17 protein-coding genes (1 of these 17 running past the window's edge) are annotated in these 57,671 nt (G+C 70.2%); 8 read left to right on the forward strand and 9 right to left on the reverse strand.

Going from position 1 to position 57,671, the window contains the following annotated elements:
- Positions 1–389: 389 nt before the first annotated feature.
- The gene (locus KHP12_RS07845; protein ID WP_211832165.1) at positions 390–19,520 is read right to left on the reverse strand and encodes a non-ribosomal peptide synthase/polyketide synthase; all 19,131 of its coding nucleotides are present in this window, start codon (positions 19,518–19,520) and stop codon (positions 390–392) included.
- Positions 19,521–20,001: 481 nt separating this feature from the next.
- Between KHP12_RS07845 and KHP12_RS07850 the strand changes: the two genes are divergently transcribed.
- The 7 genes from KHP12_RS07850 (at position 20,002) to KHP12_RS07880 (ending at position 26,302) form a co-directional block, all read left to right on the forward strand.
- Complete coding sequence (locus KHP12_RS07850) at positions 20,002–20,988, forward strand: class I SAM-dependent methyltransferase (protein ID WP_211832168.1); 987 nt, start codon at positions 20,002–20,004, stop codon at positions 20,986–20,988.
- Positions 20,989–21,006: 18 nt separating this feature from the next.
- Positions 21,007–21,795, forward strand: coding sequence for a 2-keto-4-pentenoate hydratase (locus KHP12_RS07855; RefSeq protein ID WP_086883767.1), 789 nt, complete (start codon positions 21,007–21,009; stop codon positions 21,793–21,795).
- Between the two features lie 77 nt (positions 21,796–21,872).
- The gene (locus KHP12_RS07860; protein ID WP_086883766.1) at positions 21,873–22,781 is read left to right on the forward strand and encodes an acetaldehyde dehydrogenase (acetylating); all 909 of its coding nucleotides are present in this window, start codon (positions 21,873–21,875) and stop codon (positions 22,779–22,781) included.
- Positions 22,781–23,857, forward strand: coding sequence for a 4-hydroxy-2-oxovalerate aldolase (gene dmpG / locus KHP12_RS07865; RefSeq protein WP_372455291.1), 1,077 nt, complete (start codon positions 22,781–22,783; stop codon positions 23,855–23,857). Before KHP12_RS07860 ends, dmpG begins: the two co-directional genes overlap by 1 nt.
- Before the next feature lie 20 nt (positions 23,858–23,877).
- A complete protein-coding gene (locus tag KHP12_RS07870; RefSeq protein ID WP_086883764.1) occupies positions 23,878–24,135 on the forward strand; it encodes an acyl carrier protein in 258 nt (85 codons plus the stop codon).
- Positions 24,136–24,210: 75 nt separating this feature from the next.
- Positions 24,211–25,278, forward strand: a complete 1,068-nt coding sequence (gene hisC, locus KHP12_RS07875; protein WP_210608734.1) for a histidinol-phosphate transaminase — start codon at positions 24,211–24,213, stop codon at positions 25,276–25,278.
- 49 nt (positions 25,279–25,327) lie between these two features.
- The gene (locus KHP12_RS07880) at positions 25,328–26,302 is read left to right on the forward strand and encodes an LnmK family bifunctional acyltransferase/decarboxylase (protein WP_244203042.1); all 975 of its coding nucleotides are present in this window, start codon (positions 25,328–25,330) and stop codon (positions 26,300–26,302) included.
- Between the two features lie 40 nt (positions 26,303–26,342).
- Here the strand turns inward: KHP12_RS07880 and KHP12_RS07885 are convergent, their stop codons facing one another.
- The 4 genes from KHP12_RS07885 to KHP12_RS07930 form a co-directional block, all read right to left on the reverse strand.
- Positions 26,343–27,611, reverse strand: a complete 1,269-nt coding sequence (locus tag KHP12_RS07885; RefSeq protein WP_244203041.1) for a cation:proton antiporter — start codon at positions 27,609–27,611, stop codon at positions 26,343–26,345.
- Between the two features lie 15 nt (positions 27,612–27,626).
- On the reverse strand, positions 27,627–29,063 hold the full coding sequence (locus KHP12_RS07890; protein WP_086883493.1) for a tryptophan 7-halogenase: 1,437 nt from the start codon (positions 29,061–29,063) through the stop codon (positions 27,627–27,629).
- Positions 29,064–29,208: 145 nt separating this feature from the next.
- Positions 29,209–40,320, reverse strand: a complete 11,112-nt coding sequence (locus KHP12_RS50825; protein WP_246648470.1) for a type I polyketide synthase — start codon at positions 40,318–40,320, stop codon at positions 29,209–29,211.
- Between the two features lie 77 nt (positions 40,321–40,397).
- Positions 40,398–52,799, reverse strand: a complete 12,402-nt coding sequence (locus KHP12_RS07930; RefSeq protein ID WP_211832171.1) for a type I polyketide synthase — start codon at positions 52,797–52,799, stop codon at positions 40,398–40,400.
- A gap of 397 nt (positions 52,800–53,196) precedes the next feature.
- Here KHP12_RS07930 and KHP12_RS07935 point away from each other — a divergent pair, with 397 nt between their 5' ends.
- On the forward strand, positions 53,197–54,102 hold the full coding sequence (locus KHP12_RS07935) for a 2OG-Fe dioxygenase family protein (protein WP_037956671.1): 906 nt from the start codon (positions 53,197–53,199) through the stop codon (positions 54,100–54,102).
- 27 nt (positions 54,103–54,129) lie between these two features.
- Here the strand turns inward: KHP12_RS07935 and KHP12_RS07940 are convergent, their stop codons facing one another.
- The 4 genes in view from KHP12_RS07940 to KHP12_RS07955 are tightly spaced (at most 14 nt apart) and all read right to left on the reverse strand, a layout consistent with a single transcriptional unit that may run on beyond the window.
- Positions 54,130–55,047: an NAD-dependent epimerase/dehydratase family protein gene (locus KHP12_RS07940; RefSeq protein ID WP_211832174.1), complete on the reverse strand. Its 918-nt coding sequence runs from the start codon at positions 55,045–55,047 to the stop codon at positions 54,130–54,132.
- A gap of 5 nt (positions 55,048–55,052) precedes the next feature.
- The gene (locus KHP12_RS07945) at positions 55,053–55,661 is read right to left on the reverse strand and encodes a dTDP-4-dehydrorhamnose 3,5-epimerase family protein (protein ID WP_211832185.1); all 609 of its coding nucleotides are present in this window, start codon (positions 55,659–55,661) and stop codon (positions 55,053–55,055) included.
- A complete protein-coding gene (locus KHP12_RS07950; RefSeq protein ID WP_086881245.1) occupies positions 55,658–56,911 on the reverse strand; it encodes an activator-dependent family glycosyltransferase in 1,254 nt (417 codons plus the stop codon). The genes KHP12_RS07945 and KHP12_RS07950 overlap by 4 nt, the downstream gene beginning before the upstream one ends.
- A gap of 14 nt (positions 56,912–56,925) precedes the next feature.
- Positions 56,926–57,671 carry the 3' portion of a thioesterase II family protein gene (locus KHP12_RS07955; RefSeq protein ID WP_086881246.1) on the reverse strand. 40 nt of this gene lie beyond the right edge of the window, so the window shows 746 of its 786 coding nt (coding positions 41–786); its start codon lies beyond the right edge, outside the window; its stop codon occupies positions 56,926–56,928.

The following is a 57,671-nucleotide window of genomic DNA, read 5'->3' on the forward strand; positions in this document are numbered from 1 at the left end:
GTGCTTCTGTCATCATCGCCCCCTGGCCGCGCTGAGGACGCCACTCAGCGCTGGGGCAGGGCCTTGAATACACATGGCAACATTCCTCGTAGGCGTACAGAACGAACGGACACGGCCCCAACCTGTCGTTCTCGTGGTGGCGAAACATCCGCGATCACCACAGTTACGGCCGGACCGGACGTGAGGTGTTCCCACCAGGGCGGCGGCACCGCTGATAAAACGCCGAAACCACCGGATGGAGGCCGGCGTCAGCGCGAAGGGTCTAGGGGTGTGTGGTCGCTGCGGCTGCCGGAGAAGCACATCGCGCTGGTCGAGGGCATCCCTGAGCTGGGGTGGGTATGACCGGTCGCAATTCTGGACGGTGTCAGTCCGGTTCCCGTTCCGGCGATTCAGTCGGTTCCGGCCAAACCGAACTCCTTCGCGATCGCTTCCCATATCTTCCGTACGGACTCCTGGTCCGACAGCAAGTCGTAGTGGCTTGAGTCGAGCTTGTGCTCGCGGACGGTGCCGGTCACGTAGGGCTGCCACCATTCCGCCTTCCTCTCAGGCCCCGTGCTGATCAACAACGCGTCGCCTGCGAATTCCCGCTCCTTGTGGCCGCGGGCGATGTTCTCGTTGTTCCGTACGATCTCCAGATAGGCCTCGTGCTCTTCTCCCGTGAGTATCTGGACCATCCGCTCGTAGTCCTTGGCATGTTGCTCGTCCTCTTCTTGAGAGGGCAGCCGTGCCGCGGGGTGGGAGTCCAAAATGACCAGGGCAGCCACCTCCTCTCCCGCCTCCTGGAGTTGAACGGCCATCTCGTGGACGACATTGCCGCCGAAGGACCAGCCGAGCAGGTAGTACGGACCCGTGGCCTGGACGGCGCGCATCTCGGTTACATAGTCGGCGGCCATCTCCACCAGCGAACCGGGTACCGGGATCTCGTCGCCGACGAGGCCGCGCGGTCGTATGGCGTAGAGCGGGTAGCGGGGGGGCACGTGGTTGGCCAGCCAGCCGTACTCCCATCCCAGGCCCAGCCCCGCGTGCACACAGAAGAAGGGCGGGTGGTCATCGCCGGAGCGCAAGGGAAGCAGTATGCCCCGGCTCCCCTGCAACCCCGCCTGTTCCAGCCGCGCAGCCAGGCCGGCGACCGTCGGCGTCTCGAACACCCCCCGGACCGGCAGCTCCACACCCAGCACCGCGCGGATCCGGCTCACCAGCCGCATCGCCAGCAGCGAGTGCCCGCCCAGGGCGAAGAAGTCATCGTCCACCCCCACCCGCTCCACACCCAGCACCTGCCCGAACACCGCGCTCAGGACGTCCTCGCGCACGCTCGCCGGGCCACGGCCCCCGCCCGTGTCGGAGGCGTAGTCCGGTGCCGGCAGAGCGGCGCGGTCCACCTTGCCGTTCACTGTCAAGGGCAGCCGCTCCAGCAGCACGACTGCCGACGGCACCATGTACTCCGGCAACCGAGCCGCCACCAGCATCCGGAGCTCCTCGGCCAGACGGGTTCCAGCGCCATCAGTCTCGACGCCGTTACCGAGGGCATCTGCTGCCGCACGGGTCCCGTCCGCTCCCTCGGTCGCTTCCGGTACGGCGTAGGCGACCAGGCGCTTGTCGGCAGCGCCCTCCCCGTGGGCGACGACGACAGCCTGCGCGACGTCTTCGTGGCCGGCCAACACCGCCTCGATCTCACCCGGCTCCACCCGGAAACCCCGGATCTTCACCTGATCGTCGGCACGCCCCACGAACTCCAACACCCCAGCCCGGTTCCAGCGCACCACATCCCCGGTCCGATACATCCGCGCACCCGCCCCCTCGAACGGACACGCCACAAACCGGTCCGCGGTCAGGCCCGGACGATTCACATACCCCCGGGCCAGCCCCGCACCCGCCACATACAGCTCCCCCGCCACCCCCACCGGCACCGGAGCCAACCGCTCGTCCAGCACATACAGGCGCGTATTGTCCAACGGGCGCCCGATCGGGAGGGTATCCGCTATCTGCTCAACGTCAGTGAGCGGAATCTGTGTGGCGATCAGCGTCGCCTCGGTCGGGCCGTAGGTGTTGCGAACAGTTGTCCCGGGCACGGCGCGCAGCACCCGCCGGACAGCGCCCGCGGGCACCACGTCACCGCCGGTGCTCACCTCGGTGACGCCGTCGAAGGCGGTGGGGTCTTCCTCGGCGATCACGCGGAACAGTCCGGCAGTCAGGTGCACATGGGTCAGGCTGTGCTCGGTGATCAGGGACCGTAGCAGCTCGGCGTCGAAGCGGCCCGTCGGGGCGAGAACCACCTGCTCACCGCCGAGTAGCGTCACCCACAGCTCGTAGACGGACGCGTCGAACGTGTGCGGAGACCGCATCAGGACCCGCTGGGGTTCGGGCGTCTTCCAGCCCTGGTCGGCGGCGAAGTCGACCACATCCCGGTGGGTGATGACGACGCCCTTGGGGGTGCCGGTGGATCCGGAGGTGTAGATGGCGTAGGCCGGGTGATCCGGCGTGAGAGGGCCGGCCAGCTCATCCGGTGCGAGGGGGCCGGCGTCCTGGCCGGACACCGCCTCCCGCACCGACGGCTCGTCCACCACGATCGGCTCCGGCGCGCACTCCCAGCCGCTCGCCCCGTCCTCGCCCAGTCTGTCACGCATCGCCGCCGCGGTCAGCACGGCCACCGGGGCGGCATCGGCCAGCGTGCCCGCGATACGGGCAGCCGGATACTCCGGGTCGACCGGCACATACGCACCACCGGCCTTCAACACCGCCAGCAGCGCCACAACCAACTCCACCGACCGGTCCATCACCACCGCGACCAACGACTCGGGACCCACACCCAGGCCGATCAGATACCGGGCCAACCGGTTGGACGCCACCTCCAATTCCCCGTAGGACACCTGCTGACCGTCCCAGACCACAGCAACGGCGCCCGGAGTGCGCCTGGCCCGCGCGCCGAACAGCTCCGGCACCGTGGCCACCGGCACCGCACGGTCCGTGTCGTTCCACTCCGCGACAATTCGCCACCGCTCGGCGGCATCCAACAGATCGATACCGCGCACAGGCCGATCCGGATCGGCTACGACCACCTCCAGCAGCCGCACCAACCGGGCGCCCAAAGCTCGCACCGTCACCTCGTCGAAAAGATCCGACGCATACACGATCTCACCGACCAGCCCAGCCGGCCGCCCCTGCCCATCGAACCGCTCGACTACATCGACCTGCAGATCGAACTTGGCCACCGGCAGATCGCCCGGACCGGCCTCAGCCTCCACGCCCGGCAGATCCACCGTCGCCTCAGGCACGTTCTGCACTTCCAGCATCACCTGAAAGAGTGGATGCCGAGCCATCGAACGGAACGGAGCCAACTCCTCCACCAGCCGCTCGAACGGCACCTCCTGATGCTCGAACGCCCCCAGCGCAGCCCGCCGCACCCGCCCCAGCACCTCAGCGAACGACGGATCCCCCGACACGTCCGTCCGCACCACCAACGTATTCACAAAGAACCCGACCAGATCCTCCAGCGCATCGTCCGTCCGGCCCGCCACCGGACTACCGATCGGAATGTCCTGTCCTGCCCCCAACCGCGACAACAACACCGCCATCGCGGCGTGCCACACCATGAACATCGTCACGCCCTGCTCACGCGCCAGCCCCGCCAACCGCTCATGCAACTCAGCAGAGACATCCAGGGGAACCGTCCCACCCCGGTGACTGGGCACCCGAGGCCGGTGGCGGTCCACCGGTAGGACCAACTCCTCAGGTGCGCCTTGTAGTTCGGCCTTCCAGTACGCCACCTGTCCGGCCATGACGCTGTCCGGATCCCCGGCATCACCCAGCAGTTCTCGCTGCCAGAGCGTGTAGTCCGCGTACTGCACCGGCAACGGTTCCCACTCCGGCGCACATCCCGCACACCGCGCCGCATACGCCACCGACAGATCCCGCCACAACGGTCCCATCGACCACCCGTCAACAGCGATGTGATGCATGACGAGGCAGAGAATCCACTCGTCGCCATCGGCGTTCTCGCCCTGCGCAGGCGACTGCGACACCGTGGCGAACAGTGCGGCTCGTATAGGCAGTTCGGCGGCGAGGTCGAAGGCGTGATGGACGAGCCGCTCGATCCGCATCGGCAGCTGCTCGGCGGTGACGGTGGTGAGGGGCAGATCTACCACAACCTCGTCCGCGGGCGTGATCCGCTGGTACGGCTCCCCGTCCACCTGGGAGAAGCACGTCCGCAGACTCTCGTGCCGCGCGACCACATCCCCCAACGCCGCCCGCAACGCCGCCACGTCCAACCGCCCCGACAACCGCGGCGCGAGGGAAATATTGTAGGTGGAGTTCGGGCCCTGCAAGCGGTCCAGGAACCACAACCGGCGCTGCGCGAACGACAACGGCACCATTTCGGGACGTGCACCCGCCACCACCGTCGCCCGCACGGCCGCACCACTCGGCTTACCCAGCCGTCGGGCCAACTCCCCCGCCGTCGGTGTCTCGAACACCGCCCGGACCGGCAGCTCCACACCCAGCACCGCGCGGATCCGGCTCACCAGCCGCATCGCCAGCAGCGAGTGCCCGCCCAGGGCGAAGAAGTCATCGTCCACCCCCACCCGCTCCACACCCAGCACCTGCGCGAAGACCCCACACAACAACTCCTCACGCAGATCGGAGGGGCCACGCCCCGTGCCCGCCACAGCCGCGAAGTCCGGCTCCGGCAGGGCAGCCCGGTCCACCTTGCCGTTCGCCGTCAGCGGCAGCCGCTCCAGCACCATCACCGTCGACGGCACCATGTGCTCCGGCAACCTGTCGGCCACATGGCCCTGCAACGCGCCCGCCAAGCTCTCATCCGCCACACCAGAAGCAGGGGCCACGTAGGCAGCCAGGCGCTTGTCGGCAGCGCCCTCCCCGTGGGCGACGACGACAGCCTGCGCGACGTCTTCGTGGCCGGCCAACACCGCCTCGATCTCACCCGGCTCCACCCGGAAACCCCGGATCTTCACCTGATCGTCGGCACGCCCCACGAACTCCAACACCCCAGCCCGGTTCCAGCGCACCACATCCCCGGTCCGATACATCCGCGCACCCGCCCCCTCGAACGGACACGCCACAAACCGGTCCGCGGTCAGTCCCGGACGGTTCACATACCCCCGGGCCAGCCCCGCACCCGCCACATACAGCTCCCCCGCCACCCCCACCGGCACCGGAGCCAACCGCTCGTCCAGGACGTACGCCCGGGTGTCCGCCAACGGGCGTCCGATGGGGACGTCGTCCCCGCCGCTGACATCGACCTCGGTGACCGGGTGGGTGTGGGTGTAGGTGGTGCTCTCCGTGGGGCCGTACCCGTTGATGAGCCGGGTGCCCGGCAGGGAATCGAGAACGGTCCGGCAGTGGGGTGCCGACAGTACATCCCCGCCCGTGAGAAGGCTCCGAACGCCTTTCACTGCCGCGACGTCGATGTCCACCACCTGGTGCAGCAGGCCCGTGGGCAGCACGGCGATGGTGACCTGATGGCTGGTCAAGAAATGCCGGAGGTCGGCCACGGACAGCGTCCCGGCCGGTCCGACCGCGAGTGTCGCCCCGTTGACCAGGGCGATCCACATCTCGAAGGTGGTGCAGTCGAACGACACCGAGGCGAGGTGCGCCACGACGTCACCGGGACGTACATCGGCGTACCCGGCCGGACGCACGAGGCGGTCGATCCCCCGGTGGGTGACCGTGACTCCCTTGGGGGCGCCGGTGGAGCCCGAGGTGTAGATGACATAGGCGGCCTGGTCAGGACGCGGCGGTGCGGCACGGTCCAGCCGGGTGAGCGGGCCGTCGTCCTCGCCGGCCACCGCCGCCCGCACCGCCGGATCGTCCAGCGTGATCCGGTCCGGGCCTGGCTCCGGGTCGAGGGGGCCCGAGTCGGACTGGTCGAGTCGGCCGGCGAAGGACGCGGTGGTGACCAGGGCGACCGGCGCCGCGTCGGCCACCATGAGACCGATGCGACCGATGGGGTACGACGGGTCGATCGGCAGATAGGCGCCCCCGGCCTTCAGCACCGCCAGCAGCACGGCGACCCTCTGGGGCGAGCGGTCCATCACCACCGCGACCACGGACTCGGGGCGTACCCCGTGGGCGATCAGGTGCCGGGCGATGCGGTTGGATTCCGCGTCGAGCTGCGCATACGTCATCCGCTCGTCGCCGCGGACCAGCGCGACGGCGTCGGGGGTGCGGGCGGCCTGCGCGCCGAACAGCTCGGGCACGGTGGCCGCGGGTTCCGGACGCGCCGTGTCGTTCCACTCGGTCAGGATCCGCCGCCGCTCGTCGGCGTCGAGCGGGTCGATTCCGTGAAGGGACCGGTGGGGGTCGGCCGCGGCCGTGCGCAGGATGTGGACCAGCCGGGTGGCGAGCGTCTCGGCCGTGGCCCGGTCGAAGAGATCGGAGGCGTAGGTGATCCCGCCGTTCAGACCGGCCGGCCGACCCTGGTCGTCAAAGCGCTCTTCGACGTGGAAGTCGAGATCGAACTTGGCCATGGAGACCTCGGAGGGCCGGGCCTCGACGTCCAAGCCCGGCAGGTCGATCGTCGCCTGGGGAACGTTCTGCACCGCCAGCATGACCTGGAACAGCGGGTGCCTGGCCAGTGAGCGGACCGGGGCCAGCTCCTCCACCAGCCGCTCGAACGGCACCTCCTGGTGCTCCAGCGCACCCAGCGCCCTCTGCCGCACCCGCCCCAGCACCTCGGCGAAGCTCGGCTCACCGGACAGGTCGGTGCGCACCACCAGCGTGTTCACGAAGAACCCGACCAGGTCCTCCACCGCCTGATCGTTCCGCCCGGCGACCGGGCTGCCGATCGGGATGTCCTCCCCCGCGCCCAGCTTCGACAGCAGCACCGCCAGGGCGGCCTGCCACACCATGAACATCGTCACACCCTGCCGGGCCGCCAGTTCCGCCAACTGGGCGTGCAGGTCGGCCCGCAGGGTCAGCGGCACCCAGCCGCCTCGGTGACTGGCCACCGCGGGCCGCCGCCGGTCCACCGGAAGCTCCAACTCCGCCGGCACGCCTCGCAGCTCGGCCTTCCAATAAGCCACCTGACCGGCCAGCACACTGCCCGGATCCGCCGGATCGCCGAGCATCCCCTGCTGCCACAGCGCGTAGTCCGCGTACTGCACCGGCAGCGGCTCCCAGCCCGGCGCACGCCCGGCGCGGCGGGCTGCGTAGGCGGCCGACAGGTCCCGCAGCAGCGACCCCATGGACCAGCCGTCGCCCGCGATGTGGTGGACGACCAGCACCAGCGCCCAGTCGCCTGTGACCACCGACCCGGCATCGGGTGACGGCTGGTCAGTGCCCGAGGTGAACAGCGTGGCGCGCAGAGGCGGCTCGCTCGCGAGGTCGAAGACGTGCGAGCACGCCCGGTCGATCCGCGCCTCCAGCTCGTCGGCGGCGACCGTGACCACCGGCAGATCCACACCAGCCTCGGCGACGGACACGATCTCCTGGTACGGCTCCCCCTCCACCTGCGGAAAGCGCGTCCGCAGACTCTCGTGCCGCGCCACCACATCGCCCAACGCCGCCCGCAGCGCCGAGATGTCCAACCGTCCCGACAACCGCAACGCCAGCGGAATGTTGTACAAGGCGCTCGCGCCCTCGAGCCGGTCCACGAACCACAACCGCCGCTGGGCATAGGAGAGCGGCAGCACCCCCGGACGCGGCCCGGCCACCACCGCCGACCGCGCCGGCACACCACCGGCCCGCTCCAGCCGCGCCGCCAGACCGGCCACGGTCGGCGCCTCGAACACCGCCGGGACCGGAACCTCCAGGCCCATGACTGCCCGGATCCGGCTGACCAACCGCACGGCCAGCAGCGAATGCCCGCCCAGCGCGAAGAAGTCGTCCTCCACAGCGACCCGGGGCACGTCGAGTACCTGGGCGAACACCGAGCACAAAATCTCCTCGTACACGGTGGCCGGCCGCCTGCCCGGTCCCGTGCCGGACGCGTGGTGCGGCGCGGGCAGCGCGGCACGGTCGACCTTGCCGTTCACCGTCAGCGGCAGCCGCTCCAGCACCACCACCGACGGCACCATGTACTGCGGCAGCCGACTCGCCGTGAAATCCCGTGCGACCGCGCCGAATCCCGCGTCCGCCTCGCCGTGGGTGAGGACGACATAGGCGGCGAGGTACTTGTCACCGGGGGTGTCCTCGCGGGCGATGACGACCGCCTGGGCCACCTGCTCGTGCTGGGCCAGCACCCCCTCGACCTCACCCGGTTCGACGCGGAAGCCACGGATCTTCACCTGGTCGTCCGCCCGGCTCACGAACTCCAACTGACCGGCACGGTTCCAGCGCACCACGTCACCCGTCCGGTACATGCGCCCGCCGCCGCCTTCGAACAGGCAGGCCACGAACCGCTCACCGGTCAGCCCCGGACGGTTCAGATAGCCCCGGGCCAGCCCGGCGCCGGCGATGTACAGCTCACCGGCCACCCCCGCCGGCACGGGGTTGAGGAATTCGTCGAGCACGTACATCCGCGTGTTGTCCAGCGGATACCCGACCGGCACGACATCCCCGATCGCCTTGGGATCCTGAATCGGGATCTGGGTACCGATGACGGTCACCTCGGTCGGACCGTAGGTGTTGCGGACCGTGATCGAGGGCACGGCCTCCAGCACCTGCCGTACCGCCGCGGTGGGGACCACGTCCGCGCCGGTGAACACCTCGTGCAGCCCGGCGAAGGCGGTGGGGTCCTCCTCGGCGATCACCCGGAACAGACCCGCGGTCAGCTGGACGTGGGTCAGCCCGTGGTCGCCGACCAGCGACCTGAGCAGCGCCGCGTCGATCCGGCCCCTGGGGGCGACGACCACCTGTCCGCCGGTCAACAGCCGTACCCACAGTTCGAGGGTGGAGCCGTCGAAGGTGTGCGGCGCGGCGAACAGGCCCCGGGCCTGCCCGGGGAAGTGCCAGCAGCGGTCACCGGCAAGTTCCACCACGTCCCGGTGGGTGGTCGCGATGCCCTTGGGCTCGCCCGTCGATCCGGAGGTGAACATCACGTACGCCAACTGGTCGGGCATGACCCGCACCGGTACGGCCGCGTCCGGCGCATCGGCCCACGCGGCCTCCGCCTCGTCCGCGTCGGCCACGACCACCGTGCGGGCGTGCTCCCGCACGGTCGGCGCGTACACCTGGTCGACCAGGCACACATCGACGCCGGCCTGGAGCAGCACCTGCCCGATGCGCTGGGCCGGCTGGCCGGGATCGACGGGCACATACACGCCGCCGGCCTTCATCACCGCCAGCAGAGCGGTCACGAGGTCGATCGACCGGTCCATGACCACTCCGACAAGGGACTCGGGGGCCACCCCACGGTCGATCAGATGCCGGGCGAGACGATTGGACCGGGCCTCCAGTTCGCCGTACGAGACCCGTTCCTCGCCAGACGCCAAGGCAATCGCCTCAGGGGCACGGGTGGCGTGCGAGGTGAACAACGCCGGCACCGTGACGGCGGCCGGGCGGCGGTCGCCGTTCCATTCCGTCAGCAGTTGCCGCCGCTCGGCGGGGTCCAGCAGGTCCAGGCGGCTGATGGGACGGGCAGGGCCGGCGGTGACGGTCTTCAGGAGGCGGATCAGCCGGGTGACCAGCGTCTCAGCCGTGGCCTGGTCGAACAGGTCGGTGGCGTACGTGAGCCCGCCGAGCAGGCCGTCGGGCCGCCCCTGTCCGTCGAACCGCTCGACGACTTGGAAGTCGAGGTCGAGCTTGGCCATGGTGGTCTCGCCCGGGTGGGCTTCGACGTCCAGGCCCGGCAGGTCGATCGTCGCCTGGGGGACGTTCTGCACCGTCATGGTGACCTGGAACAGCGGGTGCCTGGACAGTGAGCGGGCCGGGGCCAACTCCTCCACCAGCCGCTCGAACGGCACCTCCTGGTGCTCCAGCGCGCCCAGCGCCCTCTGCCGCACCCGCCCCAGCACCTCGGCGAAGCTCGGGTCACCGGACAGGTCGGTGCGTATCACCAGCATGTTCATGAACAACCCGACCAGGTCCTCCACGGCCTGGTCGGTCCGTCCGGCGATCGCGGTGCCGATCGGGATGTCCTTACCCGCGCCCAGCTTGGACAGCAGCACCGCCAGGGCGGCCTGCCACACCATGAACATCGTCACGCCCTCGGCACGAGCCAGCTCCGCCAGGTCGGCATGGAGTTCCGGTGGAACGTCGAACGCCGCCCAGCCGCCCCGGTGACTGGCCACCGCGGGCCGCCGCCGGTCCACCGGAAGCTCCAACTCCTCCGGCACGCCTCGCAGCTCGGCCTTCCAATAAGCCACCTGACCGGCCAGCACACTCTCCGGATCCGCCGGATCGCCGAGCATCCCCTGCTGCCACAGCGCGTAGTCCGCGTACTGCACCGGCAGCGGCTCCCAGCCCGGCGCACGCCCGGCACAGCGCGCCGCGTACGCCACCGACAGATCCCGCCACAGCAGCCCCATCGACCAGCCGTCGCCCGCGATGTGGTGCACGACCACCACCAGCACGGACTCACCCGTCACCACCGCCCCGGCATCGGTCGGCGACGGACCGGCGGCAGAGGTGAACAGCGTGGCGCGCAGAGGCGGCTCGCCCGCGAGGTCGAAGGCGTGCGAGCACGCCCGGTCGATCCGCGCCTCCAGCTCGTCGGCGGCGACCGTGACCACCGGCAGATCCACACCCGCCTCGGCGACGGACACGATCTCCTGGTACGGCTCCCCCTCCACCTGCGGGAAGCGCGTCCGCAGACTCTCGTGCCGGGCCACCACATCGCCCAACGCCGCCCGCAGCGCCGAGATGTCCAACCGTCCCGACAACCGCAACACCAGCGGAACGTTGTACAAGGCGCTCGCGCCCTCGAGCCGGTCCACGAACCACAACCGCCGCTGGGCGTAGGAGAGCGGCAGCACCTCCGGACGCGGCCCGGCCACCACCGCCGACCGCGCCGGCACACCACCGGCCCGCTCCAGCCGCGCCGCCAGACCGGCCACGGTCGGCGCCTCGAAAAGGGCGCGGACGGGCAGTTCGACCCCCAGCACGGTGCGGATCCGGCTGGCCAGCCGCACCGCTTGGAGCGAATGTCCGCCCAGTTCGAAGAAACTGTCGTCGACCCCGACCTGCGGCACGCCCAGCACCTGGGCGAAGACCTGGCGCAGAAGGTCCTCGCGCACCGTGGCCGGTCGCCTTCCCGGCGCCGTGCCGGATCGGGACTCAGGGGCAGGCAGGGCGGCGGAGGCGGGTTCCGCCTGCTCCGCCGCCCGGCGCACGAGTTCCAGCTGACCGGCGCGGTTCCACCGCACCACGTCCCCGGTGCGGTACATCCGTGCACCAGGTTCCTCAAACGGGCAGGCCACGATCTGCTCGGCGACCGGACCCGGACGGTACCGTTCCGCACGGGCGAGCCCGGCACCCGCTACATACAGCTCACCGGCCACCCCCGGCGGCACCGGTTCGAGAAGGGCGTCCAGGACGTAGACACGCGTGTCGGCCGACGCATACGCGATCGGTACGCGCTCCCCACCGGGTGCCGGAGTCGCCGCGTCATTCCACTCTGTCAGGATCTGCTTTCGCTCCGCGGCATCCAGCAGGTCGATTCCACGGATGGGCCGACGGGGGTCATCGGCCACCGCCCGCAGGACCCGGATCAGCCGGGTGATGAGCATGTCCACCGTGGCCTGGTCGAACAGATCGGTGGCATACGTGATGCCGCCGTCCAGACCGGCCGGCAGACCCAGCGCGTCGAAACGCTCGATGACCTCGAGGTCCAGGTCGAACTTGGCGCCCTGTGCCCCGGACGGCATGACGCCAACCTCGACCCCGGGCAGGTCGAGCGCCACGTCCGGGACGTTGTGCAGCGTCAGGGCGACCTGGAACAGCGGGTGCCTGGCCAGGGAACGGGCCGGGGCCAGCTCCTCCACCAGCCGCTCGAACGGCACCTCCTGGTGCTCCAGCGCGTCCAGAGCGGACCGCCGCACCCGCCCCAGCACCTCGGCGAAGGTCGGGTCACCGGACAGGTCGGTGCGTATCACCAACGTGTTCACGAAGAACCCGGCCAGATCCTCCAGGGCTTGATCATTGCGCCCGGCCACCGGGCTGCCGATGGGGATGTCCTCCCCCGCGCCCAGCCTGGAGAGCAGCACCGCCACCGCGGCCTGCCACACCATGAACATCGTCACGCCCTCGGCACGGGCCAGCTCCGCCAGCTCCGTATGCAGTTCCGCAGGCATCCGGAAGCTGGACAGCCCACCCTGGTGACCGGCCTCCACAGGTCGCGGCCGGTCCACCGGCAAAGCCAGTTCCTCCGGTGCCCCGGCCAGCGCCTTCCGCCAGTACGCCAGCTGGCCGGCCAGCACGCTGTCCGGATCGTCCGCCTCACCCAGCACCTTCCGCTGCCACAGCGTGTAGTCCGCGTACTGCGCAGGCAACGGCTCCCAGCCCGGCGCGCTCCCCGCACAGCGCGCCGCGTACGCCACCGACAGATCCCGCCACAGCAGCCCCATCGACCAGCCGTCGGCCGCGATGTGGTGCACGACCAGCACCAGCACGGACTCACCCGTCACCACCAGGCCGTCCTCCGGCGGCGGCTGCTGGTCCCAGTCGAGCGCGAACAGGGTGGCCCGCACGGGCAGTTCGGCCGCCGCGTCGAAGGCATGGGAGGACGCCTGGTCGATCCGCTCCGCCAGCTCGTCAGCGGCGGCGACCGGGATCAGTGGCAGGGCGACACTCGCCTCGGCGACAGGCACGATCTCCTGGTACGGCTCCCCCTCCACCTCCGGAAAGCGCGTCCGCAGACTCTCGTGCCGCGCCACCACATCGGCCAGCGCCGCCCGCAGCGCGGGGACGTCCAGCCGCCCGGACAACCGCAGCACCAGCGGAACGTTGTACAGCGCGCTCGCGCCTTCGAGACGATCCAGGAACCACAACCGGCGCTGAGCGTAAGACAGCGGCAACACCGGCGGACGTGGTCCGGCCACCACCGCGGGCCGCGCTTCATCGCCACCGGCCCGCTCCAGCCGTACGGTCAGGCCGGCCACGGTCGGCGTCTCGAACAGCGCCCGCACCGGCACCTCCGCACCGAAGACCGCGCGGATCCTGCTGACCAGCCGCACCGCGAGCAGTGAATGCCCGCCAAGGGAGAAGAAGTCGTCCTCGACCCCGACCCGGGACAGGCCCAGCACCTGTGCGAAGAGCGAGCACAGGAGCTCCTCGCGCATGGTGACGGGCCTCCGTCCCGCGTCGGAGGCGTAGTCCGGCACCGGGAGGGCGGCCCGGTCGAGCTTGCCGTTCACCATCAGTGGCAGCCGCTCCAGCACCACGATCGCCGACGGCACCATGTACTCCGGCAGCCTGCCCGCGAGGTACCCGCGCACTGCCGACTCCAGCCCTTCACCGGCGGCCGTGCCGGGGTCACCGGCGGGGACGAGGTAGGCCGTCAGACGCTTGTCACCGGGAGTGTCCTCACGGACGATGACCACAGCCTGCGCCACCCGCTCGTGCCCGGCCAGCACCGCCTCGACCTCACCCGGCTCGATCCGGAAACCGCGGATCTTCACCTGGTCGTCGGCACGGCCGATGTAAAGGAGCTGGCCGTCGGCGGTCCAGCGCACCTTGTCGCCGGTGCGGTACATGCGCCCTGCCTGCCCGCCATCGGGCTGCGAGTGGCTCCCGGCCGCCGGGCCGGAGGAGAGGGGCCCAGCCGCCCCGCGGAACGGATCGGCCACGAACCGCTCGGCGGTGAGCCCTGGGCGGTTCAGGTAACCCCGGGCGACACCTGCGCCGGAGACGTAGAGGTCGCCGACCACCCCCACCGGTACGGGCGCGAGGTGTTCATCGAGGACATAGACGCCGGTATTGGGCAGCGGCCGGCCGATGCACGGCAGGTCACCGGGGCGCAGCGGGCCCGCGGAGGCCGCGATCACGGTGATCTCGGTCGGTCCGTACGCGTTGCCGAACCAGCGGTCGGCGCCCCACCGGTCGACGAGTTCGGAGCCCAGTGCCTCACCCGCGACCAGCAGCGTCCGCACGGACGCCAGTTCGGCCACGGTCTCGACCATGCCGAGGACCGTGGGCGGGAGCTGCATGTGCGTGACGGCGTGCCGGGCCACCACACCGGTCAGCCCGGCTCCGGGCAGCAGTTGCTCGGCCGGCGCCACCACCAGGCATGCCCCCGCGGCGAACGCCATCATGATCTCCCAGGTCGCGACGTCGAAGCCGATCGACGCGAACTGCAACAGCCGACTGTCGGAGTCCAGGTCCGGCCAGCGGTCGGCCATGAGGTTCACGGCGTTCGCGTGCGGTACCACGACACCCTTGGGTGTCCCGGTGGAGCCGGAGGTGTAGATCACATAGGCGGCGTGGTCCGGACGCAGGGGGGCGATCCGGTCGGCCTGGGAGAGTGCGCGCGCGTCCTGGCCGGCCACCGTCGCCCGGACCACCGGGTCGTCCAGCGAGATCCACTGCGGGCCGGTCTCCGGCCCGTGCCCGTCCGCGTCGGGCTCACGCAGTCGGCCGGCGATCGCCGTGGTGGTGAGCAAGGCGACCGGGGTGGCGTCGGCGCACATGAAGGCGACGCGCTCGGCCGGCTGGCCGGGGTCGACGGGAAGGTAGGCACCACCGGCCTTCACCACCGCCAGCAGCGCGGTGATCAGGTCGGGCGAGCGATCCATCACCACCGCGACCAGGGACTCCGGCCCCACTCCGCGCGTGATCAGATACCGGGCGAGGCGGTTGGAACGCGCCTCCAGCTCGGCGTAGGACAGCCGCACGTCTTCGTAGGCCAGAGCGTCGGCGTCGGGGGTGCGGGTGGCCTGGGCGGTGAACATGTCCGCCAGTGTGGTGCTGGGCACCGGGCGGGCGGTGTCGTTCCACTCCGTCAGGATCCGCCGCCGCTCGGCCGCGGGGAGGACGTCGATGTGCTCGAGTGGGGTGTCCGGACGCTGTTCCAGTGCGCTGATCAGGTTTTCGGTGGTGGTGTGCAGCAGGCGGGTGATCAGCTCCGGGTCGATCGCCCCGGTCACCTGCACCCCGAAGGCGAAGTCGTAGTCGCTGTCGTCCACGGACACGACCAGGGGGTAGTTGGTCCGGTCCCAGGAGCCGAGGACCTCGGTCCCGTGTGGCTTCGGCGCCACCCAGTCGCCGCTGAAGAAGTGCCGGTAGTTCAGCAGAGCGGTGAACAGCGGAGCCGGGGCGCGGACGCCGCTGGCCCGCTGGGCGACGGCCAGGGAGGCGTGTTCGTGCACGATCAGGTCGGCCAGCTGAGTCTGCATCGAGCGCATCGCGTCCCGCACACCGATGCCGCTGCCGGTGCGCGCGCGCACCGGCAGCGTATTGATGAACAGCCCCGGGACACGGTCGGCACCCGCTCCGGCGTTCATCCGTCCGAACAGCACGGTGCCGAACACCACGTCGTCGCGGGCGGACACCGACGCCAGGACGCGGGCCCACACGGTATGGAACACCGTCGCGGGGCTCACTCCCAGCAGGCTGGCCTGCTGCCGCAACCGCACCGCCAACCGCCCGTCCACCGGCAGACGGGCTTCCCTGACGGCCGTACCGTCCCCATGCACGTCCACCAGCCCGAACGGAGCCGTCGGTTCGGCCACGTCTCCCAGCAACCCCGCGAAGTACCGCTCGTGCTCGGCCTGAGGCACTCCCATCCGTGCCTGCGCCACGAACGTGCGGAACGGCAAGGGCACCGGGAGCTGGTCCCCTCGCCCGTCCAGGACCGCCTGCACCTCGTCCAGCACCACGTCCAGGGCGGTGTGGTCCTGCACGAGATGGTGGAACTGCAACACCCCACGCCAGCGTTCACCGTCCGGTTCGGCCGCGACACACATCCGCAGCAACGGACGCCGGCCGATATCCATCGCCGAACCGCTCGCGGCCAGCAACTCCCGCACCGCGTCGGAGGCTCCGCCGTCCAGGGTGATTTCCTGAACAGGGAGACGGGCTTCGCGGAGTACCACCTGGACCGGCTCCCGCAGGCCTTCCCACAGGAACACCGTCCGGAATGTGTCATGCCGGTCCACGACCGTCTGGAAAGCGTCCACGTACCGGTCCAGACGGGCCCGGGAATCAAACTCCAACACGATGGACACGACGTATGCGTCGTTGCCGCTGTCCCGCATGAGGTGGTGGAAGAAGATGCCTTCCTGCAACGGCGCCAGCGGATATACGTCCGCCACGTTCGCCGCCCCACCCGGGACCTGCTCGACGATCCGTGCAACCTCCTCGCCGGTCAGATCGACCAGCGGCAGCATGTCCGGTGTGATCGCCTCCGCCCCCACCGGAATCATGTTCGGCGGGACCGTGACCTCGGACTGACCGGCCACCACGGCCAGACTGGCCACCGTCGGTGCGGTGAACAACGACTGCACGTCAACTGTCAGCGCGCGCTGCCGCAACCGTTCGACCAACGACACCGCGAGCAGCGAGTGTCCGCCCAGCTCAAAGAAGTTGTCGTCGATGCCCACCTGCGGCAGTCCGAGGACCGCGGCGAACTCCTCGCACAGGATCTCCTCCCGCGGAGTACGCGGCCCGTGCGCCGACACGGACGTGTCAGGCGCCGGCAGCGCCTTCCGGTCCAGCTTCCCGTTCACCGTCAACGGCAGGCCGTCCAGCACCACCACCGCGGACGGCACCATGTACTCGGGCAGGCGTTCACTCGCGTACATGCGCAATTCACCGGCCAGTGCGCTCATGGTCGCGGATTCGCCGCTCGCCGGAACCACGTACGCCACCAGACGCTTGTCATCGGGCTGATCCTCACGGACCACCACCGCGGTCTGCCCCACCCGTTCGTGGGCGAGCAGCACGGCTTCCACCTCACCCGGCTCGATCCGGAACCCGCGGACCTTGACCTGGTCATCCGCCCGTCCCACGAACTCCAGCCGCCCGCCGCTGGTCCAGCGCACCAGGTCCCCGGTCCGGTACATCCGGCCACCAGCACCCTCAAACGGGCAGGCCGCGAACCGCTCGGCGGTCAGGCCCGGACGGTGCAGGTAACCCCGGGCCAGCCCGGCGCCGGCCACGTACAGCTCACCAGCCACGCCCACCGGCACCGGATTGAGGAAGTCGTCGAGGACGTACACCCGAGTGTTGTCCAGCGGGTACCCGATGAGACTGCCCGGGTGTTCCTCGTCCGCCATGGCCGCGTCGAGCCGGAGGTGGCTGACATGCACGGTGGTCTCGGTGATGCCGTACATGTTCACCAGCATCGGCGCCTCACCCCGGTGCCGGGCGTACCACTCCCGCAACCGGCGGAGATCAAGCGCCTCACCGCCGAACACCACCAACCGCAGCGCCAGCTCGGCACCCACCTCGGCATGCTGCCCGTCGGCCTGCACGAGCTGGTAGAACGCCGAAGGAGTCTGGCTGAGCACCGTCACCCGCTCCCGCGCCAGCATGCGCAGGAACTCCCCGGGAGAGCGCGAGATGTCGAACGGAACCACCACCAGGCGCCCGCCGTGCAGCAACGCGCCCCACAGCTCCCACACCGAGAAGTCGAACGCAAAGGAATGGAACCAGGTCCACACGTCCCCGCTGTCGAAGCCGAACCGCTCCCCCGCCCCCTGCAAAAGGGCCACCACATTCGTATGAGCGACAGAAACACCCTTGGGAGCACCGGTCGATCCAGAGGTATAGATCACATAGGCCGGGTGTTCGGGCCGGAGTGGGGCGCCTCGGTCAGCCTGGACCAGGGCGTGTGCGTCGTGCCCCGCCACCGCGGCCCGCACCGCCGGATCATCCAGCACGACCCACCGCGGCACGGACGGTCCGGCATGTGGTCCTTCCCGGCCCAGGCGACCGGCGACCGCGGCAGTCGTCAGCAACGCGACCGGGGCCGCGTCCGCCACCATCGAGGTGATGCGCTCGGACGGATATTCCGGGTCGACCGGCAGATACGCACCACCCGCCTTCATCACCGCCAGCAGCGCCGTGACCAGCTCGGGCGAGCGGTCCATCGCCACCGCCACCAGCGACTCCGGACCCACACCATGCGCGATCAGGTACCGGGCCAACCGGTTTGACTCCGCCTCCAGTTCGGCGTACGAGACCCGTTCCTCGCCCGATGCCACCGCCACGGCCTCAGGAGTGCGAGCGGCCCGCGCGCTGAACAGCTCCGGCACCGTCGCGGCCGCCACCGGGCGCGCGGTGTCATTCCACTCGACCAGCGTCCGCCGGCGTTCGTCGGCGTCCACCACCTCGACACGGTCCAGCCCGATGTCGGGATCGGCGACGAGCTCGCACAGGACGCGGACGAGGCGGGTGACGAAGCCTTCGGCCGTGGCCTGGTCGAACAGGGCGGCGGCATAGATGAGCACGGCCTCCATACCGGCCGGCCGGCCCTGGCTGTCGAATCGTTCCATCACCTGGAAGTCCAGGTCGAACTTGGCCAGGGGTATCTCGCCGGGGCGGACCTGGACCGTCAGGCCCGGCAGGTCCAGCGTCCCCTCGGGGGTGTTGTGGAGCGTGACGTTGACCTGGAACAGCGGATGCCGGCCCACCGAGCGGACCGGGGCCAGCTCCTCCACCAGCCGCTCGAACGGCAGATCCTGGTGGTCCAGTGCGCCCAGGGCTGCCTGCCGCACCCGCCCCAGTACCTCGGCGAAGGTCGGGGCACCGGACAGGTCGGTGCGCACCACCAGCGTGTTCACGAAGAACCCGACCAGATCCTCCAGTTCCTGTTCGGTCCGCCCGGCGACCGGGCTGCCGATCGGGATGTCCTCCCCCGCGCCCAGCTTGGACAGCAGCACCGCCACCGCGGCCTGCCACACCATGAACATCGTCACATCCTGCCGAGCCGCCAGCTCCGCCAACTCGGCGTGCAGTTCGGCCGGCAGGTCGAGCCGCACCAGTCCGCCGTCGTGATCGGCTGTCGCGGGCCGCGGCCGGTCCACCGGCAGGGCCAGTTCCTCCGGCGCCCCGGCCAGGGCCTGCCGCCAGTATGCGAGCTGTCCGGCCCGCACACTGTCCGGGTCGTGTGCCTCACCCAGCAACTCCTGCTGCCACAGGCTGTAGTCGGCGTACTGCACCGGCAACGGCTCCCAGCCCGGCTCACGTCCGGCGCACCGCGCCGCATACGCCTCTGAAAGGTCCCGCCACAGCGGGGCCACCGACCACCCGTCGGCCGCGATGTGGTGCACCACCAGCACCAGCACACACTCACCGGTCACCAGCGAGTCGCGGTCCACCGGCGGTTGCCCGGACACCGGCGTGAGCAGTGTGGCCCGCAGGGGGATTTCGGCCGCCAGATCGAAAACGTCCAGGGACGCGCGGGCGATAGCGGATTCCAGCTCGTCGGCAGGGGTGGGAACCAGGGTCAGGTCGACGCTCGCCTCGTCCGGGGGAAGGATCTCCTGGTACGGCTCCCCGGCCAGCTGCGGGAAACGCGTGCGCAGACTCTCGTGCCGGACCAGGACATCGTCCAGCGCGGCCCGGAGCGCCACGACGTCCAGCCGTCCGGACATCCGCAGCACCAGCGGGATGTTGTAGAGCGCGGTCGGGCCTTCCAACTGGTCCAGCAACCACATCTGACGCTGCGCATACGACGCGGGGATCACAAGAACTCCTTACGGGCGGGAGCATCCGACGAAGGAAGGAGAACGACTGTGACGGACTTCGGGCAGTCGCGATCCCGACGGCGGCCAGGGATCCAGGCGCCAACCAAACCGTGCATCCACTCCAACGGGGCGATGCTCCAAGGACACGCCTGTTCACGGCATCGGTAGGAGCCACAGTTACGGCTCTCCCCCGCGGTTCCCCCGTCGTCCCGTCAGCTGCGTCGGCCACGGGCGGCGCTTGTGCCGCCTCTCGCGGAGGGCACGCGGAAGAGCTCTCAGCGGGAAACCCGGGCCGGCCGGAAAGGTCTCGACGATGCCCCGCCGGTGTCCGGCCGTGGGGTGGTGCAACCGTAACGGCGGTCGTCACCGATGTCTTTGGCCGCGGGTCGCCGAATGATGACACATGGACCCGGCTCACATGCGCGGGACGCCTTATGACGCCTTACTTCGAGAAGTACCCTCCTCGATTCGGGAGCGACGCATGAACAGGACCGACTCCAGGGAGACCGCCGCCGATCTGGCCGCTGACGCCGCTCTCCTTGAGATCGCCGAGGGCCTCGGCCTTTCCACCCTCCTGGACCGGGCCTCGCCCTTCACTCACCACGAGGTGATGGCCGCTGCCGACGTGCCGGAGTCCGGTGCCACGGCGTTTCTCGACGCACTGCTCTGCGCGGGACTGGTGGAGCGGGGCGAGGACCCGCACCATTTCCTGCCCTGCTCCGACATGGCCGACCGCCGGTACGCGGCCGGCTACCTCTCCTGGGCGCTCAATGCGAACCGCCCGTACATCGACAACGCGACGTCGTTCCTCCGCGAGCCGGCGGCGGCAGGCGCGCAGTACCAGCGGGACGGGCGCCGGGTGGCGGTCTCGTCCCGCTGGATCGGGTCGTACGGCTTCTACCCCGGCGTCATCTCGGAGATCACCGGCCGCAAACCGCGGCGGATCGTGGATCTCGGCGCGGGAGCCGGCGGTCTGCTGATCCATCTGCTGACCGCGCTACCGGACAGCACCGGACTGGCACTGGACCTCAGCGCGGCGGCCTGCGAGGAGGCCGAACGAGCCGCCCGGCGGGCCGAGGTGGGCGATCGTCTCGAAGTGGTGAACCGCTCGATCGAATCGCTCGTGGAAGATCACTCGCCGGTGCGGGACGCGGACGTCGTGCACGCGGGATTCGTGATGCACGACGTGGTGAGCAGGCCCGATGTGCTCGACGGCGTTCTGCGCGCCTGCCGGGCGTCGATCGCGGACGGGGGGTGCCTCGTGGTGACCGACGCGGTGCCCTACGTCGCCGATCCGAGGGAGCGGAGCTTCAGCGCGCTCTTCACGTACCTGCACTCCAGCTCGATGGACGTACGGCTGCCACCCGAGGAGGAATGGCGCGCCGCGTTCGGTCGGGCCGGGTTCTCCGACGTGACCAGCACACCGCTGCGGATGCCCGGCAGCCGGATGTTCGTGGCCGCCGGATAGGACGGGAGCGCTGTGAGGATGTCGGCCGAAGACACCGTGGCAAGGGCGAGAGCCCTCTACGAGGCGCGCGCGAAGCGGGTACCCATCGCGCCGTTCACCGACGCGGACCCGGCTTTGGGCATGGACGACGGATATGCCGTCCAGCGTGAACTCGTGCATATGCTCGTCGCGGACGGCGACCGCGTCGTCGGGTACAAGGCGGGCCTCACGTCCGCTCCGATGCGGGACATGTTCGGCGTCGACACGCCGGACTACGGCCCCGTGCTGGCCTCCACCGTGTACGCCGACGGGGCGACGGTGTCGTGCGACTCGTTCATCGCGCCCAAGGTGGAGGCCGAAATCGTCTTCCGTCTCGGCTCGTCCCTCACTGGTCCCGGTGTCACGCTGGAGCAGGCGCGCGGAGCCGTCGCGGAGGTCATGGCGGGGCTGGAGATCGTCGACTCCCGGATCGAGAACTGGCGCATCGGACTCGCCGACACCATCGCCGATCTCGCGTCGAACGGTGCCGTCGCTCTGGCCCGGCCCGTCGTCTCCACCGCGGGCTGCGACCCCCGTCTGATCGGCATGGTGTTCTCGCGCAACGGCGAGATCGTGGCCACCGGCGCCGGCGCCGCGGCCCTGGGAGATCCGGTCACCGTCGTGGCATGGCTGGCGAACGTGCTCGGCGAGCGCGGGGTGTCCCTGGAAGCCGGGCAGCTGATCATGACGGGGGCGCTCCACGCCGCGGTCCCGATGAGTCCCGGGGACACGTTCATCGCCGAGTTCGACCGCTTGGGCTCCATCACTCTGCACGTGGACGGCCCCTAGGCAACCGTCCTTCGGACCGGAACGCCGTACCCGGGCTCGTCAAGGCGGGTCTGCTCACAAGGAAGGGCGGTACAGCCATGAGCAGTACAGCCAGAGGGAGAAGCGGACGACTATCCGCGGCGGTGCTCGGCGCCGGCCTCATCGGAGTCGACCTGGCGGCCAAGATCATGCGTTCGCGTTCCCTCGACTGCCGACTGGTCGTGGCACGCCACGACGACACACCAGGTCTACGGCACGCGGCCGGGCTCGGGCTGCCGACCGCGACGGGCGGCGTCCAGTCCCTGGTCGACGCTCCAGACCCGTTCGACGTGGTCTTCGACGCCACCAACGCCGCGTCGCACGCCGAGCACGCGGAGCGGTTGAGGCCCCTCGGGGCGATGCTCGTCGATCTGACGCCGAGCAAGGTGGGGCGGATGGTGGTCCCGACTGTGAACGGGGCGGACGTCCTGGACCACGGCGACATCAACATGATCAGTTGTGGCGGTCAGGCGTCGATACCGATCCTGCACGCGATCGCGCGGCAGCATCGGGTCGACTACGTCGAGGTGGTGACCACCGCGGCCAGTCTGAGCGTGGGCCGGTCCACCCGGCTGAATCTCGACGAGTACATCGAGACCACCCAGGACGCGGTCCGTGACTTCACCGGGGTCAAGGACGTCAAGGCGATCCTCAACGTGAGCCCCGCCAGGCCGCCGGCGACCTTCCGAGTCGCCATGTCCGTGCTGGGGGAAGAGCTGACCGCGGAATCGGTGCGCGCGGCCGTGGCGACCGCGACGGAGCAGGTCCGGGCATTCGCCGGTGGCTTCGAGGTCGCAGCGTGCGTCGTGGACGACGGGAAGGCCCTCATCGCCATCGAGGTCGCCTCATCCGGTGACCGCATCCCGCGGTACGCGGGCAACCTCGACATCATCAACTCCGCCGCGCTTCACGTCGCCGAACTGTACGCGGCGTCCCACCTCTCGACTGCCGGCGCGGTGATGTCGTGATCCGGACGGCAGACAGGGAGAGCGGCGGGCGGAAGCCGGTTCTCGTCCATGATCCGACCCTGCGCGACGGACATCACGCGGTCCGCCACAACCTCGGCCCCGACCAACTGCGCGGGTACGCGGCCGCCGCGGACGCCGCGGGTGTTCCGGTGGTCGAAGTGGGGCACGGCAACGGCCTGGGCGCGTCCTCCCTCCAGGCCGGCCAGGCTCGGCTCGGCGACGACGAGATGCTGTCCGTCGTGCGGGAGGCCCTGCCGAACAGCAGGATGGGCGTCTTCATGATCCCCGGATGGGGCACCGTCCAGGATCTCAAGAAGGCCATCGCCCACGACGTCGACGTGGTGCGGATCGGCACGCACTGCACCGAGGGGGACCTCGCCGAGCGGTATCTGGGTTTCCTCCGCGACGCCGGTGTCGAAGCGCACGGCGTCCTCCTGATGAGCCACATGGCCAGTCCCCGGCAACTGGCGGAGGAGTGCGCCCGGCTCGTGGAGTACGGGGCGAGCGGGGTGGGGATTCTCGACTCCTCCGGTCATTTCCTCCCGGCAGACGTGGCGGAGCGCATCGGCGCCATCCGCCACGCCGTCGACGTACCGGTGATGTTCCACGGTCACAACAACCTCGGCATGGCCGTGGCCAACTCGGTCGCCGCGGTCGAGGCGGGGGCGAGCATCGTGGACGCCTGCGCCCGGGGCTTCGGAGCGGGAGCCGGCAACACCCAGCTCGAAGTCCTGGTACCCGTGCTGGAGCGGATGGGATTCGCCACGGGCATCGATCTGTACGGTCTCCTGGACGCGGCGGACATCGCCGGACGCGAGCTGATGCCCGCCCCGCCGGCCATCGACTCCGTCGGTGTCGTCAGCGGCCTGTCCGGAGTGTTCTCCGGATTCAAGAACCGGGTCCTCGACATCTCCCGGCGCGAGGGGGTCGACCCGCGCGACGTCTTCTTCGAGCTGGGCGAGCGCCAAGCGGTGGCCGGCCAGGAAGACCTCATCGTGGACGTCGCACTCGCCTTGCGCGAGGGGGCCCACAGCGGTCGGCCCGCCGGGGAATCGCGGGCTTCCGGTCAGGTGTGACAGCGAAAGAGGAACAAGCCATGTACGAGGTACTCAAAGGCATCCTGGTGGGCGACCTCCAGATGAGGGAGGAAGAGGTCGTGCCGACGGCCGGCCGCGAGGAGGTGGGTCTCGACTCCCTCACGGCGGTGGAACTGGCGGCGCTGCTGCACGGCCGGCTCGGCATCGAGATCCACGACTACGAGCTGATGGACGCCGCCACGATCGCGGATGTCGTACGTCTGCTGGAGGAGCGGCTGCCGCACGCCGGAGTCGAGGCCGCCGAGGGGCGCCCCTGAGTCCGTCCCGCGACCGCCGGATCACCTGCCAGATCACGACGCACTGGCCTCGCGTGCTTGGGAGCCCCTTTGTCCTTGCCTCGACTCCGCACGGTCCTCGGCCGTCTCACCGCGTACCAGCCGACCGAAGGGGTGCATGCGGCAGCGGCGCGCACACGCCCGCTGTCGGCGAACGAATCTCCCCACGGCCCGCTGCCAGGCATCGTAGAAGCGATCGCGGCGGCGGCTTCGACGGTGAACCGCTACCCCGACCCGGGGTGCGGCGAGCTGACGCGCGCGATCGCGCGAACGCACGGCATCACGGAAGACAGGGTCGTGGTGGGCGCGGGGTCAGTCGCGCTCCTACAGACGCTGCTGCAATCCGTCGGCGACCCCGGCACCGAGGTCGTCTACGCCTGGCGGTCGTTCGAGCTCTATCCCGTTCTCGCCGACCTCGCCGGCATGCGCTCCGTGCGGGTGCCCCTGGTCGAGGAGGCGCACGACCTCCCGGCCATGGCCGACCGGATCACCGACGCCACCCGACTGGTCCTCATCTGCAATCCCAACAATCCGACGGGCACGGTGGTCGCCAGGGAGGAGCTGCGGAAGTTCCTGGCGCGCACCCCGCCGACCTGCCTGGTCGCCCTCGACGAGGCGTACTACGAGTACGCGCGCGAGCCGGCCGCCTCAAGTGGCCTGGACCTCGGCGAGGCGCACCCGAATCTCGTGGTACTGCGCACGTTCTCGAAGGCGTACGGACTCGCCGGCCTCCGGGTCGGCTACCTCGTGGGCGATCCCCGCGTGGTCGAGCAGCTGCGCAAAGCCTGCCTCGTCTATGCGGTGAACGGGATCGCGCAGCGAGCGGCCGTGGCGGCCCTCGGCCTCGAGGACCAGTTGCTGCGCCGCGTGGACGCCACGGTCGCGGAACGCGGTCGAGTCCGGGACGCCTTGGTGGCCCATGGCCAGGACGTTCCGGCCGGCCATGCCAACTTCCTCTGGCTCCGGCTGGGCGATGCCTCGGCCGCGTTCGGCAGGTGGTGCACGGACAGGGGCGTCGCCGTGCGGACGTTTCCGGGCGAGGGCGTGCGCGTGTCGATCGGCCGCGCCGAGGACAACGACGCCTTCCTCGCCGCATCGGCCGAATGGCTCACGCACCCCTGGTGAGCCAACCCCGCGAAATGGCTCACTCAGCCGATCAGAAAGGCAGAGAACGGTGCATCAGAGCACTACGACGCGGCCCGACCGGGTGGTTGACGACAGCTCGCTGTCCCGCCACGTGGTCGTCGCCCCGGGCATGTGCAGTGGCGGATCACTCATCTTCGGTCAGATCGGGGACTGGACCTGGGAGGCGGTGGCTGCCGCCTGCCACACCAATGTTCACGCGGCCCGCACCTCCGAGGGGCAGCCTGCCTACCTGTCCTTCTACTACTTCCACGTACGCGGCGGGGACGTCGTCCATCCACACGGCCTCAGCTTCGGCGATGAACTCCAGGTGACCTCCCGGGTGTTCGAGTTCGGCAGCCAGTCGGTGATCACGCTCCACCGGCTCGCGCCGGCGGGGCTGGGCCTGGCCGACGCACCGTTGGATCCCGCGGAGCTGTACGAGCGCCCCCATCCGGACTGTCTCTACGCCGAGAACTTCAACCGCTGGATCGCTCGTAGCCGCCCGAGCAGCAACCGGCAGTTGTCCCAGGTCGCGCCGCCGGACTTCTCCTACAGCGGCCTCCCCCGGCTGCCCAACTCCCACTCGCCGCGCACCCTCGTCGGACGCGCCCGCGAGACGGGCAGCTTCTACTCGGCGGGGCCGCCCGGCCTCGCCGCGGCCGGGCCGGCCCACACGTCCGAGTACACGCTGGACGTCGTGCGCGACCTCAACGGTGCCGGGCTGGTGTACTTCGCCTCATACTTCTCGATCTTCGATACGGCGCTGCTGCGCGTATGGCGGTCGCTCGGCCGTGGCGACGAGCAGTTCCTGCGGCGCAAGGTGGTCGACCAGAAGGTCGGGTACTTCGGCAACGCCGACCCCGGCGCGGTGTTCACCATCACGGTGCGCAGGTGGCGCAGCACGGCACAGCCGCGGATCGAGATCGCCGACATGACCATGTGTGACTCCGGCACGGGTCGTCTGCTCGCCGTCGCCGGCATCGAGATCGACGTCGACGCGTCCTCCGCGGACGCGTCGACGTGACATCCGCCCTCCGGACCGGTACCAGCACCGCGCTCGACCGCTACCCGGCGACGAACCCGCGGAAGCCTTGCCGCTCGTACTCGAACTCTCCGAGCTGTCGCGCGTCCCCACCGGCGCGCCGCTCCAGGAAGCGAAGCATCGGCCCGGTCATGGCGGTGGTCACCAGAGCCATGAGAATCATCAGGGAGTAGAAAGAGGCGTCGATGACGCCCAGTTCGAGACCCGCGGTCAACAGCACGATCTCGGTGAGACCGCGGGTGTTCATCAACGCGGCCAGGGCCGTCGACTGGAGCCTGGGAATCCCGCTCAGCCGCGCACCCGCGAAGGCACCGAGGAACTTTCCGGCGAGTGCCACGAGCAGGATGAGGACCAGTTCCCCGAATCCGGCGAAACCGATCCCGGAGAGGTCCACCCGCACTCCCGACAGGACGAAGTACACGGGCAGCAGAAGAACACTGCTGATCGACTCGATGTGTCCGGTGAGCTCGGACCCGACATCCGCCCGCTCAGTGCGGGGTGTCACCGTACCGAAAAGGAAGGCCCCGAAGATGAAGTGGATCCCCACCCACTCGGCGGCCCAGCAGGAGAGCATCAGCCCAGCCATGACGGCCACCAGTGGGCCGGTCGTGCCCCCGTTCCCGTCCACTGCGGTGAACGCCCGGCGCAGCAGCGGGCGTACCAACGTCACCATCGCGGCCAGGCCGAGGGGCACCAGCAGCAACCGCGCCTGACCGGTGCCCCCGTTGACGGTCACGACGAGGCCGAGAAGCAGCCAGGCCAGAACGTCGCCGATCCCCGCGCCGGCCAGGGCGATGCCACCGAGACGGGTGCGGTCCAGTCCGCGGTCGGTCAAGATCCTCGCCAGCACCGGGAACGCCGTGACCGACATCGCCGCGCCCAGGAAGAGCACGAAACCGGTCTGGCTGTGCACGTGGTGATCGCGGACCAGGTACAGCGCGAGCAGCACACCGAGGACGAAGGGCACCGCCACGGAACAGAGCGAGATCCGAAGGGCGACCCGCGCCTTGCCACGCAATTCGTCGAACGGCAGCTCATAACCGATGACGAACATGAACAGGGCGAGGCCGACGTTGGCAAACGCCGCCAACAGCGGGCGAGTGTCCGCGGGGAACAGGAAATCCGCGAGGGCACCCCCGAACAGCGATGGCCCGATGAGGATTCCGGCCAGGATCTCCCCGACCACCGCAGGCTGTCGCAGGAGACGGGCCCCGGCACCGAACAGCCTGCCGAGAACGAGGACGGCGACGAGGCCGAGGAACAACCACTGAACCTGGTGAGTAGTCAGCACATGGGGTCCCGTCCCTCAGGAAGCGGGCTGTTCAGGGTGAGCCCAGTGCATGCCGTCGGGTGACTCGACCAGACCGCCCTCGTACAGGGGAGCGTCCCCCACGCTCTCCCCGAAGAGCGCCTGGACCTGAACCCGGGATCCCTGCCAATGGATCTTCCGCGACCGCTCCAGCAGATCCGCCCTGCGTTCCTGGCTGACGGAGGGCGCGGTACCGATCAGCGCCTCCTCATTGGACGCGCCGCCGCCCACCAATTCCGCGAATGACTCCGCCGCCGGGGCAGAACTCCCGATGACACTCTTCGCTTTACGGAAGTACGCGTGTTCGTCCTTCTGTAGGTCGTAGAAAGCGACCAGGAAGTCGTGGAATACGTCGTACTCCCTGCGGTAACGGGTTTCGTACTCGCGGAAGCAATAAGCCTCGTCGATGGCGCCGCGCAGTGTGGTGTTGATCGATCGGGCCGCCAACAGGGCACTGTATGTGGACAGATGAACGCCGGAGGAGAAGAGCGGGTCGATGAAGCAGGCGGCGTCGCCGACCAGCACCATGCCGGGCCGCCAGAAATTCTCTTGAATGTAGGAGTAATCCTTGCGGACGCGGACCTGCCCGTACGGCCCCTCCGTGACGCGCTCCGCCTCCGACAGGTAGTCGGCAATGAGCGGGCACTCGTCGATCAGACCCTCCAACACCTTGTCCCGGGGCCCGTCCTGGAGGCGTGCCAGCGCCTCACGCCTCAGCACCGCACCGACACTGGTGAGCTCATCGGAGAGGGGAATGTACCAGAACCAGCCGAGATCGAATGACGCGCAGGTGATGTTGCCCGTCCAGGGGGCAGGCGCTCGCCTTCCGCCTGTGAAATAGCCGAATAGGGCGATGTTCTGGAAGACGTCCGAGTACTTGCGCGCACCGCCGATCCGCTTGTGTATGCGGCTCTTGTTTCCCGAGGCATCCGCCACGAACCTGGCACGGACCTCCCGCCGGACGCCTTCGGCGTCGTCGTACCGCACACCGCAGATCCGGCCCTCCTCCTCGAGAACGCCCACGACCTCGCTGCGTTCACGGACGTCCACACCCTTGCTGCGGGCATTGTCCAGGAGGATCTTGTCGAACTTCATGCGCTCGACCTGGTAGGCGTAGGAGGTCGGGCCCGAGAACTTTTCGGAAACGGAGAAATCAAAGGTCCAGGGCTCAGCGTTGAGCCCCCACCGGAAGGTACCTCCGTGCTTCTTCATGAAGCCGGAATTCGCCAGCTCATCCGTGACTCCGAGGAGGCGGCAGATCCCGTGCACAGTGGATGGGAGCAGCGACTCGCCGATCTGGTGCCGCGGGAACTCCTCCTTTTCCAGGAGCAACACCCGATAGCCCTGGAGTGCCACTAGTGTCGAAAGCGTGGATCCACCAGGACCACCCCCGACGACCACTACGTCATAATCTGACTGAACAGCAGAATTCACGCCTTTCGCTGCCTCTCATATCGTTCGCCGGTGGGCAGGGGTTCTCCAAATCTCTGCCATCATCACGCTCGGCAGTGAGCCCGGCATCGGCGAGAGCCACCGTTACACAACGTGTCTCAGCCCGCGTCGGTCGCGACCGACGCCGTCATGCCCGGTCTCGTGGCCGCAGCCGGGGCCTCGGTCGCTTGGGGGGAGCCGCGTACGTGGCGAGCAGGTAGTCGGCCAGAGCGGTCGGCGTGGCGTGGGCGAACACCGTCGCGGCGGTGAGCTGGATGCCCGTGGCCGCGCCGAGCCGGTTGCGCAGGCGCATGGCGGTCAGGGAGTCGAATCCCACCTCCGTGAAGCGGCGGCCGGGGGCAATCGCGTCCACGCCGGTGTGCCCCAGCACGGCGGCGGCATGGGCGCGCACGAGTTCCAGCAGCTCCCGGCTCCGTTCGGTCTCGGGCAGGGATCGGAGGCGCCTGGCGAGGGCGGCCGGATCCCCGGCCCGCGCCACGTCGGTGTCGTCGGCCGCGTCAGTCATGAGCTGCCGCACTTCCGGGATGCCGCTGAGCAACCGTTCCAGGGGGCGGGCCTCGAACGCACCGATGAAACGCTGCCAGTCGGCGTCGACGACGACAGAGGTCTCGCCCTCCGCCAGTGACCGCTCCATCGCCCTGAGAGCCGACCGCGGGTCCATCGGGGCCAGACCACCGCGCCGGACGTCGTGGCCGGCCTCGCCGCTGCCGACGGCCATGTCTTCGTCGGCCCATGGCCCCCACGCCACCGAGGTAGCCGTCAGCCCCTCGGCCCGCCGCTGCTCAGCCAGCGCGTCCACTAGCGCGTTCGCCACCGCATAGTTCGCCTGCCCGGCAGAACCCACGACGCCCGCCAACGAGGAGAACAACACGAACGCCGAGAGCCCCAAGTCCCGCGTGACCTCGTGCAGATGCCACGCCGCCTCGCTCTTCGACCGCAAAACCTCCTCGAACCGCTCCACGGTCAACCCTTCCAGCACCCCATCGTCCAGGACCCCGGCCGTGTGAACGACTCCTGTCAACGGCGCCTGCGCCGCCACGCCCGACACCAGCTCAGCCACGGCCATCCGGTCACCCACGTCGCAGGCCACCAACTCCACCCGCGTACCCAGCCCCTCCAGTTCCTTGCGCACGTCGTCCGCCCCGTCGGCACCGGGGCCGCGGCGGGACACGAGAACCAAGCGCTCGGCGCCGGCGCGTGCCAGCCACCGCGCCACGTGCCGGCCCAACGCTCCCGTACCGCCGGTGACCAACACGGTCCCCGAAGGCCGCCACCCCGCACCGCGGTGTCCGCCCGCGGCGGCCCGCACCACACGGCGGCAGAACACACCCGCGCCCCGGACCGCCACCTCGCTCTCCCCCGAGCCGCCGGCGAGCACCCATGCCAGACGATCCGTGACCCACCCGTCCAGCACGTCCGGCAGGTCCACCACCCCACCCCAACGCTCCGGGGCCTCGAGACCGACCACACGTCCCAGACTCCACACCCCGGCCTGCTCCGTGCTCCGCACCCGCTCCGCGCCGTTCACCGACATGGCCCCGCGCGTGACGCACCACACCGGGGCCCGCACCCCCACCTCGCCCGCCGCCTGCACCATGGCCAGCGTCAACGCCACCCCCAGCGGCACCGACCCATGCACCGCGTGCCGTCCCTCCGCGAGCGCCAGCAGCGACAGCACGCCGACGATACCCGCGTCGCCGGCCCGTGCCAGCGCCGCGCGCAACGGTCCGGCCACCGCGTCGCCGTCCGTGGCGCCCGACGCCAGTTCCACGACCACGGGGGACGCCCCGCGCTCCGCCATCGACTTCACGACGTGCGACACCCACGCGTCCCCGGTGTGCTCCTGGGGGACGACCACCAGCCACGCCCCCGTCAGCGTGCCCGTCCCACCGCCCACCGGCGACCACGCCACCCGGTAGCGCCAGGCGTCCACCGATTCCAGCTCCCGCCGACGCCGCCGCCACGCCGACAGCACCGGGAGCACCGCCGCCAGCGACTCACCAGCGCCGTCTCCGTCCTCGACCGACAGCTCGCTCGCGAGCGCGCTCGCGTCACCACGCTCCACCGCCTCCCAGAAACCGGCGTCCGCCAGGCCCCCGGGCATCGCGTCACCGGCTGTCGTCGCAGCGGTCTCGGCGGTCGAGCGCAGCCAGAAGTGCTCCCGTTGGAAGGCGTACGTGGGCAGGTCCACCCGCCGCGGCGACGAGCCGCCGGCAGCGATGACGGTTGCCCAGTCCACAGCCACGCCCCGCACGTACGCCTGGGCGAGCCCGTCGACGACGGAGCCGGTCTCGTCCACGTCCCTCCGCAGGACCGGCGCGAACACCGCATCGGGCAGGCACTCGTGCCCCATTCCGGAAAGCACACCGTCGGGACCGAGTTCGACGAACGTCGTCACTCCCTGCCCGGCCAGGGCCGCCAGCCCATCGGCGAAGCGCACCGTCTCCCGCACATGCCGCACCCAGTAATCAGGCGCGCACAACTCGTCGGCCGAGGCCACCGCGCCCGTCACATTCGACACCACCGGAATGCGCGGCGCGCGGAAGGAGAGCCCGTCCACCACCTCGCGGAACGGGGCGAGCATCGGCTCCGTCAACGGCGAGTGGAAGGCGTGCGACACCCTCAGCCGCTTCGCCTCCACGCCCCGTTCCGCCAACACCCCTACCACCTCGGCCACCGCCGCTTCCCTTCCCGAGAGCACGACGGACCCGGGGCTGTTGACCGCCGCGACGCTCACCTCTTCCGCATACGCCGCCAGCAGAGGCAACACCTCCGCCTCCGCCGCCCGCACCGACACCATCACCCCGCCCACAGGCAACTCCCCCATCAACCGACCCCGAGCCGCCACCAACGCACAGGCGTCCTCCAACGACAACACCCCGGCCACATGTGCTGCCACCACCTCCCCCAACGAATGGCCACCCACGAAATCCGGCCGCACACCCCACGACTCCACCAGCCGGAACAGAGCCACCTCAACCGCGAACAATCCGCACTGCGTGAACTCCGTCCGGGCCAACGCGTCCACGTCCCCGAACACCACCTCCCGCAACGACCGGTCCAGCAGGGCGTCGAACCGCGCGCACGCGGCGTCGAAAGCCTCCGCGAACACCGGGAAGCTCTCGTACAGCTCCCGCCCCATGCCGATGCGCTGGCTGCCCTGCCCCGAGAACAACACCGCCGACGTCCCGTTTTGAAGAACGGCGCCGCGCACCACACCAGCCGCCGGTTTGCCCGACGACAAAGCCGCCAGGCCCGCCAACAGCCCATCACGCCCCGCCGCCACCACCACACCACGGTGCTCGAACACCGACCGGGACGTCACGAGTGACGACGCCACCTCCACGGGCGACAGGCCGTCATCAGCCCGCACGAACTCCGCCAAACGCTCCGCCTGGGCGCGCAACGCCATCTCCGACCGCGCGGAAACCACACACGCCACCACACCCGCGTCATCCGCTGACGCCTCTGACGCCTCTGACGCCTCTGACGCCTCTGACGCCTCTGACGCCTCTGACGCCTCCACACGCTCCTCCTGCGGAGCCTGCTCCACGATCACATGCGCATTCGTCCCGCTGATCCCGAAGGACGACACACCCGCACGCCTCGGCCCTCCCTCCGCGGGCCACTCCACCGCGTCCCGCAACAGCTCCACCCCACCGGCCGACCAATCCACGTGCGGCGTCGGCTCGTCGATGTGCAGCGAGGGCGGCAGCACACCGTGCCGCAGCGCAAGCACCACCTTGATCACGCCGGCCACACCAGCGGCCGCCTGGGTGTGCCCGATATTCGACTTCAACGACCCCAACCACAACGGCCGACCTCCGCCCGCCCGTTCGCGCCCATACGTCGCCAGCAACGCCTGCGCCTCGATCGGATCCCCCAGCCTCGTCCCCGTACCGTGCGCCTCCACCGCGTCGACTTCCGCCGCCGACACCCCCGCATCCGCCAGCGCCGCCCGAATCACCCGCTGCTGCGACGGACCGTTCGGCGCCGTCAGCCCATTGGACGCACCATCCTGATTCACCGCGGAACCACGCACCACCGCCAGCACCCGATGCCCCCGCCGCCGGGCATCGGACAACCGCTCCACCACCAACACCCCCACCCCCTCGGCGAGCGATGTCCCGTCCGCGCCCGACGCGAACGCCCTGCACCGCCCGTCGGGTGCCAGACCGCGCTGCCTGCTGAAACCCATGAGCGGGCCGGGATTCGGCATGACGGCGACACCGCCGGCCAGCGCCAGGTCGCACTCGCCCTGACGCAGCGACCGCACCGCCAGATGCAAGGCCACCAGCGACGACGAACACGCCGTGTCCACCGTCACCGCGGGCCCTTCGAAGCCGAAGGCGTACGCCACGCGCCCGGACAGGACACTGGCCGCGTTCCCCGTCATCAGGTGGCCTTCGGAACCCTCCACCGCCTCGTGCAGCCGCGGGCCGTACTCCTGGTAGTGGGAGCCGACGAAGACACCTGTCCTGCTGCCGCGCAGCGACGACGCGACCAGCCCGGCGCGTTCGAGCGCCTCCCACGAGGTCTCCAGCACCAGACGCTGCTGCGGGTCCATCGCCAACGCCTCACGCGGTGAGATCCCGAAGAACTCCGCGTCGAACTCGCCCGCGGCGTAGAGGAACCCGCCCTCACGCGCATACGTCTTACCGGGCGCGTCGGGGTCCGGGTCGTAGATGCCGTCGAGGTCCCATCCGCGGTTGGTGGGCAGTCCGCCGATCGCGTCCCCACCGGAGACGACGAGCTGCCACAGTTCCTCCGGGGACATCACGCCGCCCGGGTAGCGGCAGCTCATCCCGACGATCGCGATGAGGTCGTCGTCGGACGTGCCATCGCTTCCGCCGACCGGGGAGGACGTCGCCGCCGCGCCGTCGGCGTCGGCCTGCCCCACCAGTTCGGCCATGATGTATTCGCTCAGTGCCTTGCTGTTCGGGTAGTCGAAGGCCAGCGTGGCGGGCAGGCGCAGCCCGGTCGTCGCACTCAGCAGATTGCGCAGCTCGACGGCGGTCAGCGAGTCGAGACCGAGATCCTTGAACGCCCGGTCGGACTCGACCGCGTCAGGCGTGGCGTGCCCCAACACGGTCATCACCTGCGCGTGGATGAGCTCCAGCACGGTGTGGCCGCGGTCGGCGGCACTCATGCCGAGCAACCGCTGCCGCCATTCGGTGGCCTGGTCGACCGCGCGGAGCGCTTCGGCATGGATGAGGGCGCGTCGTGCGGGGATCGACCGTCGTATGAGTCCCTTGAGCATGGCGGGCACCGCGGTGCCGGAGGCGGCCGGGGCACCGGTGTCCAGCCGGGCGGGTACCACCAGGCTCTCCGCCAGAGTGTGCGCCGCGTCGAAAAGCCGCAGCCCCTCGTCGGACGAGAACGGCACCACACCGATTCGCGCCATACGCGACAAATCCGCCTCGCCGAGGTGCTCCGTCATACCGGAACGCTCGGCCCACATGCCCCACGCCAACGACACGCCGGCCAAACCCAGAGCACGACGATGCGCGGCAAGCCCATCCAGAAACGTATTCGCCGCCGCGTAATTCGCCTGCCCCGCCGAGCCCAATACACCGGCGGCCGACGAGAACAACGCGAACACCGCGACATCGTGGCGCCGCGTCAACTCATGCAGATTCCACGCCCCGGCCACCTTCGCCCGCAGCACCGCGGCAACCCGCTCCGGCGTCAGCGACGCCACGGTCCCGTCGTCCAACACCCCCGCGGCATGAACCACGCCCGTCACACCACGCCCGCCGGGCAACCGCGCCAGCACCTCCGCCAGGGCGTCTCGATCCGCCACATCGCATGCGGCGACGGTCACCGACGCCCCCATGCCCGTCAGCTCCGCTTCGAGCTCCGGCATGCCCTCGCCCGCCGAGCCACGTCGGCTGACCAGCAGCAAGTGACGCACCCCGCGCTCAGCCACCAGATGCCGAGCCACCAAACCGCCCAACACGCCCCCCGCCCCCGTCACCAGCACAACCCCCTCCGGATCCAAGGCGGCCGGAACGCTCAACACCAATTTCCCCACATGCCGCGCCTCGCGCATGAACCGATACGCCTCACCCGCCCGGCGCACATCCCACACCCGCGTCGGCAATCGCTGGAGCGCACCCTGTTCGAAAAGGCCGACGATCTCCGTGAGCATCTCCCCGACGCGCTCCGGCCCCGCCTCCATCAAGTCGAACGCCCGGTATGTCACACCGGGGTGCGCCGCCGCCACCTCGTCGGCGGACCGCACGTCCGCCTTCCCCATCTCAATGAAGCGCCCGCCCTCGCCGAGCAGCCGCAGCGAGGCGTCGACGTACTCACCCGCCAGGGAGTCCAGCACGACATCAACACCACGACCACCCGATACCGAGCGGATCCGCTGCTCGAACTCCAGCGACCGCGACGACGCCAGATGCGCGCCGTCAACTCCCAGACCGCGCAATACGTCCCACTTACCAGGGCCGGCGGTGGCGAAAACCCGAAGGCCGAACACCCGCGCCAGCTGCACCGCCGCCATCCCCACCCCACCGGCCGCCGAGTGCACCAGCAGCGACTCACCGGGCCGCACACCCGCCAGCTCGCGCAACGCGTACAACGCCGTCACGAACACCACCGGAACGGACGCGGCTTCGGCGAATGACCAGCCGTCCGGGATCCGGATCAAGGTGCGGTGGTCGGCCACCGCCAGCGGCCCGAAACCGCCGGTCCACAGGCCCATCACGCGATCGCCGACGGCGCAGGACTCGACCCCCGGGCCGGTGGCCACCACGACACCGGCTCCTTCACTTCCCATCAGCGCCCGGTGGTCCGGATACATGCCCAGCGAGATGAGCACATCGCGGAAGTTCAGTCCCGCCGCGCGCACGGCGACGCGCACCTCGAACTCACCCAGTTCACGAGCCGCGTCCCCGGCCGTCGCCAGGGTCAACCCCTCCAGCGTCCGCTCCCTCGAAGGCTCCAGCCGCCATGGCTGTCCCTCCGCCACGGGCACCAACACTCCACTCGCCGCGCCTTGAGCCAGGCGCGGCACCAGTACCTCACCCCTGCGCACGGCCACCTGGGGTTCCCCGGTCAGCACCGCCTCGCGCAGGGCGTCCAGCGAAGCGCCGGCGTCGTCCACGTCCAGCAGGACCAACCGCTCCGGGTGCTCGGCCTGCGCCGAGCGCACCAGTCCCCACACCGGGGCCGCGGCCAGATCACGCACATCCTCACCGGCCTCGACCGCCACCGCGCCCCGCGTGACCACGACCAACCGCGACCCGGCGAACCGCTCCTCCGCCAGCCACCCCTGTACCAAGCGCAGAACCCGGTCAACCGCCGCGCTCACCCCGGACACGACGCCCCGATCACCAACAGAACAAGCGCATACCACCACAACATCGGGCACGCACTCGCCCACCTCATCGAAATCCGCGAACCCCTCCGCCCCCAGCACCTCGGTCAGCCCCAAATCATCCTCGCCGACCAACGCACACCCCTGTACTCCAACCTCCAGCCCCGCGGCCGGCGACGCGGGCACCCACTCCACGCGATACAACGACTCCCCCACGCCGGCAGCGGCCGCGAACTCTCCCTCCCCCACCGGACGCGTCACCAAGGCGTCCGCCGACGCCACCGACACTCCCGCCCCGTCGGCCAGCACTACCGACACCGCGCCATCGCCGGCCGGCGCCAGCCGCACCCGCACCACCGAAGCCCCGACCGCGTACAACGAGACACCACTCCACGCGAACGGCAACCGGACTCCCCCGGTATTCGTATCGGTGTCCGTACCGTGGTGGACCGACCAGACGTGGAGCGCCGCGTCCAGCAACGCGGGATGTACCCCGAACCGGCTCGCCTCGGTTCGTACGTCTTCCGGCAGCGCCACTTCGGCGAAGAGCTCATCACCCCGGCGCCAGGCAGCCCGCAGTCCACGAAACGCCGGGCCGTACGCGAGCCCGGTGACCGCCAGCCGCTCGTAGAGCCCTGCGGTCTCGACCGCCTGGGCGCCGGTCGGCGGCCAGACGCTCAGATCCGCGGAGGCCGCCGCCGGGCTCAGCGCGGCGGTCAGTGTGCCTCGCGCGTAACGCGTCCATGACTCGCTCGGCGCGTCGTCGCGGCGCGCGTATACGCTGAATTCGCGGTGTCCCGCCTCCTGCGGCCCGCTCACGACCAGGTGCACCTGGACCGCGCCCTCTTCGGGCAGCACCAACGGCGTTTCGAGCGTGAGCTCTTCCAGCCGATCACATCCGGCGGCGTCTCCCGCCCGCAACGCCAATTCGACAAACGCCGTGCCGGGCAGGACGACACGGCCCAGCACCGTATGGTCGGCGAGCCAGGCATGGGTACGAAGCGACAGGCGGCCCGTCAGCAGCAGACCATCGGAGTCGGGCAAGGGAACGACGGCTCCCAGCAAGGGGTGCCCGGCCGAGGCCAGCCCTGCCGAGGCCAGCCCGGCCGACGACACGTCATCGGCCTCAGTGGTCTCGGACTCCAGCCAGTAGCGGCGACGCTGGAAGGCGTACGTGGGCAGGTCCACACGGCGCGCACCGGTACCGGTGAACACCTCCCGCCAATCGACGTCGGCGCCACCCACGTACGCCTCGGCCACAGACTTCAGGAACCGCGCCGGCCCACCTTCGTCACGGCGCAGTGACCCGACCACCGTCGCCCGCGTTCCGTGGTCATCAGCTGTCTGCTCGATCCCCATGGTCAGTACCGGATGGGCGCTGACCTCCACAAACACCTGGATACCCTCGCCCAGCACAACCCGTACCGTCTCATCGAAGCGGACCGTCTGCCGCAGGTTCCGATACCAGTAGGCGGCATCCAACTCCGACGTATCCAGCACCCCGCCGGTCACCGTCGAATAGAACGGCACCGCCGACGACCGCGGAGCGATCCCCGCGAGGTCGCGAAGCAACTCGTCCTCGATCGCCTCCACATGTGCGGAGTGCGAGGCGTAATCCACCGGAACCCGGCGTGCCCGTACTCCGTCACGTTCGCACCGCACCAGCAGTTCCTCGAGCGCGTCGGTGTCACCCGACACCACCACGGCCGAGGATCCGTTCACCGCCGCCACCGACAGCCGTTCGCACCACGCGGACAGCCGCTCCCGCACCTCGGCGACAGGAAGGCTGATGGACACCATGCCGCCTCGGCCCGACAGTGCCCGCAACGCCCGACTGCGCAGCGCAACCACGCGTGCCGCGTCCTTCAGCGACAACCCGCCCGCGACACACGCGGCCGCGATCTCCCCCTGGGAGTGACCGATCACCGCCGCCGGCACCACGCCGTACGAACGCCACAGCTCGGCCAATGACACCATGACCGCCCACAGCACCGGCTGCACCACGTCCACCCGGCCCAACCAGCCGTCCCCGTCGGTGCTCCGCAGGACGTCCAGCAGCGACCAGTCCACATACGGCGCCAACGCGACGGCGCACTCGCCGATCCGCTCCGCGAACACCGGCGAGGAGTCCAACAGTTCCGCCGCCATCCCGGCCCACTGCGATCCCTGTCCCGGAAAGACGAGCGCCACCGCGGTGCCGTGTCGTGCAACGCCCGTGACGAGCCCCGGAGTGTCTGGGTCCGCGACGTACTTCTCCAGCTCGTGTACGGCGCCCGCGTGGTCCGGCGCGAGGACCACCGCGCGGTGGTCGAAGACGGTCCGGGTGGTCCCGAGGGCCAGGCCGGTGTGGACCGCGGCAACCCCCGAATGCCTTCGCGCATGGTCCAGCAGCCGGGCGGCCTGGCCGCGCAGAGCCGCCGCGGACCTGGCCGAGAACACCCACGGGACGAGTGGGAGCGATGCCGAGGCCACCGCGGGCGGTACGGCGTCGTCATCCGATGCGCCGTCCGCCTCGCCCTCCAGCGGGTGGGGCACCTGCTCGATGATGGCGTGCGCGTTGGTGCCGCTGATGCCGAACGAGGAGACACCTGCCCGGCGCGGTCGCTCACCCGGCTGCCAGGGGGTGGCCTCGGTGAGGAGCCGGACGTGGCCGGCCGACCAGTCGACGTGCGGCGACGGCTCATCGACATGCAGGGTGGGCGGCAGCACGCCGTGCCGCATGGCCAGCACCGTCTTGATGACACCGGCCACGCCCGCGGCGGCTTGGGTGTGCCCGATGTTGGACTTCACCGACCCCAGCCACAACGGCCGGTCTCCGTCCCGGTCGCGACCGTACGTGGCCAGCAGCGCCTGCGCCTCGATCGGGTCGCCCAGCGTCGTACCCGTACCGTGCGCCTCCACGACGTCGACTTCAGCCGCGGTGAGCCCCGCGTCCGCCAACGCCGCCCGGATCATCCGCTGCTGCGAGGGACCGTTCGGCGCGGACAGCGCGCTGCTGGCCCCGTCCTGGTTGATCGCCGTGCCGCGTACGACGGCCAGCACCGGATGGCCGTTGCGGTGCGCGTCGGACAGCCGCTCCAGGAACAGCACGCCGGCGCCTTCGGCGAGCCCGAAGCCATCCGCGGCGGCTGAGAAGGGTTTGCACCGGCCGTCCGGGGCGAGCCCGCGCTGCCGGCTGAACCCGATGAAGGTACCGGGCGTGGACATGACCGTGACGCCGCCGACCAGCGCGCCGGAGCACTCGCCTTGGCGCAGGGACCGTACGGCCAGGTGCAGGGCCACCAGTGAGGACGAGCAGGCCGTGTCCACGGTCACCGCGGTACCCTCCAGCCCGAGGGTGTAGGCGAGGCGTCCGGACACGACGCTGAGGGCAGTGCCGGTCATCAGGTGTCCCTCGACACCGTCGGTGGCCCTGTGCAGGCGCGGACCGTAGTGCGGGGTGACGGTTCCGATGAAGACGCCGGTCCGACTTCCCTTGAGCGACGCGGGATCGAGGCCCGACCGTTCGATGGCTTCCCACGACGTTTCCAGCAGCAGCCGCTGCTGCGGGTCCATCGCCAGCGCCTCACGCGGCGAAATCCCGAAGAAGTCGGCATCGAAGTCCCCCGCGTCGCTGAGGAAACCGCCTTCGCAGGTGTAGGAGGTACCCGGCCGGTCGGGATCCGGGTCGTACACGGCGTCGACGTCCCAGCCACGGTCCTCGGGAAAGGCCGTGATCGCGTCCTGTGCACCGGCCAGCAGCTCCCAGAACTCCTCGGGAGTCCGCACACCCCCGGGGTAGCGGCAGCTCATCCCGACGATCGCGATCGGCTCGTGCGCCGCCGCCTCCACTTCGTGGAGGCGCTGTCGGGTCTCATGTAGATCGGCGGTCACCCGTCGGAGGTAGCCGAGGAGCTTTTCGTGGTCCGACATCAATACCTCACGGGATTGAGCTTCGGGAGCTTGGGTGTACGACGTGCGGTCGGTGTACGGCGTGCGAGAGCGTGCGCTCAGGCCGGTCCGAATTCCTGGTCGATGAAACTGAAGAGGTCGTCGGCCGCCGCGGACTCCAAACGATCAGCGATGGTGACCGGGGCCTTCTGCGCCGAGCCGGCCTGTGTCGGGCCGTCCGATGCCGGGGCGTCGGGAGGTGCCAGTTCCTTTCCGAGGTGTTCGGCGAGCGCGGCCGGGCTCGGGTAGTCGAAGATCAGGGTCGTGGGCAGTCGCAACCCGGTGGCCGCGTTCAGCCGGTTACGCAAGTCCACCGCGGTGTGCGAGACGAAGCCGAGGTCGAGGAAGCCGCGACCAGGCGCCACGGCTCCCGCTTCCCCGAGGCCGAGGATGGCCGCGGCGTGTTCCCGGACCGTCCGGAGCAGTACCCGCTGTCGCTCCCCGTGGCCGAGGCCCGACAGACGCTGTACCAGTGGCGCCCCTTCCGAACGGGAGGCTTCGGCGTGGGCGGGGACCGGCCGACGGACGCGTCCCTTCGGCTGGGCCGAACGCGGCGTGAACACCTCGCCGCTCCGTACGGCCACCTGTCCCTCTCCCGCCAGGACGGCCTGACGCAGGACATCGAGCGACGCCGCCGAATCGTCCACGTCCAGCAACACGAACCGCCCCCGATTCTCAGTCTGCGCGGAGCGCAGCAACTCCCACACCGGGGCCGCTGCCAGATCGCGGACGTCCTCACCCGCCTCGACGGCCACGGCATCCCGCGTCACCACCACCAACCGCGACTGAGCGAACCTCTCCTCCGCCAACCACTCCCGCACCACACCCAGAACCCCGCCCTCGGCACCACTGGCCGACGCCACCTCGCCGACGGCGGAACCGACGCACACCACCGCCACATCCGGCACCGCGTGCTCGCTCAGCGCGGCGAGATCCTTGAAGAGCTCCGCCCCCAACGGCTCGGCCAACCCGAAGACGTCCTCCCCCACCACAGCGCACCTCCGCGCTCCGCCCCCCAAAGCCCCAGGCAACGCGGCCGGCACCCACTCCACTCGGTACGGGCCCTCCCCCGCCCCCGCCGGGACCGTGAACTCCGCCTCCCGCACCGGTCGCATGACCAGAGCATCCACCGACGCCACCGGCATCCCCGCCGCGTCGGCCACCGCCATCGACAGCCCGCCATCACCATCCGGCGCCAGGCGCACCCGCACCACCGAAGCCGCGGCCGCGGCCGCATGCACGGACACACCACTCCACGCGAACGGCAACCGCACCCCGTCCCCGGCGCCGTCCACGCATGCCAGCCACGCGTACAACGCCGCGTCCAGCAGCACAGGATGCATCTTCAAGCGCCCCGTACTCGCCCCCTCCGGCAACTCCGCCTCGGCGAAGACCTCCTCCCTCCGGCGCCACACCGACCGCAGCCCGCGAAACGCCGGCCCATACGCGAGCCCCACACCCGCCAACCGCTCATACGTCCCGGCGAAGTCGACCATTTCCGCTCCCACCGGCGGCCATGCGCTCACATCCCCCAAGCCGCTCACGTTCCCCGAGCCGCTCGCCTCACCACCAACGCTCAGCAGACCCCGCGCATGGCGCGTCCACGAACCGCTGCCGCCATCACGGGCGTACACGCTCCATTCACGCCGGCCTTCCTCCCGCGGCCCGCCGACGACGAGCTGGACCTGGACCGCGCCCTCGTCAGCCAGCACCAGCGGCACCTCCAGCGTCAACTCCTCCAGCCGGCGACACCCCACCTCCTCCCCCGCCCGCAAGGCCATCTCCACCAATGCCGACCCCGGCACGACCACCCGCCCCAGCATCATGTGATCGGCAAGCCATGGCTGGGTGCGCGGGGACAAACGCCCCGTCAGCAAGAACCCGTCGGACTCGGGCAGCGGCACCGCCGCCCCCAGCAACGGGTGCTCCGTCGGCTCCAACCCCACCGAGGCCGCAGCACCGGATTCCGCAGCGACGCGCGAGTCGAGCCAGTACCGACGATGCTGGAACGCGTACGTCGGCAAGTCCACGCGCCGCGCTCCCGATCCCGCGAACACCGCCGGCCAATCCACCCCGGCGCCACCCACAAACGCCTCGGCCACGGATGCCAACAGCCGCTCAGGACCGCCCTCGCCACGGCGCAACGATCCCACCGCCGCGACGCCGACTTCACAGTCGTCGGCCGTCTCCTCCACGCCCATCACCAGCGCCGGATGCCCACTGGCCTCCACGAACACCCGGAAGCCCTCGCCCAGCAACACCCGCACCGTCTCGTCGAACCGCACCCTCCCGCGCAGGTTCCGATACCAATACCGCGCGTCCAATTCCACCGTGTCCAGCACACCGCCCGTCACCGTCGAATAGAACGGGACCGACGACGGCCGCGGAGCGATCCCGGCAAGACTCCGCTCGAGCTCGGCCTCGATCGCCTCGACGTGCGCACAGTGCGAGGCGTAATCCACCGACACCCGACGCGCTCGAACCCCCTCCGCCTCACACACCGCCAGCCATTCCTCAACCGCTTCCACATCACCCGACACCACCACCGACGCCGGCGCGTTCACCGCCGCCACCGACAACCGCTCACCCCACGCCGCCAACCGCTCCTCCACCGCTCCCACCGGCAGACTCACCGACACCATCGCCCCACGGCCTGACAGCGCCCGCAACGCACGACTGCGTACCGCCACCACCCGCGCGCCGTCCTCCAAGGACAAGCCGCCCGCCACCACCGCGGCCGCGATCTCCCCCTGCGAGTGCCCCACCACGGCCGACGGCACCACACCCAGCGAACGCCACGTCCCCGCCAGCGACACCATCACCGCCCACATCACCGGCTGCACCACGTCGACCCGGTCAAGCCACTCCGGCTCCTCGACACCTCGCACCACATCCAGCAACGACCAGTCAACCGACGGCGCCAGCGCCGCCGCGCATGTCCTCATCCACTCCGCGAACACCGGCGACGAATCCAGCAACTCGACCGCCATCCCCCTCCACTGCCAGCCCTGGCCAGGGAAGACGAACACCACTCTGTCGTCGGAGCCGACGACGGCACCGTGCGCCACGCCCGGGGCCTCCCGTCCCTCCGCCAGGGCGGACAGGCCGCGCGCCATATCGGCGCGGTCCGCGCCCAGGACCACCGCGCGACGGTCGAACACCGCGCGGGTGGTCGCCAGCGAGAAACCGACATCGCCCGTTGCCACCGCATCCGGGCCGGCGCCCTCGTCGACAAGCGACAGCAACCGCGCGGCCTGGTCCCGGACCGCCGCCTCGGACTTCGCCGACAGCACCCAGGGGGTGATACCACCGGCAGATACCGCCGGGGTGCTCGGCACGGGCTCGTCGTCCGGCTCGGCCTCCGCAGCCGCCTGTTCCGGTGCCTGTTCCGGTGCCTGTTCCAGAATGATGTGGGCGTTCGTTCCGCTCACGCCGAAGGAGGACACACCCGCCCGACGCGGTCGGCCGGTCTCGGGCCACGCGACGGGGTCGGCCAGCAGCCTCACCGAGCCCGCGGACCAGTCCACGTGCGGCGACGGCTCATCGACGTGCAGGGTCCGGGGCAACAGCCCGTGCCGCATGGCCAGCACCGTCTTGATGACGCCGGCCACGCCCGCGGCGGCTTGGGTGTGCCCGATATTGGACTTCACCGAGCCCAGCCACAACGGCCGGTCTCCATCCCGGTCGCGACCGTACGTGGCCAGCAGCGCCTGCGCCTCGATCGGGTCGCCCAACGTCGTACCCGTACCGTGCGCCTCCACGACGTCGACCTCACCCGCGGTCAGCCCCGCGTCCGCCAACGCCGCCCGGATCACCCGCTGCTGCGACGGCCCGCTCGGCGCCGTCAGGCCGTTGGAGGCGCCGTCCTGGTTCACAGCCGAACCCCGTACCACCGCCAGCACCTGGTGCCCCTGGCGTCGGGCCTCCGAAAGCCGCTCCACCACCAGTACGCCCACGCCCTCGGAGAAGCCGGCACCGTTGGCCGTCGCCGCGAACGCCTTGCAGCGTCCGTCAGGAGCGAGCCCGCCCTGGCGGGTGAACTCGGTGAACAGGCCGGGCGTGGCCATGACGGTCACCCCGCTGACGAGGGCGAGCGTGCACTCGCCGCTGCGCAGCGACTGTATGGCCAGGTGCAGGGCCACCAGCGAGGACGAACATGCCGTGTCCACCGTCATTGCGGGCCCCTCGAAGCCCAGCGCGTAGGACACCCGGCCGGAGAGCACACTGGCCGTGTTCCCGGTGATGACGTATCCCGCCGCCTCCTCGGGCACCTCGGGGCTCATGGCGAGGTAGTCCTGGCCGTTCGTCCCGGCGAAGACGGCGGTGCCGGTGCCCCTGAGCGCCAAAGGGTCGATGCCCGCCCGCTCCAGCGCCTCCCAGGACGTCTCCAGCAGCAGCCGCTGCTGCGGGTCCGTCGCCAGCGCCTCACGCGGCGACATCCCGAAGAAGTCGGCGTCGAAGTCGCCCGCGTCGTGGAGGAAACCGCCCTCGTCGGTATGGGACGTCCCGGCGCGGTCGGAGCCGGAGTCCGGGTCGTACAGGGCCGCCAGGTCCCAGCCACGGTCGGCGGGGAACGGGGTGATTCCCTCCCCACCCGTATCGAGCATCCGCCACAGGTCCTCGGGGGACCGGACGTCACCGGGGAATCGGCAGCTCATCCCGACGATGACCACGGGGTCCTGGTCCGTCGCCGGTTCTGCGGCCACGGGCGGGGCAGCCGCCGCCTCCGGGCCGGGGAGCAGTTCCGCGCGCAGGTGGGCCGCGAGCGCACGGGCGTTCGGGAAGTCGAAGGCCGAGGTGGGCGACAGGCGCAGGCCGGTCGCCGCGTTCAGGTGGTTGCACAGCTCGATGGCGGTCACCGAGTCGAGGCCGAGGTCTTTGAACGCGCGGGACGGATCAACCGCGTCGGCTCCCACGTGGCCCAGGACCGACGCCACGTGTTCACGTACCACGGCGAGCATCGCCGTCTCCTGTTCGGCCCGGGTCGCCAGACCGGCCAGCCTGCCGGCCGGGCCGTCGGGCGCGGCCGCCGCGTGTGTGCCGGGACCGGCCGCGTGGGCGAGCCTGCGTACGTCGGGCAGGTCGGCCAGGAAAGGGCTGGGGCGGGTGGCGGTGTAGGCCACATGGAACCTGTCCCATTCGACGTCCGCGATCACGACGTTGGGCTCGCCTTCGGCCACCGCGCCCGCCAGTGCCGACACCGCCAGTTCGGGGGCCATCTCCGGCAGGCCGTGCCGGCGCGCCACCGTGCCGATACCGCCCTCGGCCATGCCTTCCTCGGCCCAAGCGCTCCAGGCCACCGAGGACGCGGGTAGGCCGAGGCCGTGCCGGTGCTCGGCGAGGGCGTCGAGGTAGGCGTTGCCGGGCGCGTAGTTGCCCTGTCCGGAGGCGCCCAGGGTGCCCGCCACGGAGGAGAACAGCACGAACGCGTCCAGGTCCATGCCGAGGGTCAGCTCGTGCAGGTGCCAGGCACCGTCGGCCTTCACCCGCAGCACGCGGTCGATCTGCTCGGGGGTCAGCCGCTCCACGACCGCGTCGTCCAGGACCGCCGCGGTGTGGACCACCGCCGACAGCGGGCAGCCGTCGGACACGTCGTCGAGGAGCCGGGCGAGTGCCGTGCGATCGCTCACGTCGCAGGCGGTGATGGTCACCCGCGTGCCGGTGGCCTCCAGTTCCTCGCGCAGCGCGGAGGCGCCGGGCGCGTCCGGTCCACGGCGGCCGGCCAGCACCACGTGCTCGGCGCCCGACCTGGCCAGCCAGCGGGCCACCCGCGCGCCCAGACCACCGGTACCACCCGTGACCAGCACGGTGCCGCGCGGGCGCCACACCGCCCCCGGGCCGGGACGCGTGGCGCGGGCGAGGCGGCGGGCGAACATGCCGGAGGGACGGATCGCGACCTGGTCCTCGCCCTCGGCACCGGCCAGTACCGCCGCCAGCAGGCGACCCGCGCGTGTGTCCCACCGCTCCGGCAGGTCCACCAAACCGCCGAACCGCTCCGGGTGCTCCAGGGCCACGATCCGGCCCAGGCCCCACACCATCCGCTGGGCGGGGACGCCGACCTGTTCCCTGTCCGCGACGGCCACCGCACCGCGGGTCAGGCACCACAGGGGTGCGTTCACCCCCGCGTCGCCCAGCGCCTGGAACAGGGCGAGCGTCCCGGTCAGGCCCGCCCGGGAGACACCGGCTCCGGTGGGCGGCCCGTCAGCCAGGGACAGCAGCGACAACACACCGCGGTACTCGCCGCCCTCCGCCTGAACACCTCGCAGCATGTCGGCGATCCGGTCGCGGACGGCCCCGGCGGGCAGCTCGACCGTGACCGCGTCGCCTCCGTGGTCCCGCACCGCGGCCGCGGTCGGCCCCACGGCCTCCCCGGCGCGGCCCTCCGGGACGACCAGCAGCCAGGTGCCGGACAGCGTCGGCTGACGTGCCGTGCTCATGGGCACCCACCTGGTGCGGTAACGCCAGCCGTCCACCGTAGAGGTCACGAGCTGCCGCTGCCGCCAGGACTTCAACGCGGGCAGCAGGTGCGCAACCGACGCGTCGTCGACCTCCAGTGCGCCGGCCAGCGCCTCCGCGTCGCCGCCCTCGACGGCCTGCCAGAACGCCGCGTCGGCCGCGCTGCCCTCCGGCGGGGGCGCGGCGTCCGGCTCCCACCAGAACCTCTGGTGCTGGAACGCGTACGTGGGCAGATCGACGCGCCGCGCCCCCGAGCCGGTGTACGCCCGCGTCCAGTCCACCGGCACACCGTGGACGAACGCCTCGCCCAGGGACGTGAGCATACGTCGCGCACCGCCGTCGTCGCGCCGCAGCGAACCGACCACCACGGCGTCGCTTCCCGCGGCCTCCAGCGTCTCCCGCACGCTCGCGGTCAGCACCGGGTGCGCGCTGCACTCCACGAACGCCCCGAAGCCCTCACCGGCCAGCGCCCGGATCGCCTCTTCGAAACGCACCGTCTGCCGCAGGTTGCGGACCCAGTACTCGGCATCCGGGCCGCGCTCGCCGCCCAGCCAATCCCCGGTGACCGTGGAGAAGAAGGGCACGGTGAACGTCTGGGGCTCCACCGGCGCCAGATCGGCGAGAATCTGTTCGCGAACCTCATCGACCTGCCAGGAGTGCGAGGCATAGTTCACCGCGACACGCCTCGCCCTTGTTCCGTCGCGTTCACACCGCGCCAGCAGTACGTCCAGCGCCTCCGGCGTACCCGACACCACCGTGGACGACGGCCCGTTGACCGCCGCCACCGACACCGCCCCGCCCAGCGCCTCGATACGCCGCCGCACTTCGTCGACCGGTGACGCCACCGACACCATCCCGCCGCGCCCGGCCAGCCCGGTGCCGATCGCGCGGCTGCGCAACGCCGCCACCCGGGCACCGTCCCGCAGCGACAGGCCGCCCGCCACCACCGCGGCCGCGATCTCCCCCTGCGAGTGGCCCACCACGGCCGCCGGTTCGACACCGTACGAGCGCCACACCTCGGCCAGCGACACCATGACCGCCCACAGTGCCGGCTGGACCACCTCCACGCGCTCCAACGCATCGGCATCGTCGAGCACATCCAGCAGCGACCACTCCACGAACGAGGACAGCGCCACCGCGCACTCGCTCATCCGTGCGGCGAACGCCGTCGAGGACGTCAGCAGCTCCCGAGCCATTCCCACCCACTGCGCCCCCTGCCCCGGGAACACGAACACCGGGCGAGGCGTGATTCCGCCGTCTCGCGCCGCACCGCCCGTCGCGGTGGACTCGGCCACCGCCCTTACCCTTTTGAGGAGTTCCTCCCGCGAGCCGCCCGTCACGACCACGCGCCGCTCGTGAAGCGACCGTGAGGCGACCAGTGACATCCCGACGTCAACGGGCGACACCTCGGGGCGCGCCTCCAGGAAGGACGCGAGCCGTCGCGCCTGCCCGCGCAGCGCCGCCTCGCTCTTCCCCGACAGGACCCAGGGCATGACGGCGGGGGCGCCCTCTGGTTCTTCCGCCGGCGCTTCCGGCTTGTCCAGGGCCTCTTCGGCCCCTTCCGCCTCTTCCAGGATGACGTGTGCGTTGGTGCCGCTGATCCCGAACGAGGACACACCCGCCCGCCGCGGACGACCACCCCCGGCCCACGGACGCGCCTCGGTCAGCAGCTCCACCCCACCCACCGACCAGTCCACCTGCGGCGTCGGCTCCTCCACATGCAACGTCTTCGGCAACACCCCGTGCCGCATCGCCAACACCATCTTGATCACACCGGCCACACCCGCGGCCGCCTGCGTATGACCGATATTCGACTTCAACGACCCCAGCCACAATGGCCGATGCCCGCCCCGGTCCCGCCCATACGTGGCCAGCAGCGCCTGCGCCTCGATCGGGTCCCCCAGCCTCGTCCCCGTACCATGCGCCTCGACAGCGTCGACCTCATCCGCACCGAGCCCCGCACTCGCCAGCGCCGACCGGATCACCCGCTGCTGCGACGGACCGTTCGGCGCCGTCAACCCATTCGACGCACCATCCTGGTTCACCGCGGAACCACGCACCACGGCAAGAACCCGGTGCCCGTTCCGTCTGGCGTCCGACAACCGCTCCACCACCAGCACACCCACACCCTCACCCCACCCCGTACCATCCGCATCCGCCGAAAACGCCTTGCACCGGCCATCCGCCGACAACCCGCGCTGCCGGCTGAATTCAATGAACATGTCCGGAGAGGCCATGACCGTGACGCCGCCGGCGAGGGCCAGGTCGCACTCGCCGGAACGCAGCGCCTGACCAGCCAGATGCAGCGCCACCAGCGACGACGAACACGCCGTGTCCACCGTCACGGCCGGACCTTCCAGTCCGAGCGCGTAGGCGATGCGGCCGGACATCACGCTCGGCGTGTTACCGGTCAGCAGGTAACCGGCGAAGCCGTCAGCGGCCTGATGGGCACGTGGACCGTAGTAGTGAGTGGTGGCGCCTATGTAGGTGCCGGTCGCCGACTCGCGGCGCGATCGCGGATCGATTCCGGCTCGCTCCAGTGCCTCCCAGGACGTCTCCAGCAGCAGCCGCTGCTGCGGGTCCATCGCCAGCGCCTCACGCGGCGAAATCCCGAAGAACTCCGCGTCGAAGTCACCGGCTCCGGTGAGGAAGCCGCCGTTCCGTGTGTAGCTGGTGCCCCAGTGCCCGGGGTCCGGGTCGTAGAGGGCGTCCAGGTCCCAACCCCGGTCGGTGGGGTATCCGGAGATGGCGTCCTCGCCGGTGACGACCAGCTGCCACAGCTGTTCGGGCGTGCTCACCCCGCCGGGGTAGCGGCACGCCATGCCCACGATGGCCAACGGCTCCGCCGTCGCCTTCGCGACGCGGGTGACAGTCGCCTGTCGCTTTCCGGTGATCTCTTCATAGAGGTGGTGGGCGAGACCGCGCGGGGTCGGGTAGTCGAAGACCAGCCGGCCGGCGAGGGGCAGACCGGTGCGTGCGGCGAGACCGTCGGCCAGCTCCTGCGCCATCAGCGAGTCGAAGCCGAGGTCTTTGAACGTCAGCGTGGCATCGACCCGGCCGGTGTACTCCATGACCGACGCCGCCTGGTCGCACACCGCATCGAGGATGGCATCACGTTGTTCGGACTCGGACAGCCCGGCCAGAACAGCGGCGAGGCGTCCGTCGACCCGCCCCGCGTCCAACGCCGTTACCACCCCGGTCCCGTCGGTCTCCGGGACCTTCCGAGTGGGTTCGGCGACCGTCCGTTCCGGTGACGACTGGCTCTCGATCCAGTACCGCTCGCGCTGGAACGCGTAGGTGGGCAGGTCGACTTGTCGCGCCCCCACGAAGAACGGCTCCCAGTCGATCTCCTCACCCCGCACCCATAGGTGGGCCATCGCAGTGGTCGCGGTATGCGTCTCGTCCCGATCCCTGCGGCAGAACGGGACAGCGGCGACGTCGGGATGCGTCCGCTCGTCCTCGGTCCAGGCCCGGACCGACTCCTTGATCATGGGGGTGAGAACGGCGTCAGGGCCGATCTCCAGAAAGGTCGCCACCCCGTACTCACGCATCGTGGCAACCGCATCGGCGAACAACACCGTCCTGCGCACCTGGCGCACCCAGTACTCCGGATCCTGCAACACCCCCGGAGCGGCCACCCGCCCCGTGACACTCGACACCACCGGCACAGACTGATCGCGATACCCCACCGACCCCACAACCCGCCCGAACGACTCGAACATCGGCTCCATCAACGCCGAATGAGTCGCATGCGACACCGCCAGACGCCGCGTCCTCACCCCCAACCCCTCCAAGCGCCCCGCCTCGGCCAACACCGGCGCCACCGTCCCCGAAAGCACCACCGACTCAGGACCGTTCACCGCCGCGACCCCCACACCGTCACCCAAACGCACCGCATCCACCCCAGCTCCCACCGCCACCATCACGCCCTCGCCGATCGGCAACCCATGCATCAGCCACCCACGCGCCAGCACCACCCGAGCCGCGTCCCGCAACGACCACACACCCGCCACATAGGCCGCCACCAACTCGCCCAGAGAATGCCCCGCCACCACCGAGGGACGCACATCCCACGAACCCAGCAAACGCCACGAAGCCACCTCGAACGCGAACAACGCCGGCTGCGCCCACCCCGTCCCGGTCAACCCGTCAATACCGCCGGACATCACCTCCCGCAGTCGAGCCGAGAAATCCCCTCCAACCCCAAAAACCTCCTGAAGATCCTCCGAGAGCTCTATGTCAGCGGCCACGCCACCAGCGACCTCGTCAAAGACGCCCAACACCTCATCCAGCGCCGCGGCGAACGCACCAAAACCCGACAAGCCCTCACCCATGCCGACTCGCTGCGCCCCCTGCCCCGAAAACACCACCCCCATATCACCGTCCACCACCGAACCCGACACCACTCCCGGTCCACCGCCCCGTTCAGCCAGCCCCGACAACCCCTCGGCCAGCTCACCCCGGCCCGCGCCCATCACCACCGCGCGATGCCCGAAACACGACCGCGACGACACCAGCGACCAACCCACATCGACCACGTCCATGTCGCCGGCGCCCTCGACACATCGGGCCAGGCGGCGCGCCTGTCCGCGCAGCGCTTGCTCGGAGCGGCCGGAGACGATCCAGGGCACGACCGACGGATCCGTTCGGGTGCGCCCGCCGGTGCGCTCGTCCGCCGGTTCCGGCCGCCAGTCCGACAGCACGACATGGCAGTTGCTGCCGCCCATCCCGAAGGAGCTCACCCCCGCGACGAGTGGCTCGTCCGGCGCCGGGTCCCCGGGCCACGGACCGAGTTTCCGCTGCACCTGGAGGTTGAGTTCGTCCAGAGGAATCCGGGGGTTCGGTGTCTCGAAGTTCAAGCTGGCGGGCAGCAGTCGATGCTTGAGGGCCAGGACGGTCTTGATGAACCCGGCGATACCGCCCGCGCCGCTCAGGTGGCCGATGTTGGTTTTGATCGACCCGACCGCGAGCGGACGGCCGACCGGACGCCGACGGCCGATGGCCTCTCCCAGTGCGGCAGCCTCGACCGGGTCGCCCACCGGGGTTCCGGTTCCGTGCAGCTCGACGTAGCAGACGGCGGCCGGGGACAGCCCGGCATGCTCGTAGGCCCGGGTGAGGACGTCGGCCTGGGCGCCCACCGTCGGAGAGGTGAGCGTCTCACCCCTGCCGTCGTTGTTGGTCGCGCTGCCACGCACCAGGCACAGGATGCGGTCTCCGTCCTCGAGCGCGGCGCTCAGGCGCTTGAGCACGACGGCGCCTCCGCCCTCGCCCGGCACATATCCGTTGGCCTTGGCGTCGAACGTGTGGCAGCGGCCGTCCGGCGAGAGACCGCCCCAGCTTGCGGCGAGCAGCACACTTTCCGGCATCAGGTGCAGATTGACGCCGCACGCGATGGCCAGTTCCGACTCCCCGGACCGCAGGCTCTCGCAGGCCAGGTGCAGGGCCACCAAGGAGGAGGACTGTGCGGAGTCAATCGTGAGGCTCGGGCCACTGGCGCCGAGAAAAGCGGAGAGCCGGTTGGCGATAATGCCGCGCTGAATGCCCGGCAAGGTGTGGTGGGCGCCGAGTGCTTCGGCGTGACGCGTCAGCAGCTTCGCGTAGTCGTCCGCGTTCACGCCGACGAATGTGCCCAGTCGGCTGCCGCTGATCTCACTGGGGACCACGCGGGCGTCCTCAAGGGCTTCCCAGCCCAGTTCCAATACGAGTCGCTGTTGCGGGTCGACGAAAGGCGCCTCGCGGGGGGAAAGGCCGAAGAAGCCCGCGTCGAAGTCCGCCGGCCGGTCGAGAAAGGCGCCCCACCGAGGGGCTCCGTCGGAGGCCTGACCTGTCCAGCGGTCCGGCGGGACCTCCGTGACGGCGCTCTCGCCCGACGCCAACAGCTCCCACAGCCGCTGCGGGCTTTCCGCCCGCGGGAACCGGCAGGAGACGCCGATCACGGCTATCGCCGTGTCCGGGTCGACAGCGTCTCCGGCGCGGACCTCTCCAGGCGGGCCGACAGTGGTCATCGAGAGAAACCTCCAGCACCGGGCGTGCGGCCGAACGGAAACGAATTCAGAAGAAGCCCGGCGTGGAGTTCATGCTCTCGATATACCCGGCATCAACTGCCCTTAACTGTCCGACGCCACACCCGTCGGTGACATCGGCGATCACCGCCGTTACAGCACCGTCCTATGGGCATCAGCTTTCGCAGCCCATTGCCCACCGGGCCGTCGGATGGTAAATGTGACGGCAGCGCATGCCGAGTGTTCTGGTACCGGCTCGCCGATCCCGTCATCCGGTGAACCGCAGTCCGCAGAGCGGCTTCCCAGACCTGGTACATCACCCAGACTTTGCGCATCACACCCGAGCGCCGTCGGCCTCGGCCAATGAATCCGCCGTATCATCATGGAGGGCACAAAAGGTATGCCGAACTATGACGCCGTGGTTTCCGAGATTACGGAGATACGCTCGACCTATATCCGCGATCGTTTCGCTTTCGTCCCCGGCGCTCAGCTCACCAGGATCGTCAAGGGATTGGGTGCCACGGACGACGACCTCAAGAGCCTCACCACCGTCAGCGACGGGCTGAAGAGCGACCCGACCCTCCCGTTCCGAAAGACCAGGACCGGCCGCTTCGGTTTCGACCCATGGTCCATGCGGGTGCGGCGGCTCGAATTCCAGCCGTTCATGCTGTCCATGGAGGACGACTTCGTACGGCACGATTCCGGCCAAGTGCGCAACTTCGACGAGATTCAGAACGACCTACAGCTCAACACCGCCCTGCAAGCGCTTCTCGTCTTCAAGTTCATGGTCTTCGAAGGCGTGACGGTCACCCACCGGCCGAAACTGGACTACGACAGCGACCAGTGGATCTGCACCCTACTCAACGTGAGGACCATCACCGACGGTGACCTGATCGGTGAGCCGGCGCTCGAAGGGGTACACAGCGACGGCGTCGACCACACCATGACGACCTACCTGGGCAGCGAGAACATGACGGGCGACAGCGCCGTCACGTTCCTGCACGACATGCGCGAGGTGAACGGCACCCGATGGCACGACACGGACGCCGACCTGGTTCGCGCCAAGGCGCAGCACCGTGACTTCCTCGACACGTGCCTGATCGTCGACCACGAGAGCAAGCACAGCGTCTCGACCTTGTACGCCGCCGACAAGTCGAAGCCCGCCACACGAGATCTGCTGGCCTTCCTGACCCGCAAGCCGGTGGCCGAAGGACACCACTCGCACTCCTTCGATTCGCTCGAGCCGCACCGGGAGCTTCCCATGACGGTCGGCCTGCGCCTCCTCGACAGCACACCATCCAGGTAGCGGCCGCGCCGCGTCAGGCCGGAAGAGTCACGAGGCGGCCCACAAGTCGCGGAGGGATCGCTCCAGCGGCACCCGCGGGGACCAGCCCAGCAGACCGCGCGCGAGCCGGATGTCGGCCTGGGTCCACGCGCCACCCTTGCTGTGTACCGGGGCCTGCCCCTTCCGCACCAGGTGCGGGGGCACCCCCGACACGGAGACGAGAATTCCGGCGAGCTCCCGCATGCTGGTTGCGGTCCCTGAACCGATGTTGATCAGGCGCCCGGTCGCCCGTGTGCCCGCCGCCAGCACCACGGCCTCGGCGATGTCACGTACGTCGACGAAGTCGCGCTGGTCGTCGACGACGGTCAGGGTGAGCGGAGCGTCCTCGCTTGTGGCGCGCAGTTGGGCGGCGAGTCGGCCGAGGAAGCCGTGCAGCGGGGCGCCGGGTCCGCAGCCATTGGTGAGGCGGAGCACGCAGCCGTCCACGCGCCCCGCCTCCGTGGCGTCCAGGACGATTCGGCTGCCGGCCAGCTTGGTGCGCGCGTAGAGGCTGCCAGGGGCGGTCGGGTGGTCCTCCGCGATGGCCGTGCCCTCCGGGACGGGGCCGTACTCGTGCACGGTGCCGAGTTGCAGCAGCCTCGGCCGTCGGCGGAGCGTCGAGACGGCGCGCACCAGCTGGTCGACGAGCAGGACATGCTCGGCCGTCATCCGTTCCTCGCCGTCCGCCCCGATGTCGCCCGCCGCGTTGACGACGAGATCGGCGGAGCCCACGGCCTCGGCGATGTCCTCGACCGTCGCGGATGCCACGTCGAGCGGAAGGAAGCGGGCCCCGGGAATCGGTTGAACGGATTTTCTCGCCACGGCCAGGACGTCATATCCATGTGCGGCCAGCGCCGTGCAGATGTGCCGTCCCAGGAATCCGGTGCCGCCGATGACGACGGCGGAGCTCGCGTGCGCATCGTTCACGTCGTTCACCGTGCCCTGTCACCCCTGTCCACGTGCAGCGCCCGGCACGCCTCGTACGACGGCAGCACGTCGGCGCGGCGGGCCTCGGCCAGCGTCGGCGCGTCCCGGTCACGTGGGGAGACCAGGTACTCCGTGCCGTCGGGCCAGGGCAGCCCGAGCGCCGGGTCGAAGGCGTCGATCTCGTGCTCGGCGGCCGGGTCGTACTCCACCGACGTCACATAGGCGGCCACCGTGTTGTCCCGCAGGGCGATGAACGCGTGCCCGAGTCCCTCCTCCAGGTACACCGCACGGCAGGAGTCGGGGTTCAGCCGGGTGCTGTCCCAGCGGCCGAACGTGGGAGAACCCACCCGCAGGTCGACCACCACGTCGAGCAGTTCCCCGGCGGGGCAGGTCACCACTTTGGCCTGGCCGGGCGGTACGTCCTCATAATGCACACCGCGGACGACCCCGCGCCGGGAGAAGCTGTGGTGGACCTGGCCCAGGCGCAGCGGATACCCCACGGCTTCCGAGAAGGCGGTTTCGGTGTAGTGGGCGACGAACGCGCCGCGCTGGTCGCGGTGAACCTCGGGTACGAACTCGTAGGCGCCGGACACCGCCAGCTCTCGTACCTTCATCGGCGACGCTCCGCGGTGAGGTTTTCCAGTACGGGTACCAGATCGTGTGGGGTGGGCGCGTTCAGGTTCTCCTGGCGCAGGCGCTCGGCTCCGCTCTGGAAGGAGGGGTCCTTGACCAGCCGTTGCACGCTGTCGCGCAGGACGTCGGCCGTCAGCTCGGAGGCGTGAACGGCGAGTCCCGCACCGGCCTCGGACAGGCTTGTCGCTCTGTTCCACCAGTCGGCGTAGCGGATGGTGGGGATGAACTGGGGTACGGCGTTGGCGAGTGCCGTGCTCCAGGAGCCGAAGCCGCCGTAGTGGACGACGGCCGAGGCAGTGGGAAGCAGGGCGTGCAGGGGGACGAATTCGACGATACGGGTGTTGCCGGGGACCTTGGCGAGCTTCTCGGCTTCGTCGGGCGGCAGCGTGGCCACCACGTCAACGTCCATGTCGCCCAGCGTGTCGATCATGTCGGGAATCGGGAGGAGGGTACCGCCGACCACGGCACGCGTGGAGATGCCGGGAGTCAGGACGACGCGCGGGCGTTCGGGCGGCTCGTGCAGCCAGTCCGGGATCTCGGAGGGGCCGTTGTAGGGGAGGTAGCGGACCGGTATCCGCTCCACCGTCAACGGAAATTGGAGGGTGGTGGGTACCTGGTCGATGGTCCACTGGCCGACCACGACCTCTTCGTCGAACGAGCTGCCGTAGCGGCTGAGGTGCTTGCCGAGCCAGTCGGCCATCGGGTCTTCACGGCGCTCCCGCGGACGTTCCGCCTGGCGTTGGAGGAAGACGTCGCGCATCGCGGAGTGGTTGTCGAAACACCACAGCAGCCGGGCGTGGGCCGCGCCGACGACGCGCGCCGCCACCGGTCCTGCGTAGGTGAGGGGTTCCCAGATGACCAGGTCGGGTCGCCAGCGGCGGGCATACTCAACCAGGTCGGGGATCATGGGGTCGTTGTAGACCTGGTGCGAGAACATGACACTGACCCGGAGCTTCGCCAGCGCCTGCTCCCACGAGTGCGCTTCGAGGGTCGGGTTGGACCAGTCGGACAGCGGGTTCTCCAGCGAGCCGCGGTTCCGCGCCAGCATCTCGTGGAAGTTGTGGTCCTCACCGACACGGACCGCGGTCAGGCCCATGCTCTTGATGGCGCCCGCCAGCGCGGGGCTGCTGGCGACCTGGACGTCGTGGCCCGCGCCGGACAGGGACCAGGCAAGCGGCACCATGGACAGCAGATGCGACCTGTCAGAGAGGGTCACGAAAAGCACACGCATCGTCGGGCTCTCCTTCAGCCGATGGTCTGTCCGCCGCGGGTTCGCGCCGCGCACAGGGTGTCCGTGATCGCCGCGGCCACCGCTGTCCCGTGCTCGGCGACATAGAAGTGGCCCCCGGGGAAGACGCGCAGGTCGAAGCTGCCCGCGGTGTGCTCCCGCCAGCTCGCCGCCTCCTCGACCGAGACGTGGTCGTCGGCTTCGCCGGTGAGTGCGACGATGTCGCACCGCAGTGCCGTGCCGGGCTCTGTCCTGTAGGTCTCGGACGCCTTGTAGTCGCTGCGGATCGACGGCAGGGCCAATTGCAGCAGTTCGCGTTCGTCGAGGATCTGCGCGTCGGTGCCACTGAGCCGTCGCAGCTCGGCGACAAGCCCGGCGTCGTCGAGACGGTGGATGTCCCGGCCGCGCTGGAGCGAAGGCGCGGGCCTGGCGGAGGCGAAGAGCGCCAGGGGTGTGATCCCCAGCTCTCGTTCGAGCAGCATGGCCAGTTCGAATCCGACGGCGGCGCCCATGCTGTGACCGAACAGCGCGACGGGACGCTTGGCGGCGAGCGGCTTCAGCACATCGAAGACGGCTCGCGCCATCTCGGGGACGCTCTCGATGCACGGCTCGCTCAGCCGGTCCTGTCGCCCCGGGTACTGGACGACCACGGCCTCCACAGTCGAAGGCAGCAGCTCGGAGAGCGGGAAGTAGAAACTCGCGGTTCCCCCGGCGTGCGGCAGACACACCAGGCTGATATCGGCCTCCGGGTTCGGATGGAACC

The organism is Streptomyces asiaticus (assembly GCF_018138715.1).
Classification (GTDB): Bacteria; Actinomycetota; Actinomycetes; order Streptomycetales; family Streptomycetaceae; genus Streptomyces; species Streptomyces asiaticus.

Coding starts and splice junctions, on each gene's coding strand:
- KHP12_RS07850 (WP_211832168.1), top strand. CDS start 20,002: ATGAACAGGACCGACTCCAGGGAGACCGCCGCCGATCTGGCCGCTGAC.
- KHP12_RS07855 (WP_086883767.1), top strand. CDS start 21,007: ATGTCGGCCGAAGACACCGTGGCAAGGGCGAGAGCCCTCTACGAGGCG.
- KHP12_RS07860 (WP_086883766.1), top strand. CDS start 21,873: ATGAGCAGTACAGCCAGAGGGAGAAGCGGACGACTATCCGCGGCGGTG.
- KHP12_RS07870 (WP_086883764.1), top strand. CDS start 23,878: ATGTACGAGGTACTCAAAGGCATCCTGGTGGGCGACCTCCAGATGAGG.
- KHP12_RS50825 (WP_246648470.1), bottom strand. CDS start 40,320: ATGTCGGACCACGAAAAGCTCCTCGGCTACCTCCGACGGGTGACCGCC.
- KHP12_RS07930 (WP_211832171.1), bottom strand. CDS start 52,799: ATGACCACTGTCGGCCCGCCTGGAGAGGTCCGCGCCGGAGACGCTGTC.
- KHP12_RS07935 (WP_037956671.1), top strand. CDS start 53,197: ATGCCGAACTATGACGCCGTGGTTTCCGAGATTACGGAGATACGCTCG.
- KHP12_RS07945 (WP_211832185.1), bottom strand. CDS start 55,661: ATGAAGGTACGAGAGCTGGCGGTGTCCGGCGCCTACGAGTTCGTACCC.
- KHP12_RS07950 (WP_086881245.1), bottom strand. CDS start 56,911: ATGCGTGTGCTTTTCGTGACCCTCTCTGACAGGTCGCATCTGCTGTCC.